59 protein-coding genes (2 of these 59 running past the window's edge) are annotated in these 55,315 nt (G+C 64.2%); 36 read left to right on the forward strand and 23 right to left on the reverse strand.

Annotated elements, in window-relative coordinates:
- From QQK18_RS03010 to QQK18_RS03035, 6 genes are all read left to right on the forward strand, one after another.
- Positions 1-963, forward strand: the 3' portion of a protein-coding gene (locus tag QQK18_RS03010) for a LacI family DNA-binding transcriptional regulator (RefSeq protein ID WP_284338797.1). 120 nt of this gene lie to the left of the window's left edge; only the last 963 of its 1,083 coding nucleotides appear in the window; the start codon falls outside the window, past its left edge; its stop codon occupies positions 961-963.
- The gene (locus QQK18_RS03015) at positions 960-2,228 is read left to right on the forward strand and encodes an ABC transporter substrate-binding protein (RefSeq protein ID WP_284338798.1); all 1,269 of its coding nucleotides are present in this window, start codon (positions 960-962) and stop codon (positions 2,226-2,228) included. Before QQK18_RS03010 ends, QQK18_RS03015 begins: the two co-directional genes overlap by 4 nt.
- A gap of 185 nt (positions 2,229-2,413) precedes the next feature.
- Positions 2,414-3,499 carry a carbohydrate ABC transporter permease gene (locus QQK18_RS03020; RefSeq protein ID WP_284338799.1) on the forward strand — a complete coding sequence of 362 codons (1,086 nt, stop codon included), beginning with the start codon at positions 2,414-2,416 and terminating at the stop codon, positions 3,497-3,499.
- On the forward strand, positions 3,499-4,377 hold the full coding sequence (locus tag QQK18_RS03025; protein ID WP_284338800.1) for a carbohydrate ABC transporter permease: 879 nt from the start codon (positions 3,499-3,501) through the stop codon (positions 4,375-4,377). The genes QQK18_RS03020 and QQK18_RS03025 overlap by 1 nt, the downstream gene beginning before the upstream one ends.
- A 35-nt stretch (positions 4,378-4,412) precedes the next feature.
- A complete protein-coding gene (locus QQK18_RS03030; RefSeq protein ID WP_284338801.1) occupies positions 4,413-5,411 on the forward strand; it encodes a glycoside hydrolase family protein in 999 nt (332 codons plus the stop codon).
- Positions 5,412-5,419: 8 nt separating this feature from the next.
- Positions 5,420-6,496 carry an ABC transporter ATP-binding protein gene (locus tag QQK18_RS03035; RefSeq protein ID WP_284338802.1) on the forward strand — a complete coding sequence of 359 codons (1,077 nt, stop codon included), beginning with the start codon at positions 5,420-5,422 and terminating at the stop codon, positions 6,494-6,496.
- A 15-nt stretch (positions 6,497-6,511) separates the two neighbouring features.
- Here QQK18_RS03035 and QQK18_RS03040 read toward each other — a convergent pair whose 3' ends face one another.
- The 7 genes from QQK18_RS03040 to QQK18_RS03070 all read right to left on the reverse strand — a co-directional run bounded on the left by QQK18_RS03040 (position 6,512) and on the right by QQK18_RS03070 (position 12,940).
- A complete protein-coding gene (locus QQK18_RS03040; protein WP_284338803.1) occupies positions 6,512-7,597 on the reverse strand; it encodes an ABC transporter ATP-binding protein in 1,086 nt (361 codons plus the stop codon).
- A 17-nt stretch (positions 7,598-7,614) separates the two neighbouring features.
- Positions 7,615-7,995 carry a cupin domain-containing protein gene (locus QQK18_RS03045; protein ID WP_284338804.1) on the reverse strand — a complete coding sequence of 127 codons (381 nt, stop codon included), beginning with the start codon at positions 7,993-7,995 and terminating at the stop codon, positions 7,615-7,617.
- 18 nt (positions 7,996-8,013) lie between these two features.
- Complete coding sequence (locus QQK18_RS03050) at positions 8,014-9,105, reverse strand: Gfo/Idh/MocA family protein (protein WP_284338805.1); 1,092 nt, start codon at positions 9,103-9,105, stop codon at positions 8,014-8,016.
- A 2-nt stretch (positions 9,106-9,107) separates the two neighbouring features.
- Complete coding sequence (locus QQK18_RS03055) at positions 9,108-9,935, reverse strand: carbohydrate ABC transporter permease (RefSeq protein WP_284338806.1); 828 nt, start codon at positions 9,933-9,935, stop codon at positions 9,108-9,110.
- A complete protein-coding gene (locus QQK18_RS03060) occupies positions 9,932-10,885 on the reverse strand; it encodes a carbohydrate ABC transporter permease (RefSeq protein ID WP_284338807.1) in 954 nt (317 codons plus the stop codon). The genes QQK18_RS03055 and QQK18_RS03060 overlap by 4 nt, the downstream gene beginning before the upstream one ends.
- Before the next feature lie 38 nt (positions 10,886-10,923).
- Entirely contained in the window at positions 10,924-12,189 is a 1,266-nt protein-coding gene (locus QQK18_RS03065; protein ID WP_284338808.1) for an ABC transporter substrate-binding protein, read from the reverse strand.
- Between the two features lie 88 nt (positions 12,190-12,277).
- Complete coding sequence (locus tag QQK18_RS03070; RefSeq protein ID WP_284338809.1) at positions 12,278-12,940, reverse strand: GntR family transcriptional regulator; 663 nt, start codon at positions 12,938-12,940, stop codon at positions 12,278-12,280.
- A 96-nt stretch (positions 12,941-13,036) separates the two neighbouring features.
- On the opposite strand from QQK18_RS03070, the gene QQK18_RS03075 reads away from it, so the two are divergent.
- Positions 13,037-14,245 (forward strand): Tm-1-like ATP-binding domain-containing protein, encoded by a 1,209-nt coding sequence (locus QQK18_RS03075; RefSeq protein ID WP_284338810.1) that lies wholly within the window; start codon positions 13,037-13,039, stop codon positions 14,243-14,245.
- Positions 14,245-15,090, forward strand: coding sequence for a phosphoenolpyruvate hydrolase family protein (locus QQK18_RS03080; protein ID WP_284338811.1), 846 nt, complete (start codon positions 14,245-14,247; stop codon positions 15,088-15,090). The genes QQK18_RS03075 and QQK18_RS03080 overlap by 1 nt, the downstream gene beginning before the upstream one ends.
- A gap of 19 nt (positions 15,091-15,109) precedes the next feature.
- Here the strand turns inward: QQK18_RS03080 and QQK18_RS03085 are convergent, their stop codons facing one another.
- Positions 15,110-15,802 (reverse strand): FadR/GntR family transcriptional regulator, encoded by a 693-nt coding sequence (locus QQK18_RS03085; RefSeq protein ID WP_284338812.1) that lies wholly within the window; start codon positions 15,800-15,802, stop codon positions 15,110-15,112.
- Between the two features lie 369 nt (positions 15,803-16,171).
- On the opposite strand from QQK18_RS03085, the gene QQK18_RS03090 reads away from it, so the two are divergent.
- The 7 genes from QQK18_RS03090 to QQK18_RS03120 all read left to right on the forward strand — a co-directional run bounded on the left by QQK18_RS03090 (position 16,172) and on the right by QQK18_RS03120 (position 24,240).
- Positions 16,172-17,494: an alpha-L-fucosidase gene (locus QQK18_RS03090; protein WP_284338813.1), complete on the forward strand. Its 1,323-nt coding sequence runs from the start codon at positions 16,172-16,174 to the stop codon at positions 17,492-17,494.
- 92 nt (positions 17,495-17,586) lie between these two features.
- Entirely contained in the window at positions 17,587-18,816 is a 1,230-nt protein-coding gene (locus tag QQK18_RS03095) for an ABC transporter substrate-binding protein (protein WP_284338814.1), read from the forward strand.
- Positions 18,817-18,930: 114 nt separating this feature from the next.
- Positions 18,931-19,803: a carbohydrate ABC transporter permease gene (locus QQK18_RS03100; protein WP_284338906.1), complete on the forward strand. Its 873-nt coding sequence runs from the start codon at positions 18,931-18,933 to the stop codon at positions 19,801-19,803.
- Positions 19,793-20,662, forward strand: coding sequence for a carbohydrate ABC transporter permease (locus QQK18_RS03105; RefSeq protein WP_284338815.1), 870 nt, complete (start codon positions 19,793-19,795; stop codon positions 20,660-20,662). The genes QQK18_RS03100 and QQK18_RS03105 overlap by 11 nt, the downstream gene beginning before the upstream one ends.
- Positions 20,663-20,790: 128 nt before the next feature.
- Positions 20,791-21,861: an ABC transporter ATP-binding protein gene (locus QQK18_RS03110; protein WP_284338816.1), complete on the forward strand. Its 1,071-nt coding sequence runs from the start codon at positions 20,791-20,793 to the stop codon at positions 21,859-21,861.
- A gap of 6 nt (positions 21,862-21,867) precedes the next feature.
- Positions 21,868-23,178 (forward strand): L-fuconate dehydratase, encoded by a 1,311-nt coding sequence (locus tag QQK18_RS03115; RefSeq protein WP_284338817.1) that lies wholly within the window; start codon positions 21,868-21,870, stop codon positions 23,176-23,178.
- 165 nt (positions 23,179-23,343) lie between these two features.
- Positions 23,344-24,240, forward strand: coding sequence for a siderophore-interacting protein (locus QQK18_RS03120; RefSeq protein ID WP_284338818.1), 897 nt, complete (start codon positions 23,344-23,346; stop codon positions 24,238-24,240).
- On the opposite strand, the gene QQK18_RS03125 is transcribed toward QQK18_RS03120, so the two are convergent.
- Positions 24,231-24,869 (reverse strand): TetR/AcrR family transcriptional regulator, encoded by a 639-nt coding sequence (locus QQK18_RS03125; RefSeq protein WP_284338819.1) that lies wholly within the window; start codon positions 24,867-24,869, stop codon positions 24,231-24,233. The genes QQK18_RS03120 and QQK18_RS03125 overlap by 10 nt on opposite strands.
- 116 nt (positions 24,870-24,985) lie before the next feature.
- Between QQK18_RS03125 and QQK18_RS03130 the strand changes: the two genes are divergently transcribed.
- Positions 24,986-26,197 carry an MFS transporter gene (locus QQK18_RS03130; protein WP_284338820.1) on the forward strand — a complete coding sequence of 404 codons (1,212 nt, stop codon included), beginning with the start codon at positions 24,986-24,988 and terminating at the stop codon, positions 26,195-26,197.
- Positions 26,198-26,515: 318 nt separating this feature from the next.
- Entirely contained in the window at positions 26,516-27,730 is a 1,215-nt protein-coding gene (locus QQK18_RS03135) for an ROK family transcriptional regulator (RefSeq protein ID WP_284338821.1), read from the forward strand.
- A gap of 108 nt (positions 27,731-27,838) precedes the next feature.
- Here the strand turns inward: QQK18_RS03135 and QQK18_RS03140 are convergent, their stop codons facing one another.
- Positions 27,839-28,153: an integration host factor subunit alpha gene (locus QQK18_RS03140; protein ID WP_284338822.1), complete on the reverse strand. Its 315-nt coding sequence runs from the start codon at positions 28,151-28,153 to the stop codon at positions 27,839-27,841.
- A gap of 250 nt (positions 28,154-28,403) precedes the next feature.
- On the opposite strand from QQK18_RS03140, the gene rirA reads away from it, so the two are divergent.
- Together rirA and QQK18_RS03150 are read left to right on the forward strand one after the other, a co-directional pair.
- Positions 28,404-28,865 (forward strand): iron-responsive transcriptional regulator RirA, encoded by a 462-nt coding sequence (rirA, locus tag QQK18_RS03145; RefSeq protein ID WP_284338823.1) that lies wholly within the window; start codon positions 28,404-28,406, stop codon positions 28,863-28,865.
- Between the two features lie 285 nt (positions 28,866-29,150).
- Positions 29,151-30,959: an ABC-F family ATP-binding cassette domain-containing protein gene (locus QQK18_RS03150; protein WP_284338824.1), complete on the forward strand. Its 1,809-nt coding sequence runs from the start codon at positions 29,151-29,153 to the stop codon at positions 30,957-30,959.
- A 135-nt stretch (positions 30,960-31,094) separates the two neighbouring features.
- On the opposite strand, the gene QQK18_RS03155 is transcribed toward QQK18_RS03150, so the two are convergent.
- Positions 31,095-31,577, reverse strand: coding sequence for a VOC family protein (locus tag QQK18_RS03155; RefSeq protein WP_284338825.1), 483 nt, complete (start codon positions 31,575-31,577; stop codon positions 31,095-31,097).
- Between the two features lie 152 nt (positions 31,578-31,729).
- Between QQK18_RS03155 and QQK18_RS03160 the strand changes: the two genes are divergently transcribed.
- Together QQK18_RS03160 and QQK18_RS03165 are read left to right on the forward strand one after the other, a co-directional pair.
- Entirely contained in the window at positions 31,730-31,996 is a 267-nt protein-coding gene (locus QQK18_RS03160; protein ID WP_284338826.1) for a DUF2171 domain-containing protein, read from the forward strand.
- Between the two features lie 88 nt (positions 31,997-32,084).
- Positions 32,085-32,885, forward strand: coding sequence for a glycosyltransferase family 32 protein (locus QQK18_RS03165; protein ID WP_284338827.1), 801 nt, complete (start codon positions 32,085-32,087; stop codon positions 32,883-32,885).
- On the opposite strand, the gene QQK18_RS03170 is transcribed toward QQK18_RS03165, so the two are convergent.
- The 4 genes from QQK18_RS03170 to QQK18_RS03185 form a co-directional block, all read right to left on the reverse strand.
- Positions 32,882-33,754: a glycosyltransferase family 8 protein gene (locus tag QQK18_RS03170; protein ID WP_284338828.1), complete on the reverse strand. Its 873-nt coding sequence runs from the start codon at positions 33,752-33,754 to the stop codon at positions 32,882-32,884. The genes QQK18_RS03165 and QQK18_RS03170 overlap by 4 nt on opposite strands.
- Positions 33,751-34,980, reverse strand: a complete 1,230-nt coding sequence (locus tag QQK18_RS03175) for an O-antigen ligase family protein (RefSeq protein ID WP_284338829.1) — start codon at positions 34,978-34,980, stop codon at positions 33,751-33,753. Before QQK18_RS03175 ends, QQK18_RS03170 begins: the two co-directional genes overlap by 4 nt.
- 76 nt (positions 34,981-35,056) lie before the next feature.
- Entirely contained in the window at positions 35,057-35,668 is a 612-nt protein-coding gene (locus tag QQK18_RS03180; protein ID WP_284338830.1) for a hypothetical protein, read from the reverse strand.
- Between the two features lie 259 nt (positions 35,669-35,927).
- A complete protein-coding gene (locus QQK18_RS03185; protein WP_284338831.1) occupies positions 35,928-36,965 on the reverse strand; it encodes an aldo/keto reductase in 1,038 nt (345 codons plus the stop codon).
- Between the two features lie 130 nt (positions 36,966-37,095).
- Here QQK18_RS03185 and trhO point away from each other — a divergent pair, with 130 nt between their 5' ends.
- The 4 genes from trhO (at position 37,096) to QQK18_RS03205 (ending at position 41,340) form a co-directional block, all read left to right on the forward strand.
- On the forward strand, positions 37,096-38,127 hold the full coding sequence (gene trhO, locus QQK18_RS03190) for an oxygen-dependent tRNA uridine(34) hydroxylase TrhO (protein WP_284338832.1): 1,032 nt from the start codon (positions 37,096-37,098) through the stop codon (positions 38,125-38,127).
- A gap of 67 nt (positions 38,128-38,194) precedes the next feature.
- The gene (locus QQK18_RS03195) at positions 38,195-39,127 is read left to right on the forward strand and encodes a LysR family transcriptional regulator (RefSeq protein WP_284338833.1); all 933 of its coding nucleotides are present in this window, start codon (positions 38,195-38,197) and stop codon (positions 39,125-39,127) included.
- A 51-nt stretch (positions 39,128-39,178) separates the two neighbouring features.
- The gene (locus tag QQK18_RS03200) at positions 39,179-40,807 is read left to right on the forward strand and encodes a GMC family oxidoreductase (RefSeq protein WP_284338834.1); all 1,629 of its coding nucleotides are present in this window, start codon (positions 39,179-39,181) and stop codon (positions 40,805-40,807) included.
- Positions 40,808-40,956: 149 nt separating this feature from the next.
- A complete protein-coding gene (locus tag QQK18_RS03205; protein ID WP_284338835.1) occupies positions 40,957-41,340 on the forward strand; it encodes a DUF2306 domain-containing protein in 384 nt (127 codons plus the stop codon).
- 124 nt (positions 41,341-41,464) lie between these two features.
- On the opposite strand, the gene mbfA is transcribed toward QQK18_RS03205, so the two are convergent.
- The gene (mbfA, locus tag QQK18_RS03210; RefSeq protein WP_284338836.1) at positions 41,465-42,448 is read right to left on the reverse strand and encodes an iron exporter MbfA; all 984 of its coding nucleotides are present in this window, start codon (positions 42,446-42,448) and stop codon (positions 41,465-41,467) included.
- Positions 42,449-42,580: 132 nt separating this feature from the next.
- Positions 42,581-43,504: a LysR substrate-binding domain-containing protein gene (locus QQK18_RS03215; protein ID WP_284338837.1), complete on the reverse strand. Its 924-nt coding sequence runs from the start codon at positions 43,502-43,504 to the stop codon at positions 42,581-42,583.
- A 99-nt stretch (positions 43,505-43,603) separates the two neighbouring features.
- On the opposite strand from QQK18_RS03215, the gene QQK18_RS03220 reads away from it, so the two are divergent.
- A complete protein-coding gene (locus tag QQK18_RS03220) occupies positions 43,604-43,753 on the forward strand; it encodes a hypothetical protein (RefSeq protein WP_284338838.1) in 150 nt (49 codons plus the stop codon).
- A gap of 126 nt (positions 43,754-43,879) precedes the next feature.
- The gene (locus tag QQK18_RS03225; RefSeq protein WP_284338839.1) at positions 43,880-44,416 is read left to right on the forward strand and encodes a hypothetical protein; all 537 of its coding nucleotides are present in this window, start codon (positions 43,880-43,882) and stop codon (positions 44,414-44,416) included.
- A 115-nt stretch (positions 44,417-44,531) separates the two neighbouring features.
- Here QQK18_RS03225 and QQK18_RS03230 read toward each other — a convergent pair whose 3' ends face one another.
- Positions 44,532-45,446, reverse strand: a complete 915-nt coding sequence (locus tag QQK18_RS03230) for an extensin-like domain-containing protein (RefSeq protein ID WP_284338840.1) — start codon at positions 45,444-45,446, stop codon at positions 44,532-44,534.
- A 107-nt stretch (positions 45,447-45,553) separates the two neighbouring features.
- Between QQK18_RS03230 and lepA the strand changes: the two genes are divergently transcribed.
- The 4 genes from lepA (at position 45,554) to QQK18_RS03250 (ending at position 48,629) form a co-directional block, all read left to right on the forward strand.
- Positions 45,554-47,359 (forward strand): translation elongation factor 4, encoded by a 1,806-nt coding sequence (lepA, locus tag QQK18_RS03235; RefSeq protein WP_284338841.1) that lies wholly within the window; start codon positions 45,554-45,556, stop codon positions 47,357-47,359.
- 123 nt (positions 47,360-47,482) lie between these two features.
- Positions 47,483-47,908 carry a YciI family protein gene (locus QQK18_RS03240; RefSeq protein ID WP_284338842.1) on the forward strand — a complete coding sequence of 142 codons (426 nt, stop codon included), beginning with the start codon at positions 47,483-47,485 and terminating at the stop codon, positions 47,906-47,908.
- Positions 47,909-48,012: 104 nt separating this feature from the next.
- A complete protein-coding gene (locus QQK18_RS03245; RefSeq protein ID WP_284338843.1) occupies positions 48,013-48,252 on the forward strand; it encodes a type II toxin-antitoxin system Phd/YefM family antitoxin in 240 nt (79 codons plus the stop codon).
- Positions 48,253-48,254: 2 nt separating this feature from the next.
- Positions 48,255-48,629, forward strand: coding sequence for a type II toxin-antitoxin system death-on-curing family toxin (locus QQK18_RS03250; RefSeq protein WP_284338844.1), 375 nt, complete (start codon positions 48,255-48,257; stop codon positions 48,627-48,629).
- 14 nt (positions 48,630-48,643) lie between these two features.
- Here QQK18_RS03250 and QQK18_RS03255 read toward each other — a convergent pair whose 3' ends face one another.
- Together QQK18_RS03255 and QQK18_RS03260 are read right to left on the reverse strand one after the other, a co-directional pair.
- Positions 48,644-48,814 (reverse strand): hypothetical protein, encoded by a 171-nt coding sequence (locus tag QQK18_RS03255; protein ID WP_284338845.1) that lies wholly within the window; start codon positions 48,812-48,814, stop codon positions 48,644-48,646.
- Complete coding sequence (locus QQK18_RS03260; protein WP_284338846.1) at positions 48,811-49,671, reverse strand: MerR family transcriptional regulator; 861 nt, start codon at positions 49,669-49,671, stop codon at positions 48,811-48,813. Before QQK18_RS03260 ends, QQK18_RS03255 begins: the two co-directional genes overlap by 4 nt.
- Before the next feature lie 214 nt (positions 49,672-49,885).
- Here QQK18_RS03260 and QQK18_RS03265 point away from each other — a divergent pair, with 214 nt between their 5' ends.
- The 3 genes from QQK18_RS03265 to QQK18_RS03275 are packed head-to-tail and all read left to right on the forward strand — an operon-like array spanning position 49,886 to position 51,127.
- The gene (locus tag QQK18_RS03265; protein ID WP_284338847.1) at positions 49,886-50,233 is read left to right on the forward strand and encodes an ArsR/SmtB family transcription factor; all 348 of its coding nucleotides are present in this window, start codon (positions 49,886-49,888) and stop codon (positions 50,231-50,233) included.
- Positions 50,217-50,684 (forward strand): SRPBCC domain-containing protein, encoded by a 468-nt coding sequence (locus QQK18_RS03270; RefSeq protein ID WP_284338848.1) that lies wholly within the window; start codon positions 50,217-50,219, stop codon positions 50,682-50,684. The genes QQK18_RS03265 and QQK18_RS03270 overlap by 17 nt, the downstream gene beginning before the upstream one ends.
- Positions 50,681-51,127 (forward strand): DUF1579 family protein, encoded by a 447-nt coding sequence (locus QQK18_RS03275; protein WP_284338849.1) that lies wholly within the window; start codon positions 50,681-50,683, stop codon positions 51,125-51,127. The genes QQK18_RS03270 and QQK18_RS03275 overlap by 4 nt, the downstream gene beginning before the upstream one ends.
- A 2-nt stretch (positions 51,128-51,129) precedes the next feature.
- On the opposite strand, the gene QQK18_RS03280 is transcribed toward QQK18_RS03275, so the two are convergent.
- Positions 51,130-51,720: a TetR/AcrR family transcriptional regulator gene (locus QQK18_RS03280; protein ID WP_284338850.1), complete on the reverse strand. Its 591-nt coding sequence runs from the start codon at positions 51,718-51,720 to the stop codon at positions 51,130-51,132.
- A gap of 58 nt (positions 51,721-51,778) precedes the next feature.
- Here QQK18_RS03280 and QQK18_RS03285 point away from each other — a divergent pair, with 58 nt between their 5' ends.
- Together QQK18_RS03285 and QQK18_RS03290 are read left to right on the forward strand one after the other, a co-directional pair.
- Positions 51,779-52,207 carry a VOC family protein gene (locus tag QQK18_RS03285; RefSeq protein ID WP_284338851.1) on the forward strand — a complete coding sequence of 143 codons (429 nt, stop codon included), beginning with the start codon at positions 51,779-51,781 and terminating at the stop codon, positions 52,205-52,207.
- Positions 52,208-52,328: 121 nt separating this feature from the next.
- Entirely contained in the window at positions 52,329-53,435 is a 1,107-nt protein-coding gene (locus QQK18_RS03290; protein WP_284338852.1) for a Gfo/Idh/MocA family protein, read from the forward strand.
- Between the two features lie 73 nt (positions 53,436-53,508).
- Here QQK18_RS03290 and QQK18_RS03295 read toward each other — a convergent pair whose 3' ends face one another.
- Positions 53,509-54,681 (reverse strand): hypothetical protein, encoded by a 1,173-nt coding sequence (locus QQK18_RS03295; protein ID WP_284338853.1) that lies wholly within the window; start codon positions 54,679-54,681, stop codon positions 53,509-53,511.
- Positions 54,678-55,315, reverse strand: the 3' portion of a protein-coding gene (locus QQK18_RS03300) for a hypothetical protein (RefSeq protein ID WP_284338854.1). Its footprint extends 574 nt past the window's final position; only the last 638 of its 1,212 coding nucleotides appear in the window; the start codon falls outside the window, past its right edge; the stop codon is at positions 54,678-54,680. The genes QQK18_RS03295 and QQK18_RS03300 overlap by 4 nt, the downstream gene beginning before the upstream one ends.

A 55,315-nucleotide genomic window follows, 5' to 3' on the forward strand; every position in this document is an offset into this window, starting at 1 on the left:
GGCCAGCTCAACTACGTACCGTCGAGCGCGGCGCGCACCATGCGCTCGCAGCGTTCGGGGCTGGTCGGCATGATCACCGGCGCCATCTCGACCTCGCCGCATTTCGAGCCCACGGGCCTGCCGGAAATCTACCTGGTGCAGGGCGCCCAGCGGGTCTTTGCCGAACATAACCTGACGCTCTTGATCGCCGATACGGGCGGCCATGCCGAACGCGTGCCGGATCTCTTGCACACCTTCCTCGAGCATCGCGTCGAGGGCATCCTCTATGTGGCCGAATATCACCAGGAAGTGCACCTGCCCGGGAATCTCCGCGGGCGGCACATGGTGCTGGTCAACTGCTTCGATGCGGTCGGTACGCCGTGCGTTTTACCCGACGACGAGGGCGGCCAGTTCGCCGTGGTCGACGGGCTCATCGGCAAGGGTCACACCCGCATCGGATTTCTGACCTTGCCCGAGCGGCAGGCTGCGCGCCCCCACCGCACCGAGGGCTACCGCAAGGCGCTGGCCAAGCATGGCATTGCCTTCGACGAGGATCTGGTCATCGCCGGCGCCATCAGCGATGTGGCGCACGAGTACGACCTGCTCTGGGACGCCCTCGACCGGCTCCTGCGCATTCCCGACCCGCCGACTGTCATCTGCTGCGCCAACGATAAGATGGCTATGCGCGTCTATGGGCTCCTGCGTGAGCGCGGGCTCGAAATCCCCAAGGACATCTGCCTGGTCGGTTACGACGACTACCGCATGATCAGCGAGCACATGCATCCGCCGCTCTCGAGCGTCGACCTGCCTTATGGGGCGATGGGCGCGCGGGCGGCGGCGAAGCTGATCCGCCTGATCTCAGGCACGAGCAAACCGAACGAGCCGAGCCGGGAACTGGTCTCGGGTCCGGTCGCCTGGCGCGAAAGCGTCAGGCCGCGTGACCGTGTGGTCACGCCATTCCAAACATGGAGGAGAGAAACGTGAAGACCCTGAAAACCCTTGCGGGGGCCCTGGCCCTCACCACCGCGCTCTCGGGCGCCGCCTTTGCCCAGACGGAGCTGAGCATGTGGTACCATGGTGCCGGCAGCACCGTGGAACGCGAGTTGATCAACCAGATCATCAGCGATTTCAACGCCTCGCAAAGCGACTGGACGGTCGTGCTGCAGGAGTTTCCGCAGATCGCCTATAACGATTCCGTCGTCGCCGCGGCCGTCGCCGGGAACCTCCCCGACATCATCGACGTCGACGGTCCGGTGATGCCCAACTGGGCGTGGGCCGGCTACATGCAGCCGCTGCAACTCTCGGAAGGCGCCCTCGACGGGTTCCTTCCCGGCGCAATCGGCGAGTGGGACGGCGAAGTCTATTCGGTCGGCCTCTGGGATGCGGCGGTTGCGATGTATGCGCGCAAGTCCGTGCTCGAGGAGAACGGCATCCGCATCCCGACGCTCGAGGAGCCGTGGACCAAGGACGAGTTCGACGAAATTCTCGAGACGCTGCAGGCGACTGGAGATTTCGAATACGCGCTCAATCTCGGCATGGCCGACCAGGGCGAATGGTATCCCTACGCCTTCAGCCCATTCCTGCAGAGCTTTGGCGGCGACATCGTCGACCGCTCGACCTACCTCACCGCCGAAGGTGTGCTCAACGGGGACGAGGCCATCGAGTTCGGCGAGTGGTGGCAGAGCCTCTTCGAGCGTGACCTGGTACCTGGCACCAGCCAGGACATGGCCGACCACCAGACCGGCTTCATCGACGGCGACTACGCGCTGCAGTGGAACGGCAACTGGGTCGCCGTGCAGGCGCTCGAAGCGCTGGGCGACGACGTCCTGTTCCTTCCCGCGCCCGATTTCGGCAACGGTCCCAAGATCGGCGCCGCCTCCTGGCAGTTCGGTGTCTCGGCGACCAGCGAACATCCGGACGGGGCGAGCGCCTTCATCGAGTTTGCCCTTCAGCCCGAATACCTGGCGGCCTTCTCGGACGGCATCGGCCTGATCCCGGCAACGGCGGAAGCGGCCGCCATGACCGAGAATTACGCACCCGGCGGACCTCTCGAAGTGTTCTACGGGTTGAGCGAAGCCCAGGCGACGCTGCGGCCGGTGACTCCGGGCTATGTGTTTGCAGCGCTCGAGTTCCGCAAGGCGCTCTCGGATATTGCGAACGGCGCCGACGTTGCAGATGCGCTCGATGCGGCGGTCGATGCGATCGATGCCGATATCGAAAGCAACAACGGCTACGGCTTCGAGGAGTAGTCGGAGCGATCGCCACGAGGTCGGCTGGGCACCCCCCTCCCGGCCTCCCCCACAAGGGGGGAGGTGCCACATTGTGCTTGTGGCACCATCCCGCGAACTCACCGGACCGGCACCTCCCCCCTTTTGGGGGAGGCCGGGAGGGGGGTGATCGCAATGAAACGCAAGGCGCCAGTGGGATGGACACCATGACTCCCAAGACCGCAAAATCGCTGCAGAACCATCCCACAGCGGGGTGGCTGATGATGGCGCCCGCAATCATCCTGCTCACGCTCTTCCTCATCGGGCCGTTCCTCTTGGCCTTCGGCTTCTCGTTCACCAACCAGCGGCTGATCTCGCCCAACCCGACGCAAATCGTCGGCCTGCGCAATTTCGAGCAAATGCTGGGCGTCGGCGTGCTGACGCTCGAGCCCGAGCGCGACAATAGCGGCGCGGTCGTGCGCGATGACGAGGGGCGGCCGGAATATCCGCGGGTGCGTACCTTCACGCGCAACAATCCCGATTATCCACACCTCGAGGGCATGCGCGAATGGTTCGGCTGGAGCTGGGGCGACAACCAGGTCGTGGTGCTGGCGCGTGATCTCGTCTTCATGAAGGCGCTGACCAACACGCTGATGTTCGTGGCCGTGGTTGCCCCCGTGCAGGCGGGCCTCGCCCTCCTCCTCGCGCTGATGATCAATCAGAAGCTCAGGGGCATAAACATCTTCCGCACGGTGTATTTCATGCCGGTGGTGGTTTCGATCGTGGTCGTCTCGCTGCTCTGGCGCTTCATCTATGACGGACGCAACGGGCTCCTCAACAACCTCCTCAGCTTCATCAGCTTCGGCCAGTTCCGGCCGGTCGACTGGCTCGGGGAGCCCTCGACGGCGCTTTGGGCGATCCTCGCCATGTCGGTGTGGCAGGGGGTGGGCTTCCACATGGTCATCTGGCTTTCGGGTCTGCAGACCATACCCGTCGCGCTCTATGAGGCCGCCGATATCGAAGGGGCGACGCCGTGGCAGAAGTTTCGCTTCGTCACCTGGCCGGGGCTGCGAAACACGGCGGTCCTCATCCTCGTCGTCATCACCATGCAAGCCTTCTCGCTCTTTGCCCAGGTCGACGTCATGACCCAGGGCGGGCCGCTCGACTCCACCCAGTCACTGGTCTTCCAGGCCGTGCAACGCGGCTACGAGCAACAGAATATCGCCGGAGGATCGGCCATATCTGTGCTCCTCTTTCTTCTGGTGCTGGCGATCTCGATCACCCAGCGATACCTCACACGGGAGCGCAACTGATGGCCACCGTTGCCGAACCCAACAAGAACCTGAAGACGGGCCTCAAATACCTGCTGCTGGTGCTGGTGGCGCTGGTCTTCCTCTTCCCCATGGTCTTCATGGTCGTCTCCTCGCTGAAGCCCGACTTGCAGCTTCTGCGCGACACGTCCTCGATCGCGGCGTTCCTGCCGGTCGGCGACATCTCGCTCGACAATTACTTCGCCGCGTTCCGGCGCGCACCGATCGGGCTCTTCGTCTTCAACTCGGTGTTCGTCACCGGCCTTACCGTCATCGGCTCGCTCTTTCTCTGCTCGCTGGCCGGCTTTGCTTTCGCCTTCCTCGAGTTCCGCGGCAAGAACCTGGTGCTCTCGATCGTCATCGCGACGCTGATCGTGCCGTTCGAGACGATAGCGGTGCCGATGCTGATGGTGGTCAATACTCTGCCTTTTGTTGGGCCGAACGGCCTGCAATGGGGCTGGCTCAACACCTACCACGTGCAGATCGTGCCGTTCCTTGCCGATGCGCTGACCATCTTCCTCTTCGTCCAGTATTTCCGCGACCTGCCGAAGGAACTGATCGAGGCGGCGCGGCTCGACGGAGCGACCTGGTTCCAGGTCTACGCGATGGTGATCATGCCGATCGCCGGCCCGGTGATCGCGACCGCTGCCATCCTCAAGTTCCTTGCCATGTACAACCAGTATCTCTGGCCGCTGATGGTCACCCAGTCCGAGCAGTTCCGGCCGGTGATGGTGGGCCTGCAGTACTTCTTCCAGCTCAACACAGCCTGGGGCGAGGTTATGGCCTATCTCTCGCTGATCACCCTGCCGGTGCTCGCCTTCTACCTGTTCCTGCAAAGGGCCTTCATCGCCTCGATCGCTTCGACGGGCATCAAGGGCTGATCCTTCTGACCAACGACTGAGAAAGTTCGACGAAATTGGCACTCTCCATTCCCGACAAGTGGATCTGGGACTTCTGGCTGACGCGCGACGGCGAGGACTGGCACATCTATTTCCTGCAGGCCGACAAGAACCTGGGGGATCCAGACCTGCGCCACCGCAACGTCACCCAGGGCCATGCGATCTCGCGGGACCTCAGCAACTGGACGCACCTGGGCACCTGCCTTACCCCTTCGACGGGGCCGGCGTGGGACGACTGGACAACCTGGACGGGTTCGGTCGTCAGGGACGAGACCGGCCTCTGGCACCTCTTCTATACGGGGACCAGGCATGGCGAGGAGCAGGGCCTCAAGCAGCGCATCGGCCACGCGACATCGCGCGACGGCCACAGCTGGCAGCGCGTGGGCGACGGGCTGGCACTCGACATCTCCGGCCCCAACTACGAGGACTACGCTCCCGGCCACTGGCACGACCGCGCCTTCCGCGATCCCTGGGTCATCCGCGATCCCAAGAGCGACGGCTGGCTTATGTTCATGACGGCGCGCGCGCCCGGCATCGCCGAGCCCAATGCCGCCGGCACCATCGGCCTTGCCACCTCGCCCGACCTCTACACCTGGACCCTGCAGCCGCCGGTCTATCGCGGTGGCATGTTCGGGCAGATGGAGGTGCCGCAGGTCTTCCAGTATCGCGGCAGGTGGTACTGCCTGTTCTGTACGGCCGCCGGGCACTGGTCGGAGGCCTACAAGGCCTTCAACCCACAGAGCCCCGTGACCGGCAGCCATTATCTGATGGCCGACAGTCCGCGCGGGCCCTGGAGCGTGGCGCCGGGGCCATTCCTCGAAGGGCACATGCCGTGCCGCCGCTATGCCGGCAAGATCGTCGAGAAGGACGGGGAGCTCTGGGCGATGGGCTTCATTCATACCACACCCGATGCCGATTTCGTGGGCGAGGTCAGTGATCCGATCCCGGTTTCGGTCGACGAGAACGGGCTGCTCACGGCCCATCCCGAGCGGATGGCGCCGGGCGCCAGGATATAGGAGGAGAAATGGCGGGACTGGAGTTCAAAGGCGTTCACAAGAGCTACGGCAAGGTCGACGTCATCAAAGGCGTTGACCTCTCGATCGCCCATGGTGAGTTCGTGGTTTTCGTCGGACCCTCAGGCTGCGGGAAATCGACGCTCTTGCGCATGGTCGCGGGGCTCGAGGACATCACGGCGGGCGAGCTCACCATTGGCGAGCGGGTGGTCAACCAGGTGCAGCCGCGAGACCGCGGCGTCGCCATGGTCTTCCAGTCCTACGCGCTTTATCCGCATATGAGCGTCTACGACAATGTCGGCTTTGGCCTGCGGCTCAAGAAGACGCCCAAGGATATTCGCGACCAGAAGATCCGCGAGGCGGCGCGCATCCTGCAGATGGAGCACCTGCTCGACCGCAAGCCCGCCCAGCTCTCCGGCGGCCAGCGCCAGCGCGTCGCCATCGGGCGGGCGATCGTGCGGCAGCCGGAGGTCTTCCTCTTCGATGAGCCGCTCTCCAATCTCGACGCGGCGCTGCGCATGGACATGCGCATGGAGATCTCGAAGCTCCACCAGGAGCTGGGTGCCACCATGATCTATGTCACCCACGACCAGGTCGAAGCCATGACGCTCGCCGACAAGATCGTGGTGCTCAATGCCGGCGTCGTGCAGCAGGTCGGCTCACCGCTCGAGCTCTATCACCACCCGGAAAACCTTTTCGTTGCCGGGTTCATCGGCTCGCCGAAGATGAACTTCCTCAAGGTCACGGCGGAGAAAACCGATGCCGGGCTGACCATCGCCGGCGCCGATCTCGAAGAGACCACGATCGCAGCCTCCGGATCGCAGGTGAGCACAGGAGACAGGATCACTCTCGGCCTGCGGCCGCACGACTTCATCGAAAGCGCCGACGGGCGGCTGCGTGGCGTGGTCGAGCTCGTCGAGCGGCTGGGCAATGAGACGATCGTCAACGTGCGGCTCGCCGGCGGCACGCAGGTCATTGCCGCGCTCGACGGCGACAGCCACCTGGAGGTCGGGCACGAGGCGCGCTTCGGCTTCGCGCCGGAGAAGCTTCACCTGTTCGACGCCGACGGGCAGACCATCGCGCGCTAAGTTCTATCGGCGTCTCTAGTCGAGATCGATCCGCCGCTGCGTCTGCCGATCGAACAGGTGCAGGTGGCGCGGATCGAGCGTGAAGCGCAGTGCAGCTCCAGCCTCGAGATCGACGCGCTCGCGGAACACGGCGAGGAAATCGGTGCCGCGCAGCCGCATCGACACCTGGGTCTCCGATCCGGTCGGCTCGATGACCACGACCTCGCCCGTGGCGGCGCCGTGATCGCCGGCGGCCAGGATCACGTGCTCGGGACGTATGCCGAGGATCAGCGGCTGCTCGACCAAAGCGTCCGGCATCGCGCGCGCGAGCGGCAAAACCACGTCGTTGTCCATGCGGAACGCCAAGGCAGAACCGTTACGGATGATCCGCCCCTCGAGAAGGTTCATGGCCGGTGAGCCGATGAAGCCGGCAACGAAGGTGTTGACCGGCCGGTCGTAAACCTCGAGCGGGCGTCCGAACTGCTCGACGATGCCGCTCCTCATCACCACGATCCGATCGGCCATGGTCATGGCCTCGACCTGGTCGTGGGTCACGTAGACCATGGTAATGCCCAGGCGCTGGTGCAGCTCCTTGATCTCGGCCCGCATGGCGACGCGCAGCTTGGCATCGAGGTTGGAGAGTGGCTCGTCGAAAAGGAACACTGCCGGGTCGCGCACGATCGCCCGGCCCATGGCCACGCGCTGGCGCTGGCCGCCCGAGAGCTGGCGCGGGTGTCGGTCGAGATAGTCTTCGAGTGCCAGGATCCGCGCGGCCTTGCGTACGCGCCGGGCGATTTCGGGCTTAGGCGTACCGCGTAGCTTGAGCGAGAAGCCCATGTTCTGCGCAACGGTCATGTGGGGGTAGAGGGCGTAGTTCTGGAACACCATGGCAATGTTCCGGTTCTTGGAGGAAAGGCCGTTGACCCGCCGGTCGCCGATCTTGAGCGATCCGCTCGTGATCGACTCAAGGCCCGCGATCATGCGCAAAAGCGTTGACTTGCCGCAGCCCGAGGGGCCGACCAGCACCACGAACTCACCGTCCTCGACCTCAACGTCGACCCCGTGAATGACCGGTACGGTGCCGTAGGATTTGCGGATGTCCTGAAGCGCAATCGAAGCCATGATGTCTTACCGCGGCCTTACGCCGCGTCCTGTCCCTCGTGATTGACTGCGGTGCGCTGGCCCGACGAGAAGATGATGAGCGCCAGGAGAGGCTCGGCGCTGGTGCACCTTGCCCAATGGCGCACGTTGCGGGGGATGCGGATGGCATCGCCCGGCTGCATCTCATAGATCGCATCGCCGAGCTTGTGCTCGCAGGTGCCCGAAACGACGTAAAGGATCTCCTCGCAATCGGGATGCGAGTGAAGCGCATTGCGTTCGCCGGGCTTGATCTCGCAGGTGCCGAAGGTCATTTCCGCGCCCGGCATCGCTTGCCCGGTTATCTTCCAGGTCAGTTGCCCCCAGGAGGTCTTTTCGATCGTGCCGTCGGCGCGCTTCGAGATCGGATCGGTCTCGGTCATATCGTCGTTTCCAAGCATCTAGAGTGTGCGGGTCTGACCGGCCTCGGTGGTCCGGTAGAAATCGAAGAGCTTCATGATCTCGACGGCGGCATCGAGCGTGCCTTTGGTCAGCGGCTTGTCCTCGAGCACCGCCTCGCAGAAGTGCAGCACCTCCGGCACATAGCCGAGGGTGAACATGTTGTTGTTGTAGAGCTGGCCGAGCGAGAACTCGGGTTCATAGATGAGGGCGGCGCTCTCCTCGGGCTGGATGAAGCTCGCCGCGCGCCCGTAGGCCGGGAGCCTCGCCTTGCGATAGTGGATCAGCCGGCAGCCGTTCTCGACGATGGCGTGGCTGCCCTCGCCGATGGCCTCGATGCGCTCGAGCGGAGCCGAGCCCGACTGGCCGGCGGCAAGGTGCAGCGCGCCGACGGCGCCGGAACGGAACCTCAGCGTCGCAACGCTGGCGCCCGTTACCGGCGTCCATTCATAGCTCGCCCGATCGATCTCGCCACCGAGGTAGTGAAGGATGGCACCGGGGTGGTAGATGTGGTCGAGAAAGCTCTGCATGGCGACGAGGTCGGCGCGGTCGGCCAGGGGCGGGATCGCCTGCGGATAGCGCACGACCAGCGATGAGAGGGTCCCGAACTCGGGGCTCGCGATGATGTCCTTGAGCTTTTCCACGGCCGGAAAGAAGGTCTTCTTCAACCCGGTCATGATCCGGCGGCCGGAGCGCTCGCTCAGCGCCTTCAGCTCCTCGACCTCCTGGCGCGAGGCGGCGGTCGGCTTTTCCATCCACACATGGGCGCCGGCCGCGACCGCGTCGCGGGCAAGGCGTGTGGCCTGCACGCGCCCGTCCTGGTCGTAGGAGGTGACGATGAAGACCACGTCCGGCTTTTCCGCGGCCAGCATCTCGGCGTGATCGGCATAGGTGCGCTCGGCGCCGAACGTGCGGGCGAAGCCCTTGGCGCGAGCGGCATCGAGATCGCAGATGGCAATGAGGTCGACAGGCGCATAACGGAAGGTCGGATAGACATTGCGATAGGCGTGGCCGCCCGCGCCGATGAAGCAGGCTCTGAGGCGCCTGTCATATTCGAAATTGTAGCGGATCTCGCGCTGGGTGTGGTGGAGCATGGTCAGCCTTTCAGTGCGCCCTGGGTCAGGCCTTCGGTGAAGCGGCGCTGCGTGAGGATGAAGAGGATAATGACGGGCAGGAAGGTGATGACCGTGCCCGAGAACACGAGCCTATAGGAGGTGGTGTAGGTCGAGGCGAAGCGGACCAGGCCCAGCGGGAGCGTCTGCACGTCGGGGCTGATGAGGACCACCAGCGGCAGGAAGAAGTCGTTCCAGGTCGAGAGGGCCGAGATGATGACCAGAGCCTGCATGGCCGGCATCGACAGCGGCAGGAACACCTGGGTCAGGATCTGGAAGTGGTTGGCTCCATCGATCCTGGCGGCCTCGGTCAATTCGTTGGGCACGCCGAGGAAGAAGCTGCGCATCAGGAAGATGCCGAAGGGGATGCCGTTGCTGACCTGGGCCAGCACGATACCCGTCAGCGAGTTGATGAGGCCGAGACCGGTCAGCACCTGGTAGAGCGGGATGATGATCGCCTGGACGGGAATGGTCAGCCCGAAGATGAAGGCATAAAAAATCCACTCGCGGCCCGGGAACCTGATCTTGGAGAGCGCATAGCCGGCCGGCACGCAGGTCAACAGCATCAGCAGCACCACGCCGGCGACGTTGATGAGGCTGTTGCCGATGAGGTCGGCAAAGCCGCCGACGCTCCAGGCGTCGACGTAGTTCTGCCACATCAACGCGTCGGGCAGGGCGAACGGATCGCCGACACCGATCTCCGCCTCGGTCTTGAGGCTCGAGATGATGAGCCAGAGGAACGGCGCGACGATGACGAAGGTGGCGGGCACGAGCGCGGCCAGCATCGGCAGGTCCTTGCGTGAAGGGATCATGTCGCCCCCCGTGCGCGCCAGCGGTTGAAAGTGACGGTGATGGTGATGGCGAGAACGCTCATCATGATGCAGAGCACCGCAGCCAGGCCATGGTCCTGGGCCTGGAAGGCCATGCGGTAAATGTAGGTGGTGATGATCTCGCTGGCGTAGAACGGGCCACCATTGGTCATGACGAAGACGGTGGCGAAGCCCTTGAGACCGTTGATCATGGCGAGCGAGACGACGAAGGTCAGCACCTCGCGGAGGCCCGGCAGGGTCACGTGGATGAGCTTCTGCCAGGCCGAGGCACCATCGACTTCGGCCGCATCGTAAAGGGTCGGATCGACGTTCTGGAGGCCCGCGATGAACAGCAGCATATAAAGGCCGAAGCCCTGCCAGGAGCTGGCAACGTTCACCGAAAACAGCACCAGAAACGGATCGGAGAGCCACCCCTGCGCCAGGTGCGACAGGTTGAGGCTGGCGAGCAGCGTGTTCAGCAGGCCATAGAACGGATCATAGATGTTGGCCCAGATGACGCCGACGACCGCGAGCGAAACGAGGTGCGGCAGGAAGAGCGTCGTACGAAAGAACACCTTGCCGCGCGCCAGGCTGCTGACCGCCAGGGCGAGGACAAGACCGAGGCCGCCGGCCAGCACCACGTGATAGAAGAGCCAAAGGAACGTGCGTAAGAGGCTTTGCCAGACGATGGGATCCTCAGAGGCGCGCACGTAGTTGTCGAGGCCGACGAACTGAGCCTCTGTATTGAACCCGCCGGAGTTGGTGAAGCTTATCCCGACCGTCGCGACGATGGGCAGGAGCGAGAACACCGCGTAGAGGGCGATGGCCGGCGCCAGCAGTGCAAAGGCCGTGCCGTAGCTGTCGCGGGTCGGATCGTCTTCCGTCCGCACCGCGGTGGGCGGAGCGTGGGCGGCCTCGCCCACGCGCTCAGGTATGGCGGATTTGCTTGCCATCATTCCGATCCGCTTGTTTGACAACGGGCCTGGGCCCGTCAGTCCCCCATCTTGGCTTCGATCTGCGCGAGGCCGTCCTCGGGCGAGACCTGGCCACCAACGAGGCCGCCGATCACCTGGTAGTAGGTGTCGAGAGCGCTGCCGGGGATATAGACGCTGGGGTTGTAGCCGACGCCTTCGGCCGCCGCCGCGAACACCTCGCCCATGACAGGGACGACCGGTTCGACGTCGGGCAGGTCTCGCGCCATCAACTGGCTGCTCGTCTGGTGCTCGGCGCGCAGCATCATGATCTCCTCGGAGAGCATGAAATCGATCCATTTCATGGCAAGCTCGGGTTGTTTGGAGCTGACCGGCACCATCCACGACCAGCCGACGCCGCCGGTTGGCCTCGAACCGTCATCGAGGTCGCTGGGGATGGTGGCGTAGCCGAGATTGGCGAGGTCATAGTCGAGCTGGCGGACATTGTTGATGAACCAGGGCCCGCCAAAGAAGATGGCGGCACGCTTGTTGGCCCAGAGGCGGATGGCGGCGTCCTGGTCGAGGCTGGTCATCTGCGGATTGATGTGGCCGGCCTTGACGCTGTCGACGAGGTTCTGCGCGCCCGCAACGACCGCCGGATCGGTCCAGGGCACTTCGCCCGCGACCACCTCGCCCATCATCTGCGGGCCGGCGGCGGCCTGCAGGAAGTTCCCGATGAGATGCCCGCCATTGCAGCAATTGCGGATGCCGACCGCAATCGGCTCGACGCCGGCCGCCTTGATCGCATCGAGGGTGGCGGTGAAATCGGCCCAGCCGCCTTCGAGGGACCAGCCGTTCTCCTCGAACATGTCCTTGTGATACCATATGGCGATCGCATCGACCCCGTCAGGCACCTCGTAGATCTCCCCGTTGAACTGGGTGGAGAGCTGCTCGTAGAGCCACGGATAAATCTTGTCCTTCCAGCCCAGCTCCTCGTACTGGGCGGTTAGCGGCTGTACGAGCTTGGCATTGGCGACGATGGTCACGCGCCCAATTCCCGAATTGGTGAGCAGCACGTCGGGACCGGCTTCGGACTGGATGGCCGCCTGCACGGCGCCATCGCTGATGTTGCCGGTCGGCGGCATGTATTCGATGGTGACGCCGGGATTGGCCTCCTCGAACCGGGTCTTGATCTCCTGCCAGAGCTCGTTGACCAGCGGATCGGCCTGCAAGTCCGATCCCCAGACCACCAGGTTCTGCGCCTGCACGGTTGCGGGCACGGCAAACGCCGCACCCGCCAGGGCGGCCAGCATGGCCGTGGACTTCATAAGTCCGTTCGTTTTCATCGTTTTCTCCTCCTCTCGATGCCGAGCCGTTTGCCGGCTCTACTTTTTGGCATCCTATCCACGGCGGACCGGCGGCCCGCCGATCCGGTCAGCGCGGCTCGACCTGCGAGAAGCGCTCCATGACGGCGGCCTGCACGTCACTGATGTGATCGAACATCAGCTCGGCGGCGCGTTCGGCGTCCTTGTTGCGGAAGGCTGACAGAATCTGGTCGCGCTCCTCAGCGGCGCGTTCGGCCAGATCCCGGCTCTCGTTGGCGATGAGGCGGCAGATCTGGATCTGCAGGTCCAGACGGGCGAGCGTCTCGACGAGGGCAGCGTTCTCCGAGGTCGTCGCGACCAGCTGGTGGAATTCGCGGTCGCGCTCGGCATAGACCTCCATGTCGCGCTCGCGCAGAGCCTCGACCGCCTCGTTTAGGATGCGCTCGAACGTGACGATGTCCGCATCGGTCATGCGCGGTACGGCGAGGCGCGTGGCAAAGCATTCGAGCGTTTTGCGCAGCTCGTAGAGGTCCGAGATCTCCCCGGGGGTGAAACTGCGCACATAGAAGCCCCGATAGGGCTTGATCTCGACCAGCCCTTCCTTTGCCAGTGTCCCGATCGCCTCGCGGAAGGGCGTGCGACTGACATCGAGGCGCGAGATCATCGCGCGTTCATCGATTGGTGCGCCGCTTGGCAGTTCGCCCGAAACGATGAGCCGGACGATCTCGGAATAGATGCGCTCTCTGAGCGTTTGATGACGGGGTGCGTTCATGATGGTTCCTGTCCTATCGCACTTGCGTATTGTATGCAATACACAATATGCTGCATGCAGAACAAGGCCGTGGAACAGGCGCAAGGGAGGACGATCGTGAAAAAGCTCTTTGTTGTCGGGACGTTGGACACCAAGGCCGACGAACTCGCCTATGCAAGCCGCATGGCGCAAGCGGCGGGTGTGGCGGTGAGCGTTGTTGACGTGAGCACGCAAAATCCGCGGCCGGGCGCTGAGCACAGCGCAGAAACGGTCGCCGATTTCCATCCGCAGGGGCGCGGAGCGGTGCTGGGGCTCAGCGACCGCGGCAAGGCGGTATCGGCCATGGCCGAGGCGCTCGGCAGGTTCCTCAAATCGCGCGAGGATCTCGGCGCCGTGCTGGGGCTCGGGGGCAGCGGCAATACGGCGCTGGTGACAGAAGCTATGCGGCAATTGCCGATCGGTGTGCCCAAGCTGATGCTCTCGACCGTGGCATCGGGCAACACTGCGCCCTATGTCGGCCCCAACGACATTGCAATGATGTATTCAGTGGTCGACATCGCCGGCCTCAACGCCATCTCGCGCACGGTGATCGGCAATGCTGCGCATGCGGCGGCCGGCATGGTGCGCGAGAGCGTGGCAGCCTCCGCCGAGGACCGGCCGGCGCTTGGCATGACCATGTTCGGCGTGACGACGCCGTGCGTGACGCAAGTGCGCACCGCGCTCGAGGCCGACTACGACGTGGCGGTGTTCCATGCGACGGGCGTTGGCGGCCAGTCCATGGAGAAGCTCGCCGAATCGGGCTTCTTTGCCGGTCTCATCGACCTGACGACGACAGAGGTCGCCGACCATCTTTTCGGCGGCGTGTTCGCCGCCACCGAGGATCGATTCGGTGCCGTCATCCGCACCGGATTGCCTTATGTCGGCTCGGTCGGCGCGGTCGACATGATCAATTTCGGTGCGCGCGACACCGTGCCGCCGCAGCATGAGGCGCGCAATCTCTATATTCACAACGCGCAGGTGACGCTGATGCGCACTACGGCCGAGGAGAACCGGGCGATCGGCGCCTTCATCGTCGAACGGCTCAACGCGATGACAGGGCCGGTGCGTTTTCTCCTGCCCCTGGCTGGGGTCTCGGCAATCGATGCACCCGGTAAGCCGTTCTACGACCGCGAAGCTGATGAGGCTCTGTTCGAGGCTATCCGCAGCGGCTGGCAGGACGACGACAACCGCCGGCTCATCGAGATCGACGCCAATATCAACGACCCCGCTTTCGCGGCGGCGGCGATCGAGAACGTCAAGGACGTCATGAGGAACGGGAGAAGCTGATGGCTCGCATCGAACGCACCGCAATCCTCGAAAGGCTCGCCCGCAAAGTCGCCGCCGGCGAGCCGATCATCGGCGGCGGGGCCGGCACAGGGTTATCGGCCAAATGCGAAGAAGCTGGCGGCATCGACCTCATCGTCATCTACAATTCCGGCCGCTACCGCATGGCCGGACGCGGCTCGCTCGCCGGGCTCCTGGCCTATGGCAACGCCAATGACATCGTCCTCGACATGGCCCGCGAGGTGCTGCCGGTCGTCAAGCACACGCCTGTGCTGGCCGGCGTCAACGGTACCGACCCCTTCTGCAATTTCGATTTCTTCCTCGATCAGCTCAAGGCCCTCGGCTTTGCCGGCATCCAGAATTTCCCGACTGTCGGCATGATAGACGGCAAGTTCCGGGCCAATCTCGAGGAAACCGAGATGGGTTTCGCCCTCGAGGTCGAGGTGGTGGCCATGGCTCATGGCAAGGATATGCTGACGACCCCTTATGTCTTCGACCCGGAACAGGCCCGGGCAATGACGCAAGCCGGCGCCGACATTGTGGTGGCCCATTTAGGGTTGACCACAGGCGGGGCGATCGGGGCGGACACCGCCCTCACGCTCGATGAGTGTGTCAGCCGGATCGATGCCATCGCGGCGGCGGCGCGGGCGGTGCGGCCGGAGGTGATCGTCCTCTGCCATGGCGGACCGATCGCCATGCCCGAGGATGCGCGCTTCGTCCTTGCCAACGCCAGCGGCTGCCACGGCTTTTTTGGCGCCTCCAGCATGGAGCGCCTGCCGACGGAGACCGCGATCAAATCCCAGGTCGAGGCGTTTACCAGCATCGGCAAGGGTCGGGCGGCAGGGTAAAGAGAGCGACGCTCCCGGGTCAGTCCCACACCGAAAGCATCGCCGCTTCGACGTAGCGCAAGTGGTCCGTCATCGCCTTGCGGGCAGCGTCCGGATCGCCTCGTTCGATGGCGGCCACGATCGCCTCGTGGTCGACCATGATGTGCCGGCGCAGTTCGTCGATACTGGCGAGGTGGGTATGAAAGCGCTGGTCCACCTCTTCGGCGCGGGACTTCCAGAGGTCGCTCAGGATCTCGCGCAGAACCGAGCTGGCGCAGGCGTCGGCAATGGTCAGGTGCAGCGCCTGATCGCTGGCGGCCGGCCAGCGGCCGGCGGCGGTTTCCACGCGCATATGCGTCAGAATCTCGTTGAGGGCAGCGATCTGGTCGGTATCGATATGGCGGGCAGCAAGCGCCGCCACCTCAGGTTCGATGATGCAGCGGGCCTGCATGACCTCGATGGGTGAGTGGTTCTGTTCGGGCAGCGGTTCGACCCCACCATTGCGGCCGCGTACGAAAGCGCCCACACCGACGCGGATATCTATGAGGCCGGCGACCTCGAGCGCGATCAACGCTTCGCGCACCGTCGGGCGGCTCACCCCCAGATCCTGCGCCAGATCGCGTTCAGACGGAAGCTGGCGACCGGGCTCGGCCGCACCCGACTGGATGAGGTCGCGGATCTGGTCGGCAATCTGGATATAGAGCTTCCGGTTGGATACTGCCTGAAGTTTCATATGCCCCACATGTAGCGTCGCAACCGACTCGGCGCCGGCTGGGTTTGTTCACCTCGCCGCCTTATTAGCAGCAAAACGCATTCAGCGTCCACTGGTCTGACCACTTGACAGCCAGACCCCTCTGCATTAGCACTTTAATGCCCTCTCGGAACGCGTTGGAGGACGCTCCGGGCGCAGGTACTTCAGGTCGTTCAAGCGAACGCTGGAGGAGGACTAGCCGCACTATCGCAGCCGCGCTGCGCATCGAGCTGCTTGCGGCGCCGGTTGTCCGGTGCCCGGCCCCGTGAGTTCATCCGCTGGCAGCCTTGCCGGCGCCCATAGATGGCGCCGCCCGTGACCTGCTGCCTGTTGCCGCCTATCGAGGGAATTATGAACAAGCCTTTATCAATCAAAGATCTGGTGCTGGCCGAGGACAAGAAGGCCTGGTTCGTCGAAGCGCGCTTCGGCATGTTCATCCATTGGGGCCTTTATGCGCTTGGCGCCCGTCACGAGTGGCTCAAGAACCGCGAGGAGATCGGGGACGCCGACTACCAGAAGTACTTCGAAAACTTCGACCCCGATCTCTACGATCCCAAGGAGTGGGCGCGCCGGGCCCGAGAGGCGGGGATGAAATATGTGGTACTCACCAGCAAGCACCACGAGGGTTTTTGCCTCTGGGACAGCAAGGTGACCGACTACAAGGTGACCAAGACGCCCTACGGCAAGGATCTCATCGCTCCCTACGTCGAGGCTTTCCGGGCGGAGGGCCTCAAGGTCGGTTTCTACTATTCGCTGATCGACTGGCACCACCCGGATTTCCCCATCGACGTTCATCACCCGCAGCGTAACCACCCGGATGCGGCCAAGATGAACGAAGGTCGCGACATGACGCGGTATGCTGCCTACATGCGCGACCAGGTGCGTGAGCTTTTGACCAACTATGGCAAAATCGACATCATCTGGTTCGACTTCAGCTATCCGAGGCGGAGCTATCGCGACTTTCCGGGCAAGGGGCGGAAAGATTGGCAGAGCGAGGAGCTTTTGGCGCTCGTGCGCGAGCTGCAGCCGGAGATCATCGTCAACAACCGGCTCGACCTCCTCGACGAGGAAGGGTACCTCCCCGACATCACCACGCCGGAGCAGTACACGCCGCGCGTGGCGCCAAAGGTCAAGGGGCAGGACGTCACCTGGGAGGCCTGTCATACCTTCAGCGGCTCGTGGGGTTACTACCGCGACGAGCAGACCTGGAAGGACCCGGCCCAGCTCATCAAGCTCCTTATAGATACAGTAGCGCTCGGCGGAAACCTGTTGATGAACGTCGGACCGACCGGCCGCGGCACGTTCGACGAGCGCGCCAACGACGCGCTCAGGGTCTATGGCGAGTGGATGCGGCTCAATGGCCGCTCGATCTACGGCGCCGGCCCCTCGCAGTATGCCGCGCCCACGGATTGCCGGTTCACGCAGAAGGGCAACCGGCTCTACCTCCATATCTACAGCTGGCCGTTCCGGCACATCCACATCGACGGGCTCGCCGGCAAGGTCAAATACGCCCAGCTCCTGCACGATGCGAGCGAGGTCAAATGGCTGACCCCGGTCGCCGAGGTCGACAGCAATGTCGGAGTCACCGTGCCCGAGGGCATGATCACGCTTGAGCTGCCGGTGATCGCACCCAAGGTCACGGTGCCCGTGGTCGAGCTCATCCTCGAAGACTGATCGCATGCAACCGATGCAGGGCCGCGGGTATCGGGGCTGAGGAACCGTCGCGGCTGGAAGATCTCAAATGATGAGATGGAGGAGGAATCATCATGAAGACAACCCTAGTGCTGGCGGCGATCGCCCTCATGGGTGGCGCCGCGCTGACCGGTCCAGCCTATGCGCAGGACGAGCCGGTGACCATCACCTGGCAGATGTGGGGGAGCGACGAGAACGACATCGCCGCCTGGCAGCACCTGGCCGACATGGTCACCGAGGTGCACCCGGAGATCACGGTCGAGCTGCAGACCACTCCGTGGAACGATTATTGGACGAAGCTGCCGGTGCTGGCTGCGTCCGGCCAGCTCGCCGATATCGTGGCCATGCAGTCGTTGAGAATGCCGAACTTCTATTCGCTGCTCGAGCCGCTCGACGAGCGTATCGCCGATGATGGCTTCGACATCGATGCGTTCGATGAATCGATCATCGGCGGCATGTCGCGTGACGGCGTCATTTACGGGCTGCCTTATGACGTCGGCCCCTGGATGATGTTCTACAACAAGGACAAGTTCGAGGAGGCCGGGCTCGACCTGCCCCAGCCCGGCTGGACGCTCGAAGAGTTCACCGCCGCGGCGACCGCGCTCACCAAGGACGGCGAGTACGGGTTCGGCGTCGTCCCCAACGGCTATTCGATCTTCGCTGCCGCCCTTGGGGCCGACTATATCAACGATGAGGGCCAGCTCGACTTCACCAACCCCTCGGCAATCGCTGCCGCCGACACCTTTATTGGCCTCGTGACCGAGCACAAGGTCGCCCCGGTCGTCGCCTCGGGCGCCAATCCGGGCGACGTGATCGCCGGCCGGTTCGAATCGGGCAATCTGGCAATGATGGTCGACGGGCCCTGGAGCCTCATTAGCAAGAACGACACGGTGCAGTTCGAGCTGGGACTGGCTCCGCTGCCGCGCGAAGAGGGCGATCTCAACGCGGTGACCGCCGGCTCGGGTTTCGGCATTGCCACATCCAGCGACAACAAGGATGCGGCCTGGAAAGCCATCCAGGTGATCACCGGGCCGGAAGCGCTCCAGTATCTTGCCGAGGCCGGCCGGGCCCTACCCGCCCGCAAGGCCGAGTGGACCTATTGGTTCGACGTGGCGGCCGCGGATGTGGCGGGCGCGCGCGAAGCTCTCGAATACTCGCTCGAACACTCGGCGACCTATGAGATCACCGACAACTGGAACGCTGTCGAGAACCTCATGACCCAGTACTTCCCACTGGCCATGACCGGCAGCCAGACCCCCGAACAGACCATGCAGACGATCCAGAGCTTGGCCCAGAGCCAGTAGAGGAAACGCTGCGGCGGCGGAGGTCATCTCCGCCGCAGTCCCTGAGCGGGAGGTTCCATGACAGAGAGCATTTCCACCCAAGCTGCCGTGGCGCCGGTCCGGCGCCGGAACAGGATGTCGGCACACGAAACGCGCATGGCGTTCCTGTTCCTCCTGCCCAGCCTTCTCGGGTTCATTGCCTTCATGCTCTTTCCCATCGTTGCCTCGCTGGTCATCAGCTTCACCAACTGGCAACTGATCTCGGCGCCAAGCTTCATCGGCTTTGCCAACTACCAGCGGCTGTTCACGCTCGACCCGGCATTCTATACGGTGCTCGGCAATACGCTGTTCTTCACGGCCGAATACCTCGTCCTCAACATCATCGTTTCGCTCGGCCTTGCCGTCTGGATCTCGGGGCTCAAGCGCGGGCAACGCTGGTTCCGGGTGATCTTCTTTTTGCCGACCTTCACCCCCTCGATCGCCGCCTCGGTGGTGTGGCTTTTGATCTTCACGCCTGGCGGGTTCATGGATCTCGTCTTCCAGACGCTTTCGCTCCATGTCCCGAACCTGTTGCTCGACCCCCGGCTCGCCATGCAGGCGGTGATCATCGTCACCCTCTGGGCCAACGCCGGCTACAACATGGTGCTGTTCAACGCTGCGCTCGACCTCGTGCCGCAGAGCTATCTGGATGCCGCCAAGATCGACGGGGCCAATGCCTGGGACCGGTTCTGGAAGATCAGGCTGCCGCTGATCTCGCCGACCGTCTTCTTCGGCACGGTGATGACCGCCATCACCTCGTTGCAGGTCTTCGACCAGATCTATGTCATCACGCGTGGCGGTCCGGGTTCGGCGACGGCAACGCTCGGCTTTGCCATCTACCAAAACGGCTTCTCCAACTACCAGATGGGCTATGCCTCTGCGCTCGCCTGGGTGATGTTCCTCATCATCATGGCGCTCACCGCCCTGCAGTTCTGGTTCCAGCGCAAATGGGTGCACTATGACAGCTGATACCCGTCCACGCCGCAAGCAGAGGCATCCGGGCCTCACACTGGCGCTCGATATCCTCAACCACGGAGGACTGACGATCGTCGCGCTCGTCTTCCTCTTCCCCTTCTTCTGGATGGTCTCCAATGCCGTGCGCGGCAATGCCGAGGTGCTGGCGGTGCCACCGCGCCTACTGCCGACCGAATGGCAGTGGGGCAACTTCGTCGAGGCCTGGCTTCACCTTCCGTTCGGGCGGTTCTTCCTCAACAGCGCGATCGTTGCCGGAAGCGTGACGGCAATCACCATCGTTGTCTCGTCGCTGGCCGCTTACGCTTTCGCGCGGCTGCGCTTTCCCGGCCGAGACGGAATTTTCGTTGCCTATCTCGGCACGCTGATGATCCCGCAGGTGATGCTGGTCATCCCGCTCTTTCTGATCATCAACCAATTGGGCTGGGTCAACACCTATCAGGGGATGATCCTGCCCATGGCCTTCTCGTCGTTTGGCGCATTCCTGTTGCGGCAGTTCTTCCTCTCCATTCCGCGCGAACTCGAGGAGGCCGCGCTCATCGATGGCGCGTCGCGGCTGCGCATCCTCATCTCGATCATCATTCCGCTCTCGCTGCCGGCCATCGGCTTGCTGGCGCTCTTTACCTTTATCGGGCAGTGGAACAACTTCCTCTGGCCGCTGATCGTCGTGCACGGCATGGACTACGCGACGCTCCCGCTCGGCCTCACCATGTTCCAGACCGAGCAGGGCACGTCCTGGAACTACATCATGGCGGGCGCCGCGATTTCGATGCTGCCGGGCCTGGTGCTCGCTATCGTCCTCCAGCAGGTCATCTACAAGGGGATTGCGATGGGCGCCGGCTTCGGCGGGCGCTGAGAGCTCAAGAGCATTTCTCGTTCTGATTGTATCGAAACGAGAGCTCTGGGTTCGGAATTGTCGCGTTTTCGAACCGCAAAAGTGGTGTCCACTTTTGCTGAAAACGCTCAAGAACGGGAGGAAACGCTATGGCCAGTGTTGCCGTCATGGATGTGATCAAGAGCTACGGATCCGTCGAGGTGCTGCACGGCATTGACCTGACGGTCAGGGACGGGGAATTCCTCGTGCTGGTGGGGCCGTCGGGCTGCGGGAAATCGACGCTCCTGCGCATGATTGCCGGGCTCGAGACGATCACGGGCGGGGACGTGCAGATCGGCTCGACCATTGTTACGGACCTGCCGCCCAAGGAGCGCGATATCGCCATGGTTTTCCAGAACTACGCGCTCTATCCGCATATGCGCGTGCGCGACAACATGGCGTTCGCCTTGAAGCTCGCCCGGCGCAGCCGGTCCGAGATCGACCAGGCAGTCCAGCGCGCCGCCTCGATCCTCGACCTCTCGCCCCTGCTCGACCGCTATCCGCGCGAGCTCTCGGGCGGCCAGCGCCAGCGCGTCGCAATGGGCCGCGCCATCGTCAGAAACCCTGCGGTCTTTCTCTTCGACGAGCCGCTTTCCAATCTCGATGCGAAGCTGCGCGTTGCCATGCGGGCCGAGATCAAGGCGCTGCACCAGCGCCTGAAGACCACAACCATCTACGTCACGCACGATCAGATCGAGGCCATGACCATGGCCGACCGCATCGTCGTGATGCGCGACGGTGTGATCGAACAGCTAGGCTCGCCTCTCGATCTCTACGACAACCCAGCCAACCTCTTCGTTGCCTCGTTCATCGGCTCGCCGGCCATGAACCTCGTCGAAGGGCGTGTAGCGGCAGCGGACGGCAAGCCGGTGCTGGAGGCCGAGGACGGTTCGGTCTGGCCGCTGCCGATGGACTTGCGCGCCAAGGCAGGCGACAGCCTCGTCTACGGCGTACGTCCCGAGCACCTTTCGATCGATGCCCAGGGCGTCGACGCCGAGATTGTCGTCGTCGAACCGACGGGCGCGGAAACCCATGTGCTTCTGCAAACCGGCAACGGACAGGTCACCGGGGTCTTCCGAGAGCGGCTCGACGTCGGACCGGGCGCCAAGCTGCGCATTGCGCCGGACCTTGCGCGCGTGCACCTCTTCGATCCCCGCACTCAGGCGCGGCTCTCCCGCTGACGCATCATGACCCGCATTACCGGCCTTACGACCCACGATCTGCGTTTTGCCACCTCCCAGTCGCTCGACGGCTCGGACGCGATGAACCCGGACCCGGACTATTCGGCGGGTTATGTAGTGCTGGAGACCGATGAGCCGGGTCTTAGCGGCCACGGCCTGACCTTTACCATCGGGCGCGGCAATGAGGTCGTGTGCAAGGCGATCGAGGCCCTGGCCCGCCGCGTCGTTGGGCTTGACCTCACCTCGATCACCGAAGATCCCGGCCGCTTCTGGCGCCATATGACGGGCGACAGCCAGTTGCGCTGGATCGGGCCGGACAAGGGGGCGATGCATCTTGCAACCGGCGCCGTTGTCAACGCCGTCTGGGACCTCTGGGCCAAGAAGGCGGGAAAGCCGGTCTGGCGACTGGTGGCCGACATGAACCCCGAGGAGCTGCTGCGCATCCTCGACTTCCGGTACCTCACCGACGCCATCACTCCCGCCGAGGCGCTCGACATCTTCACGCGCGCCGCCGAAGGACGCGACGAGCGGCGGCATATTCTCGAACAGCGAGGCTATCCCTGCTACACCACTTCGGCCGGCTGGCTCGGCTATCGGGACGAGAAACTTGAGGCTCTCGCCCGGCAGGCGGTGGCGGCGGGTTTCACCCACATCAAGCTCAAGGTCGGCCGCAGCCGCGAGGACGACATCAGGCGGTTGCGGATCGTGCGCGACGTGATCGGGCCCGAGCGCATCCTGATGATCGATGCCAACCAAATCTGGGAGGTGGACGAAGCCATCGATTGGGTAAAAGCGCTTGCCTTCGCCAGACCCTATTTCATCGAGGAGCCGACCAGCCCCGACGACGTCGCCGGCCACCGCCGGATCCGGGAGGCAATCGCCCCGATAAAGGTCGCGACCGGCGAGATGTGCCAGAACCGCATCCTCTTCAAGCAGTTCATCGCCGGGGATGCCATCGACATCGTGCAGATCGATGCCTGCCGCATCGGGGGCTTGAACGAGGTGCTGGCGGTCTTGGTCATGGCGGCCAAATACGGAAAGCCCGTCTGGCCACATGCAGGGGGTGTAGGCTTGTGCGAATATGTCCAGCACTTGGCCATGATCGACTATCTCTGCGTCTCGGGCACGATGGATGGACGGGTCATCGAATATGTCGACCATCTACACGAACACTTCGTCGATCCCTGCGTGATCGAGAATGCCGCCTATATGCCGCCGCAAAGGCCAGGGTTTTCCATCGAGATGAAGCCGGCTTCGATCGCCGCCCATGACGTTGCGGCATCGCCCGGCCGGCCAGCGCGCTCTGTGTGGCGGTAGGCCCCGCCCTTCATCAGCCGATCCTCATGCCTTTGGCCCTGTTCAAGGATCGCCGGGGCTTTGCGCCGGACGGCGTCTGGGGAGTACTTGCCTCGACGCCATCGCCGCTATAATAGGAGTCTTATTCTCATATTTTAGCGGCACCTTCGTCGCGTCAGACCGTTCATGATCAATATCCGGCCTTACCGAATCTTCAACGTCACCTTCGCCCGGTTCGCCGACGTCTCGCCGCACCTGCGGCGGCTGACCTTTGTCGGCCCCGAAATCGCAGACATGGCGACGTTCGCGCCCGACCAGCGCATCAAGATTTTCTTCCCCCGGGATGGACGCGTGCCGGATCTGCCCAAGCGCGGCGACTGGTACAAGGTCTACAAGGCCCTGCCGCCCGCCGACCGCCATCCGATGCGCACCTATACCATCCGGCACCTGCGAGCCGAGCAATGCGAAGTCGACGTCGATTTCGTCCTGCACGGCGAAACCGGTCCCGCCTCGCGCTGGGCTACGAACGCGCAGCCCGGCGACCGGGTGCAGATCTCCGCACCCAACCGGCTCGCGCAGGGGGAAATCGGCGGGTTCGAATGGAAGCCGCCGGCGAGCGCCCGCCGCATTCTGCTCGCAGCCGACGAGACGGCGCTGCCGGCTCTCGCCGGCATTCTCGATGAGCTCGCAGGGCGGGCCGCGCCGCCGCGGGTCGAGGCATTTGTCGAAGTGCCTTCAGGAGGGGATCGCATCGCGCTTGCCGGATGGCCGGGGCTCGAGCTCGAATGGCTGGCGCGCAAGAACGCAGATCTGCGTCCAGGCGACCTGATGGTTGCGGCCGTCAAGCGGGCGCACCTACCGCAGGGGGCGGGGAACCCCGAGCTGGTGCTCGAGGACATCGACATCGACGCGAACGTGCCCTGGGAGCTGGCCGAGCCCGCCGGCGACGATTTCTATGCCTGGATCGCCGGGGAGTCCGAGGCGGTGATGGCCATCCGCCGCTTCCTCATCAAGGACAAAGGGCTCGACCGGCGCTCGCTCAACCTCATGGGCTACTGGCGCTTCGGCAAGGTCTACGAGTAGGAGGCAGCCGTTTCCACGGCGGGCGCCACATGCTCGTCGGCCTCAACGCGCAGTCCATCGAGCAGGGCCCTGAACGCTGCCACAGCCTTCTTCGAGGTTCCTTCCGGGTCGTCGGAACCGGCGATCCATTGCGCTGCATGAAGGGAAGCACCGTTGAGGAGCCGTGCCGTTGCTTCCGGATCGACATCGCGCACAATACCTTCGGCCTTGAGCCGGCTGATGTCGTCGGTCATGCAGGCAATGCACCCGCTCTGCGAGGTCGTTAGCCAGGAAGGGCCGAGCACCGCCGGTCCGTCGCAGTGGACGATGCGTTGGATCTCGGGCTCGACCGCCATCTCGATATAAGCGGCGCATCCGTCGACGAACCCTCGCCAGCTATCGCCAGCTTGGGCGGTTACGTCTTCGAGACGCTTAGTCATTTCTGCATCGATCTCGGAGACCACAGCAGCGAACAACCCCTTCTTGTCGCCGAAATGGTGGTAGAGCGCGCCGCGCGTCAGCCCAGCCTCGGCGGTGAAATCGTCCATCGAGGCTTCCGCGTATCCTATCGTTCCGAAGGCCTTTCGCCCGGCAGCCAGCAACTTGCCCCGGGTCTCGGCGATCATTTCCCTACGCGGTCGGTGTGCCATCGCTTTCCTTTCACATACGTATCGTATATTAATTGACATACGTAGCGTATGCAACTAAGTGAATCGCATACGCTACGTATGTGAGTGGCGTTACTCCTATTTTCAAGGAACGTCCCATGTCCAATCCCTATAGCGAAATCTTCCGCGCGCCGGGAGCCAAGGGCTTCGCCGCTGCCGGGTTCCTGGCCCGTCTGCCGATCGCCATGACGACGATGGGCATCGTTGCCATGCTCTCCCAGACCCATGGCGAATACTGGCTGGCCGGCGCGGTGTCAGCCACCTTCGCCCTCACCAACGCCTTCGTTTCCCCCCAAATCTCGCGGCTTGTCGACCGCCTCGGCCAAAGCCGCGTGCTCGTTCCGACGACGGTTGTCGCGGTCGCCGCCTTCGCCGCCCTTCTGGCCGCCACCTATTATCGCTGGCCGACCTGGACGCTCTTTGCCACGGCCGTGCTTGCCGGCGTCATGCCCAGCATGCCTGCCATGGTGCGCGCCCGCTGGACCGAACTCTATCGCGACAAGCCGCTGCTCGGCACCGCCTTCGCCTTCGAATCGGTCGCCGACGAGCTCGTTTACATCGTCGGCTCTGTGCTTTCGGTAGGCCTTAGCGTTACGCTGTTTCCCGAGGCGGGCGTGCTGGTTTCGACCATCTCCCTTACGGTCGGCACCGCGCTCTTCGTCATCCAGAAGTCCACCGAGCCCCGGGTGCAGCCCGCCGCCCGCAGCAAGGGCCGCTCGGCCATTGCCCTACGTCCTGTGCAGATCGTCGCCCTGACGCTCATTGCCGTTGGCGCCATCTTCGGTACGGCCGAGGTCACGGTGATCGCGCTGACTGAGACATGGGGATCGCCGGCGTCGGCCAGCCTGGTGCTTGGCAGCTATGCGGTCGGCTCCTTCCTCGTTGGCATCGTCTATGGCGCCTTGAAACTCAACATGGCGCTCTCACGCCAGTTCCTTATCGCCGTCGCCATCGTCGCGGTGGCGACCATCCCGCTGCTCTTTGTACCGAACGTGCCGCTACTCGCCCTCCTGCTGCTGACCAGCGGTCTCGCCATCTCACCGACCTTCATCACCGCCTTCGGCCTGATCGAGCGGCTGGTGCCCGCCGCCAAGCTCACTGAAGGCATGACCTGGGCGGTCACCGGTATCGCCATCGGCATGGCGATCGGTTCGTTCACCTCCGGCTGGGTGGTTGACCAGTTCGGTGCCGGCAATGGCTTCTGGGTGTCGGTCACCGCCGGCGTCGTTGCGGTCCTCGTCGCTCTTGTCGGCCAGGCGAGCCTTTCGGGTTCGCGACAGGCAGCGACGCCCGAGCTCGCTACCGCTTAACTCGCCGTTTCGACCAGTCCCGCCCGTCATCGACGGGCGGGTTCTCATTAGCGATGGAACTGCATCAGACTGTTGCATCCAGCCTGTATCGTTGCTGGCAGGCATGGGGGAACCGCCTTTGCCTGGCCAGCGTTCGGTCCCTCTATTGTAAGATTTGCCAATACATCTCCCGCGCGCCGACACATCGACGGGATTGGCGAGTTCATATCTATTTGCCATTATTGAATAAATGAGCGCCCTGATTCACCCGCCGCACGCGGAACGACGGGTTTGTGGCGTTGTAAGCCGGCATGGCGTCGGCAAGGGGCCATTTTTGAGATGTCACACATCCCTGAAGAAGTTCGGGACATATTCGATGCCGGCGGGCGGGGCCTGCAGCACAACGGGCTGCGCAAGGCCAACGAACGCGCGGTCCTCACCCTCATCGCCTTCAATCCCGGCGTCTCCAACGCCGAAATATCGCGCCTGTCGGGCCTGGCGCCGCAAACGGTCTCGGCCATACTGGTTGACGTCGAGAGGGCGGGCCTGATTACGCGCGGCCAGGTGCTGCGCGGGCGGCGCGGGCAGCCGGCAACGCCGATTTTCCTCAAGGCCGACGGGCGCTTCGCCATCGGCTGCGAGATCGGCTGGCGACAGATGGAAGCCGTGCTCGTCAACATGCAAGGGCAGGTGCTCGCGCACCGGCATGTCGACTATGCCTGGCCGGACGCGCGCGCAATCGTCGGGCAGATCGGTGCGGCGGTGAGGGCATTGCGCGAGACGCTGAGCCCCGAGGAAAGCAAGCGCCTGGCTGGCCTCGGCGTTGCCATGCCTACCCACATCTGGCGCTATGTCCACCAGGTCGGCGCCGCGCCGGAGCAGACCGAGCTCTGGCGGGAGCTGGAGCTGTCGCCGGCGCTATCGGCCGAAACCGGGCTCGAGGTCAGCATCTACAATGACGGCAACGCAGCGTGCTGGGCTGAACTCGTCGCCATCCCCCGTCCGCGGCCGGCCGACGTCATCTACTTTCTCGTGACGCATTACATTGCGGCCGGCGTCATTGGGCAAGGAACGCTCTGGGAAGGGCCGTCAGGTAATTCAGCCAATCTCGGCTTCATGCTGGTCGACGGGCCCGAAGACGGTCCGTTGCCTGCCCACAGGGTGGCCTCCATAAGTGCCCTTCTCGAGCGGCTGGAAGCGGCCGGGCGGTCGCTACCACAGGGACCTTACGAGCAATGGGACTGGGCGGAGTTTGAGCCGGTGCTGAGCGAATGGATCGAGGCGGGCGCGGCGGCACTCGCGCACGTCATCTTCAACACGGCCGTCGTCATCGAAACCCAGGTCGCCATTATCGACGGGGTGATGCCGCCGCCAATCGTCGAGCGGCTATCGGAACGCATCGTCCACCATCTGGCGGCGCTGCCAGCCGCGTCGGGGGGGCCGCCAGATGTCGTCAACGGCCGCCTCGGGGCGCTGGCGCCGGCGATCGGGGCGGCCGAACTACCGCTCTACAGGCGGTATCTTTCGCGCACGCTCGCCGGTCTCGCCGGCTAAGATGCGGTGCGGTTCGATAGAATCAGAGCGAGATCGAGGACTTGAGTTCTCGCGCTTTCGAACCGCAAAAGTGGTGTCCATACGCGGACGGCCTCGTTGAGGACCCGGTCAGGACGATGTGGGACGCTCCCCAATCAGCGCCTCCAACTGCTGCTTGAGGCGAGCGCTCGGGGTAAAGACTACGACCTTACGTGCTTCCACAGGATAGGGCTTGCCGGTTTTAGGATTGCGGCCCTTGCGAGCGCCGCGGGCACGCACCTCAAGCGTGCCGAAACCAGTCAGCTTGACCGATTCCCCGTTCGAGAGTGCCGTACCCATCAGATCGAGCATACGCGTGACCAACCGGTCAGCGTCGGCCGGGCTTGCGCCGGTGCGGGCGATGAGCCTGCGTCGCAGGCTTGCGCGAGTCAGTGCTTGACCCAAGGCGTCTATTCCTCCGATTCGTATGTTCCAACCCGCCGCAAACACGGTGCTTAGCAGAATAACTTCCTGTTAAGCAATTAATGGTGAACGCGCACCCTGCCTGCCTCCCAAAGGTGACCTCGTCCATCAACTTATGTTGACATATTTTAGAATCGTTATAAGCTGAGACGCAAATCATAAGCCCGCGACGGGGGTTTGTCCTATCCGCACGTCGAGCGGCAGGGCTGTCACGCCGGAAGGAAATCAAGCGTTGAGACTGACACGCCAATCCAACTACGCCATACGCACGCTTGTCTATTGCGCCGTCAACCAGCCGGAGCTGAGCCGCGTTGCCGACATCGCCAGGGCCTACGGCATTTCGGAACTGTTTCTGTTCAAGCTGATCAAGCCGCTGGTCGAGAACAGGCTCCTCGAAACGGTGCGCGGGCGGCATGGCGGCATCCGCCTCGGCAAGCCGGCCGTAGACATCACCCTGCTCGAAACCATTCGCCTCACCGAAGAGAACTTTGCGCTGGCCGAATGCTTCGAGGAGGGGGCCGATTGCCCGCTTGTCGGCGAATGCGACCTCAATGGTGCGTTGCGCGAAGCCCTGGGTGCGTTCTTTACCGTCCTCGAGGGCTATACCATTGCCGATCTTGCCCATAAGCGGCGCTCGCTGCGCCAGCGGCTCGGTCTTGCAGAACTGGCGGGGGAACCGGTTCCGGTTCATTGACGGCCTGGGCAGGCGTCTCCCGATAGAAACAGCTCCCGCTCATTAATATGAGCTTGACAGTCATGTTATTTCGCAGCATTCTCCCGGTCATTAGATGACTTTGAAGTCATATTCAGTTCGGTTCCGGCTGTTGCCGTCGGAACCAACGTGACGACGGGGCTTGCTGCTACCGTCTCCCCGGGCTGATCAGGGTCCTCAACGCCCTGATCAGCCTTTTTGTTGGCGTCCGCCAGGCGGTGGGCGGGACTGTTGCCATCCTCATACGCCTGTGCTCTATCGCGCCAAATGGCCGCGCCGCTCCTTGCCCTGCAGAACATCCACCTCACTTTTGGGGGTACAAAGCTCCTCGAAGGGGCCGAGCTCATTGTCTCGCCGGGTGAGCGCGTGGCGCTCGTCGGCCGCAACGGGTCGGGCAAGTCGACGCTCCTGCGTATCGCCGCCGGACAGATCGAGCAGGATGCCGGAGACCGATTCCTCGAGCCCAGCGCGACCGTGCGCTATCTGCCGCAGGAGCCGGATCTCTCCGCCTTCGAAACGACGCTCGCCTATGTCGAGGCCGGGCTCGCTCCCGGGGACGATGCCTATCGCGCCCGCTATCTCCTCGAGGCGCTCGGCCTGACCGGCGAAGAGGCTCCGGCAACGCTTTCGGGCGGGGAAGCCCGCCGTGCCGCGCTCGCGCGGGTGCTGGCGCCAAGCCCGGACGTGCTGCTGCTCGACGAGCCAACCAACCATCTGGACCTGCCGATCATCGAATGGCTCGAAGGCGAGCTCGCTTCCATGCGCTCGGCAATGGTACTGATCAGCCATGACCGGCGGTTCCTTGCCGACCTCACCGGCGCAACCGTCTGGCTCGACCGGGGCATGACCCGGCGCATCGAGAAAGGCTTTGCCGCTTTCGAGGCCTGGCGTGACGACGTGCTCGAAGAGGAAGAGCGAAACCGGCATAAGCTCGACCGTCAGATCGTGCGCGAGGAACACTGGCTGCGCTATGGGGTCACCGCGCGGCGCAAGCGCAATGTCGGGCGGCTGGAGCGCCTCGCCGGGCTGCGGCAGGACAAGCGCGAGGCGCGCCGGTCCGTCGGCAGCGCCAATCTCGAGGCGACGCACGCGCGCGCTTCGGGCGCGCTGGTATTCGAGGCCGAAGGCGTCTCCAAAGCGTTCGGCGAACGCACCGTCATCGCCGATTTCTCGACGCGCGTCATGCGCGGCGAGCGTGTTGGTATCGTCGGGGCGAACGGGGCCGGCAAGACCACGCTCATCAAGCTTTTGACCGGTGAACTCACGCCGGACAGCGGCGGCGTACGGCACGGCGCCAACCTGCAGCTCGCCGTGCTCGACCAGGGCCGGGCGCGATTGAACCCGCAAACGCCCTTGAAGGACGCGCTGACCGGTGGGGGCAGCGATACCGTCGTCATCAATGGCGCACCGCGGCATGTCGTCGGCTACATGAAGGACTTCCTCTTCACCCCCGAGCAGGCCAATACACCGATCGGCAAGCTCTCGGGTGGCGAGCGGGCCCGCGTGGCGCTGGCGCGCGTGCTTGCCCTGCCCTCCAACGTCCTCATCCTCGACGAGCCGACCAACGACCTCGATCTCGAGACCCTCGACCTGCTCGAGGAGATGGCGGCCGATTATCCCGGCACCGTGCTCGTCGTCAGTCACGACCGCGATTTCCTCGATCGCGTCGCGACGTCGGTCATCGTTGCCGAAGGGGAAGGCCGCTGGATCGAATATGCCGGCGGTTATGCCGACATGGTCGCCCAGCGTGGGGCCGGCGTTTCGGCCCGGCCGCAGGCGGTAAAGCCGGCCAAGGCGGAAAAATCGCCCGCCGCCACCCCGGCGCCGCAACAGGCACGGCGCAAGCTGAGCTTCAAGGACAAGCACGCGCTCGAGACGCTGCCCGGCGAGATCGAGAGACTGGCCGCGCAAATTGCCGCGCTCAATGCCGCGCTTGCCGATCCCAGTCTTTATGCACGCGACCCGGATGCCTTTGCGCGCAAGAGCACGGCGCTTGCCGAGGCCGAGGCCCAGCGACAACAGGCCGAAGACCGCTGGCTGGAGCTCGAACTTCTGCGTGAGGAAGTCGAAGGTTAGAGCCTTTCCCGTTTCGATTGTATCGGAACGGGAGTTCTCTAAGCCGTTGGCCGCGCTTTCGAACCGCGAAGTGGCATCCTGTTTCGCTGAAAACGCGCTCTAACAGGCTGAGCCCCCTGTCCGCGGGTAGCGCGATCAGCTCACCAGGTCCATACTCTGCACATAAGCCATGGCCGACGCCCATTCGGGATCGTTCCAGCGCCGGGCCATCTCTTCTTCCGACACCTCCTCGACCCGCTGCTGCAGCCACCAGAGGTTACCCAATGGATCGCGGATACGGCCGACCTTGTCGCCGAAGGCGAGATGGGTGACCCGGGTCACCGGCGTTGCGCCGGCCGCGACGGCCTTTTCGAACAGCGCCTCGGCGTCCTCGACATAGAGGCGGATGAAGGCGGGCGTCGCCGGCCAGTGTGGGCGCGCATCGAACATCATGACGATGCCGGTGCCGATGCGCATCTCGGCATGGCCGACGCTGCCGTCCGGGTTGACGAAGCTGCCGAGATCCTCGGCGCTGAACGCTTCGGCAAGGAAGGCCATGAGGGCGCGGGTGTCAGGCGAGATGATCCAGGGCGTGACAGTCGTATATCCTTCTGGGATGGTTCGAGGCATGTTGGTCATCGATCTTCTCCTTAAGTCCGATGAGGCGATCCTCAATCACCCCTGCTGACAGACGATGGCAGCAGAGCAGCATTGCGTCTTTTCACGCTTGCCGACACGCAATTGCCTTGAGCTGCCTCTAGCTTCCACGCTGCAAACAAAGGAGTGCCATCATGAGCGAGTTGACCGATATCAGGCCCGGCATGCAGGTCGTGGGGGCCGACGGCGTCCCCGTCGGCACGGTCGAGGCGATCGAGGACGGTCGCATCCGGCTCGTTCCGGTCGAGACCACCGAAGGCGAGAGCGCCCATGGCGGCCACAGCCACTATTTCGATGGGGGGCTGGTGGCCGAGGTCGAGGGCGAGACGGTGCGCCTCTCGGCCAATGCCTCTGTCGCCATGCTCCTCGACGAGGAAGCCGACGGCAAACCGGCCGACTGAGGGCAGAACATCACTGCATGCGCGGCTTGCCAACGCCCTCGCGCTTTGACATGTCTGCGGCTCTCTCCGCCAAGGATCCAAGCCGCGCATGAGCCTGCCGACCATCGTCACCTTCTGGCACGGGCCACTCTCATGGCTCGAGCGGCTTTCGGTTGCCTCGTTCGTGCGCCAGGGTCACCGGGTCGAGGTCTATGCCTACGAGCCCGTGGTGGGTTTGCCCGAGGGTGTGATGGTGCGCGATGCTGGCACAATCCTGCCACGGGAGGCTCTGGTCTTTTACAAGGACCATGGCACACCGGCGGTCTTTTCCGACCGCTTCCGCCTGGAGCTCATGCGGGCCGGGCGCGGTGTCTGGGCCGATCTCGACGTCTATTGCGTGCGGCCCATCGCCGATCCGCCCGCCTATCTCTTTGGCTACGAGCGGGACGGCTCGGTCAACAACGCCGTGCTGCTCATCCCTGCAGAAGCGCCGCTCCTCGCCGACCTGCTCGAAGTCTTCGAGCGGGGCGGCAAGCGGCTGGTCGAGCCACACCTGCCCCCGTTCCGCCGGATCGAGGTCGCCGTTCGCCGGATGCTGGGCTTTACCGTCGCACCGCACCAGATGCAGTTTGGCGCCACCGGCCCGTTCGCGCTGACCTACCATATCCGCCGCCACGGCCTTGAGCCCCTCGTCCAACCGCGCGACGTTTTCTATCCGCTGGCCTATGAAGACGTGCCAAAGCTGATGCATCCCGGTAGCCGGCTGGACGCCGTCGGCGACAGGACCCTCGCCGTCCACATCTGGCGCAGCCAGCTCACCGATCGCGGCCGCGCCGCCATGCCCCCGCCTGCTCCCGGCAGCGCCCTGGCGCGGCTCTGCGAGGTCGAGGGCGTTCAGCCGCAGGATTAGCGACCGAACCTCTTCAGCCACCAGCGCTTCCAGCGATGCCGCAGGAACGCGTAGAAGATGTCGTTGGTCATCACATGCCGGTAGAGCCGGGCGAAGGCAACGCTTTGGCGGATGCCGGCGGTCAAGGCCCAGGGTTTCGCCTCGCCCGTATAGTGGAGGATCGACGGATCGAGGCCCTCGTGAGCGTGGCGCGAATCTATGGTGTTCCACGCCGGTGCCAGACGCAGCCAGTTGTTCTTGAAGACGAGGTTGAGGAAGTCCTGGTCGTAGTAGATGCGTCCCATCACCCCGTCCCTGAGCGCCGTCTCCAGCTGGCCGAGGATATCAGCCTGCCGCCACTTCTCGGCGTCGATCAGCAACATGCCGGCGTTGAAGTAGAGATCGGCCGGATCGAAGATGTCGCGGTTGTTCCTCAGGTCCCGCCCGCCGGTGATCAACGCGCCGGTGGTATCGCGGACGGCGGCGATGGGAAATCCCTGAAGGTCGATTTCGTAGAGCTCTTCGATCGGAGCGCGCACCAGCATGTCGCAATCGAGGTACAGCACGCGGGCCGCATCGTTGCCGATGATGCGATCGATGACGAGGCGGGCATAGACGATATTGGTCAGCCGCCTGTTCTCGGGCATGCGACGAGCAATGTCGGCAAAGAGCTCGGAGCGGTCGAGGTCGTAGAAGTGGAGCATGGCGCCAAATTCAGTGGCGATGCCGTCGAGATCGGCCTTGTGCGCGGGTGTGAGCGTTCTGTGGCAGAGATGGAAGACGAGGTCCTGACGCCGATGGGTGAAGAGGCACACCGAGCGCATCAGCGCATAGGCCGGCGCCCAGAAATTGTCATCGAAGGTCAGGGCGATATGGATGGGCGCGGTCATCGGGCGGGCTCGACCTTGGCGGCAGCGGCGTGCGGGCTCGCCAGATGGACGACGAGCGCCAGGCAAAAGCCGTAGAGCACGGTCTGCGAGAGAATGCCGAGCATGGCGTTGGTCATGCCCATGGAGAGGTACCCGACGCAGAGCACAGAAGCGAGATAGATCGCCGGCCACGGCCGCGGTCTTCCCGCCGAGATCGCCTCGGCAAGGGGGGCGAGGAGAAAGAGGCCATAGGCGAAGAGGCCGAGCGTACCGCCGACCACAGCGAAATCGGCGATGTCGTTGTGCATGTGGGGCGGCGATTCGAACGGCGCGTCAGGCGGCACGTGGCGCGCCACGGCCTCGGTCAGATCGACGAGACCGTGTCCAAAAACGGGCGAAGACAGGAATGCCTCGAAAGCTCCCCAATACATCACCAGACGCTTTGCGGTGGAGCCGTCAACCGTCTCGCTGCGCAACACCTTGATGATGTCGGCAAACGCGGTGACCTCGGCGAAGGCCCCGAGCTTCCAGGCGAGCACGGCAAGCGCAAGGCCGACAACAGCCGCCACCACCAGGGTCAGCCATTTGCCGCGCCCCCAGCCCTCATGAGCCAGCAGCACGAGAAGGGCGACCGTCAGCATGGGCACGAACGCGACCGTCGGCCCGCGCGATCCGGAAAGGAGGACGGCCACAAAAGCGCAGGCGGGCGCGGCGATAACCAGGAGACGCACCCAGCGCCGATCGGAATAAACCCCGACCAGGGCGACGAAGCCGAGCGTCAGGGCAAGATCGGCGAAATGGATGGGATTATTGACCGACACCCCCGCTCGGGGCAGACCCAAGACCAGGGCGTCGAACAGGGCTACGGCAGCCGCTCCGGCCGCTCCGGCCGTTGCGGCAAGTCCGATAGCCTGCGGCGTCATGAGGCCTGGCACCCGCGCGAAAAGGCCGGCAAGCGGTGCAGCGAGAAAAAGCGGCATGAAATAGGCGACCGTCAGCACGTGCGAGGGTTCGCGCGCTGTTATGGCAAAGCAGACGGTCAGGATGGCTCCGCCCAGAAGCGGCATGGCGATACCCGGACGGCGGAGCATCGAGCCCCAGGCCGTCGAACGCGCCAGGAGGAGGATGGCGAGGCCGGCGACCACGAAGAAGCTGACATTGGCGGCTTCCGGCAAGACGGTAGGCAGAACGAGTCCGACCAGCAGCGCAACGGCGGCGAGCGGGGGAAGTAATCGGGCTGTCTGCAAGCTCTGGTTCCTGGCCGAAAGGATGCGCACCATGCAGATTCAGGTCGGTCCGGTCAATCGGCGCCGATGACCGTTGCTACCAACGCACGGATAAGGCGTCGACGACCGACGGGTCGAAGTGCAGCGTGACCAGCGCGTCCTCGGCAGGGTCGGTCGTCCCATCCCGCCAGATCCGCTGCGTCAGCCTGACTGTCTCCTCGCTTGGGGAATAGCCGACGAAAAGGTAGTCGAAGCAGGCCGGAGATGCATCGCCTTCGGCCGCGTAGGCGGCCGCCATCTCGGCCTTGAGCGCGAAAAGTTCGCGTCCACCGAGAGGCCGGCCATCGACGCCATTCCGGGCACGAAGGGTCTGGGTAGACTCCTCTCCCGTCTCGCAGATGAATTGCCCGTCGCGGAAGACGCCGTATTCGGTGAGGGCGATCTCGACGTCCGGGCTCCAGAAATCTGCGAGTTCATAGGTTGCGCCTTCGGCGTCCACCTCGAGGTAGATGTCCGACCAATCGCAGGTCTGCGCCTCTTCGTTGTAACACCAGCGCTCGCTCGCGCGCATGAGGACGGCGACATCCTCGATCGGCAACAGCTTTCCGGCCTTGTTGCCGGAAACCAAGGCCTCGGCCTCGGCGTCCATGGCGACGACGGGCGCGGCCGCGACCACGGCGGCCATCACGGCAACACACAAGCCTCTCATCTACGACGACCTCCCCAGACCTGGCCGTCATGTTGGTCCTTCCCCGGCGAACCGGCAAGTGGGAAGTGGGAAGTGTCAGTGTTGTCGCGGGATTTCTCGCGAAAACCCGTTCCCATCCCGGATCAAGTCCGGGACAGGCCTTTTCGCATCCCGCTCTAGAGCTTTTCACGTTCCGATTGGATCGGAACGTGAGCTCTAAGTCCTTGAATAGGCGCGTTTTCGAACCGCGAAAGTGGTGTCCACTTTTGCTGAAAACGCTCTAGCGCAGCCAGCCCGATGGGCGCGGGTGCAGTTCCATCAGCCCGTCCCTCGACGCCTCGTCGATGGCTGCGATCTCATCGGCGGTCAGCTCGAGATTGTTGAGGACGCCGAGATTGTCCTTCAGCTGCTCGAGGGTCCTCACCCCGACCAGCGCCGAGGTCATTTCCTTGCGGCGCAGAACCCAGGAGAGGGCGAGTTGCACCATCGACTGGCCGCGCGAGCGGGCGATGGCGCCGAGCTTGTCGACAGCGGCCAGCACGCGCGGTTCGATGTGACTGGCGCGGAGCGACCCCCTGGGGTCGGCGCCGCGCGTACCCTCGGCCATGCCCTGATTGTACTTGCCCGACAGCACCCCTTGCGCAAGCGGGGAGAAGGCGATGACGCCGATGCCGAGTTCGCCGCAGGCATCGATGGTCTTGTCGTCCTCGATCCAGCGATTGAGGATCGAATAGCTCGGCTGATGGATGGTGGTCCCTATACCCATCTCGGCCAGGATGCGGTGCGCTTCGCGCGTCTCCTGTTCAGGATAGCTCGAGATGCCCACATAGAGCGCCTTGCCCGAGCGCACCGCCTGGGCGAGGGCGCTCATGGTCTCTTCGAGCGGCGTGTTGGGATCGTAACGATGCGAATAGAAGATGTCGACATAGTCGAGCCCCATGCGCTTGAGGCTCTGGTCGAGGCTGGCGGTCAGGTACTTGCGGCTGCCGAATTCGCCATAGGGGCCCGGCCACATATAGTAGCCGGCCTTGGTCGAGACGATCAGCTCATCTCGATAGGGGCGGAAGTCGCGCGCCAGAACCTGGCCGAAAAGCTCCTCGGCCGACCCCGGCGGGGGACCGTAATTGTTGGCGAGATCGAAATGCGTGACGCCCGCATCGAAGGCGTGACCTAGAATCTCCATGGCGCTCGGATAGTCGCGGGTGCCGCCGAAATTCTGCCAGAGGCCGAGGCTGATGACCGGGAGCTTCAGCCCGGATTTACCCGAGTGCCGGTATTGCATGGCGTCGTAGCGCGCCGGGTCCGCCCGGTAGATCATGGTGTTCTCCCCCTGGCGCCGCCGCTCGAGGACGGCGCGAGCTTAAGATGTGCGATTTGGCCGCAAAACCCGCGCTTTGCGCGGGAGCGGCCGGGATGGTAAGAGCGGGCGCATGTACCCGGCTACTGATATGATCGATAATCTGCCCGATCAGCCGCGCCCGTTCAAGGTGATGGCGTTCTACAAGTTCGCCGACCTGGCGGACACCGCGGCCATCCGCCCGGAATTGGCTCACTTCTGCTGTGCCCGAGGTATCCGGGGCACGCTGATCCTCGCGCGTGAAGGGATCAATGGCACCGTCGCCGGCACGGACGATGCCATCGATGCCCTCCAGACCTTCCTCATGGACGATCCTCTGTTCGGCGGGCGCCTCGAGGGTGCCGAGATCAAGTTCTCGACGGCCGCAACGATGCCGTTCCACCGCATGAAGGTGCGCCTTAAGGACGAGATCGTGACGCTGCGTGCACCAGAGGCCAACCCGGCACTGCGGGTCGGCACCTATGTCGAGGCCAAGGACTGGAACGCGCTGATCGAACGCAACGATGTCACGCTCGTCGACACGCGCAACGACTACGAGGTCAGCCTCGGCACCTTTGAGCGCGCACTCGACCCCGGGACGCAGACCTTCACCGAGTTCAAGGATTTCGTTGCGCGCAACCTCGATCCGGCGCGGGACAGGAAAGTCGCCATGTTCTGCACCGGCGGCATCCGCTGCGAGAAAGCTTCGTCCTATCTTCTCGCGCAAGGCTTCGAGGAGGTCTTCCACCTCAAGGGCGGCATCCTCAACTATCTCGAAACGGTCCCGCGCGAGGATAGCCACTGGCAGGGCGAATGCTTCGTCTTCGACGAGCGCGTTTCGGTCGGCCACGGGCTTATCGCCGGAAATGCGACCCTCTGCCGTGCCTGCCGCCAGCCGCTGACGCCGCAGGATCGCGCCGATCTGCGCTACGAGGAAGGCATCGCCTGCCCGCACTGCGCTGGGGATGCCGAGAGGCGTCTCGCCGCAGCCCAACGCCACCACCAGGTACGCCTCGCCGAGATCCGCGGCAGCGCACATCTGGGAGATGCGGCGCGGCACGCGGCACAGCAGGCCAAGGCGAGAAAGCGTGCCCGGCGAGAGGCCGATCGCACCACGCGGGCCGAAACTTCAGCATCCTCTTGAGATCGCAATCATCAATGCTACTATCGCGTATCGGCCGTTTCCGCCGCATCCGATAAGAAACATTGATATGGATCTCGACCAGCTCCGCACCTTCGACCAGATCGTCCGCGACCAGAGCTTCACGCGTGCCGCCGCGCGCCTCAACATCACGCAGGCGACGGCCTCGATGCGCATCCGTGCACTCGAGCAACTCCTCGGCGTCACGCTGTTCGTGCGCGGCCGGCAGGTGAGCCTGACCGATCAGGGCATGACCTTCCTGCCCTTTGCCCGGCGCATTCTCGGCACCGCCCAGGAGGGCCGCGAGGCCTTGCGGCGGGTCGAGCGTGGACGCATCGCCATCGCCTCGCTCCGGAGCCTTGTGTCTCCGCTGATCACCGAGGCGCTGTTGCGCTTCCAGGAGCGCTATCGGGACGTCGATGTGGTGGTCAATGAGGGCCGGCAGGCGCAGATCGTGGCGATGCTGCACGAGCGAGCCGTCGAGATGGGAATCCTGTGCTGGCCCAACCTCGACCCGCTCGTGGTCGACCTCGAGCCGCTGCTCATCATGCGTGAGAGGGTGCCGCTGGTGGTAGCGCCGGAGGTGGCGGCACGGCTGCCGGCCCGCCCGACCATCGACGAGGTGCTGGCTGAGGTGCCACGGGTCATCTCCCTGCGCTGGTGGCAGGTCGAGCCGGAGACTGCGGCAGCGCTGACCCGCATGGCGCGCACGAGCGTCGAACTGCCGACCGGCCCGGCCCGGCGCCTCGCGGTCAAGGGCGAGGGCCTTGGCTTCTTCGTCAATTCCGCGGTCGCCGACGACATCGCGGCCGGCCGGCTGGTCGAGATCGCACCGGTCGACTTTGCGCCGCTCCACCGCGACACGGCCATGGTCGTGCGCTCGGCAGCTGTCCTCGAACGGCAGATGCTCGCCGACTTCGTCAACGAGATCGCCCGCGAATGCGCCAAGGTGGGCGAGGTGCTGGACAACCGGCTAGCGGGCTCGGAAAGCGCGGCAGCCTGAGCCCTTCCCTGTAGCTAGCGTTCCGGGTAGCTTCGCGCGCCGGAGGGAACAATGACTACAAAGACTTACGACTTCATCATCGCCGGCGGCGGCTCGGCGGCGTGCGTTGCCGCGATGCGGCTGGTGCGCGAGTTCGGCTTTTCGGTGCTGATCCTCGAGCGCGGGCCGGCGCGCACCAGCGCGCTGATGGCGATGCCGGCCGGATACATGAAATATCTCGCCCGCGACACCTTCCTCGAGATGCACAAGACGGTGCCGCAGCCCCAGCTCGGCGGGCGGGCGCCCATAGTGCCGGTCGCCAAGGCGCTCGGCGGCGGCAGCGCGGTCAATGCCATGGTCTATATGCGCGGGCAGAAGGAGGACTATGACGGCTGGGCCGCTCACCTCGGCAATACCCATGAGTGGTCGTACGAGGACATGCTGGCGCACTTTACCGGTATAGAGGCCAATCGGCGCCTCAATGACCGTTACCATGGCATCTCGGGGAATCTGCGGGTTTCCGACCCCGGCCATATCAGCGAAACCACCGAGGATTTCCTGCTGGCCGCGCAGGGGCTCGGCCATGCCTACAATCCCGATTTCAACGGCATACGGCAGAACGGGGTGGGCATCATGCAGCACACCTTCGCCCGTTGGGGGCGCTACAACAAGCGCTCGGATGCCAAGCGGGCCTTCCTCGATCCGCTCGCGAGCAATGAGCGGCTGGATATCGTCACCGGGGCGAGGGTCGAGCGGATCCTCATCGAGAACGGTCGAGCTGTCGGCTTTGCCTACGCGCAAGGCGGAGAGACGCGGCAGGTGCGCGCCGAGCGCGAAGTGCTCGTTGCCTCCGGCACCTACAACAGTGCCAAGCTGATGATGCTCTCCGGGCTCGGACCGGCTGAGCACCTTGCGGCGCACGACATTCCCGTCGTCGCGGACCTGCCGGGCGTCGGGCAGGACCTGCAGGACCACCACGAGGTCCCGGTCATCGCCACGACGAAAGGCCGGTCGGGCTATTTCGGGCAGGACAAAGGCTGGCCGATGCTGCGCAACGGCCTGCAATACCTGCTGTTCAACTCGGGGCCGGTGACGACGACGGGCATCGAAGCCTGTCTGTTCTTCGACCCGGACGGCGGCGAGCGGCCGACCATCCAGCTCTATTGTGCCCCGATCGTCTATCTCGATCGCGACGTTTCGGCGGCCAAACCCACCTGGGGCGTCACCTTCACCTCATGCCTGCTGCGCCCCAAGGCGCGCGGCAGCGTGACCCTGCGGTCGGCCGACCCCGTCGACCAGCCGCTGGTCGACTGCAATTTCTTCGGAGATCCGGAGGACCTGCGCCTGACCATCGCTGCGCTGCGCCATGCACGCGAGCTGCTCGCGGTCGCCCCCTTCAAAACCAAGATTGCCGAAGAGTTGCTGCCGGGCGCCGCGATCGCTGCCGACTCCGAAGCACTGACCCGCTATTGCGGCCAGACGGTTAAGACCAATTACCACCCGGTCGGCACGCTGCGCATGGGTCCCGATGTCGACCCGATGTCGGTGGTAGATGCACGCCTGCGGGTGCGTGGCGTCGAGAACCTCAGGGTCATCGACTGTTCGGTGATGCCGACGATCGTTTCGGGCAACACCAATGCGCCGGCCATGGCCATCGGATCGAAGGCGGCGAACCTGTTGGCCGCCGATCACGCGAGCTAACGGCAATGCCTCTGTTTCCGGCCGATATGAGGAAAGCCCATGTCGGGGTGCCCGCGCCGATGAGCACCTTCAAAGCGTAGCTCGCGCCACGGAACCATGACAGCGGTGCATGGCGTTTCCATCGGACACTGATCGGCAAGGGGGCCGCCATGGATGCCGAGCCACTGCTCGCGTCGCCAATCGCCATCCAGATCCACGCCCTTGCCGCCGGGGCCGCCCTCGCCGTCGGCCTGGTGTTGCTCTTCCGGCGCAAGGGTGATGCTCCGCATCGCCTGCTCGGCCGGATATGGGTCACCCTGATGACCGTTCTCGCCATCACGGCCTTCTTCATCTACGAAATCCGGCTGATCGGACCGTTCAGTCCACTGCACCTGCTGGCGATCGTGACGCTCTACACGCTGGGGCGCGGCGTCTGGTTCATCCGTCATGGCGAGGTCGCCAGGCACAAGGCGGCAATGCGCATTTCTTTGCCGCGCTCATTGGCGCCGGCATCTTCACGCTTCTGCCCGGGCGCACCCTCAACGACGTGCTGACCGGCGGGGCGGGTGGATGGCTGCCCTTCATTGTCGCCGCGTCGCTGGCGGCGGCCGTGGCAGCGGCCTATTTTTTCAACCGCCGCCGGATCGACCGCATCTGAAGCCTCCCGTTCTGACGGAATCAGGCGCTGCCGATGAGAATCCCGGCAGCAAATACCAGAGATCCGCCCAGCACCACTTGCAGGACTGCGCGCCAGAACGGGGTCTGCATGTAGCGGTTCTGAATGAAGGCGATGGCCCACAGTTCCACCAGGACGACGGCGATGGCAAGGCTGGTGGCGGTGAAGAAATCGGCGATGAGATAGGGGAGCGCATGACCGAGACCGCCAATCGCGGTCATGATGCCGGCGGCAAGCCCGCGCTTGACCGGCGAACCACGCCCGGTGAGCTTGCCGTCGTCGGAGGCGGCCTCGGTAAAGCCCATGGAGATGCCGGCGCCGACCGCAGCGGCGAGGCCGACAAGGAAGGTCTGCCAGGTATCGCCGGTGGCAAAGGCCGCGGCAAACACCGGCGCCAGGGTCGAGACCGATCCGTCCATCAGCCCGGCAAGGCCCGGCTGCACATAGGTCAAAACGAACTGGCGGTGGGACTCGTGCGCCTCGCTCTCCAAGGCCTCGGCGCCGAGGTGAGCCGCCTCGAGGCGGTCGGCAGCGTTGGCATGCCTTTTCTCCTGGGCAGCAAGGTCACCCAACAGCTTGCGAATCTCGGCGTCTGTCGCACGCCGCGCCGCCTCGAGATAGAAGCGGTAGGCCGCCTCCTCCATCTCCCAGACTTCCTGGCGCACGGCCTCGAGCGACAGCGTCTTCATCAGCCAGATGGGCTTGCGGGCAAGGAACCCGCGCACGTGCTCGCGGCGGATGGGGATGAGCCGCGTTCCGAACTTTGCAACGTAAAGGTCGAGCAGGCGGCGCCTGTGCTCATCCTCTTCAGCCGCCATGCCGTCAAAGAGCGCCGCCGAACCCGGATAGCTGTCGCCCAGACGGCTGGAGAACTCGGAATAAATGCGTCCGTCCTCCTCTTCGGCGGTGATGGCGAGCGAGAGGATCTCGCGCTCGTTGAGCGAATCGAAGTCGCGACGGGACGGAGCGAGCAGGCGGGACAGCATGGAAAGCCCTCTAAATTAGAACCGTTCTAATATTTGTAGATTAGAATGGTTCCAAAATATGAGCAAGGCTCTGCCGCGCGCTCATCCCAAGGACAGCCGCTATCACCGATCGTCAAGCCGCCACCACGAAAGCTATACCCACTCGCCCATCTGCTGCTGGTGAACGTAGCCCCGTGCCGAGGCCGGCACCTCCGCAGCGAGCCAGTCGCGCAGCGCCTTCACTTTACGCGAATCACGCCGGCTCTCGGCCACCGCCAGCCAGTAGCCGAGCGGACTTTCCACCGCGAGATCGAAGGGGGCGGCGAGCCGCCCGTCGCTGATCGCGTCGGCGGCCATCATGTCGACGGCGAGCAGCACGCCCTGACCGGAGATCGCCGCATCGAAGGCGAGCGAGGGGTCGGTATAGGCCGGTCCGTGTACCTCGGGCGGATGGGCGATCCCTGCGGTCGCCCACCATTGCGCCCAGGAGACCATGGCCGCCTCGTCGCGGATAACGGGGATATGGGCGATATCGGCGGGTGAGCGCAGCCGCTCGGCGAGCGGAGGTGCACAGACGGGCCTGTAGGTGAAGCCGCCGACCCGCTGGGCTCGCACGCCCGGCCAGCCGCCTACGCCATAACGTATGGCGCAATCGATGTCGGCGCGGTTGAGATCCAACACATGTCCAGTGACGACGAGGCGCAGTTCGATCTCGGGGTGCAACCGGTTGAACTTGCCGATCCGCCAGATCAGCCATCGCGAGGCGAAGACCGCGCCCACCGTCAGCGTCAGCACGCCCTCCTCGCCGGCCGCGAGCGCGGACAAGGCGTCGGCAAGGCCGGCAAAGCCGCCGGTCAGCTGCGGGAGTACCTGCGCGAGCGCAGGCAGTGGTACGAGACCGGCGGGCGTACGCTCGAAAAGATCTACCCCAAGCCGCGCCTCGGCCCGGCGGATGTGCTGACTGACGGCACCGACGGTCACCCCCAATTCCTCGGCGGCAGGCGCCAGCGCACCACGTCGGGCGACGATCTCGATGGCCCTCAACGCATTGAGGGGTATGGGAAACGGATTTGTCATGTAGATTTTCTATACCGACGGCATCAGCAATGTCCATTGCAGATTATCACCTATCGGCTCATTCATTGGGTGTTCCGTCGAAACAGGAGGACCCGACCAATGCACAGATTGTTCATCCTCATCTCCACGTTCGCAAGCTGGCTCGCCGAACGCGATCGTCCCGTCGACGTCATCGAGACGATGAGCCCCCGTGAGCGCGCCGATCTGCCCGTACACCATCCGGCCGCCGACCACGGCGCAGCCTGCTGAGGTCGCCAAGAATGGGGCGGTTAGTACGGCCCCTGGCAACCAAATTGCCCCATTATCCCCCTCAAACGGGCGCATTCGCAGTGTTGGTCAATCGCATCGTCTCCAGACCCCAAGAGGAAAGCGATGATGCGTACCAGTCCATGCCTTGGCATGCTGTTGTTGCCGCTCCTGGCCGCCCCCGTTCTTGCCCAGGATGCCGGCCAGCAACCCCCTACCGAACAGCAGGTCGAACAGCCGGCCTTCAGCGGTGAGTTGGACGCCCCCACGAGCGGCGAAGGCGTCACCGTGGAGGGCACGCCCGTGCCGACTCTGACCGTCCCGCCGGACCCGCGCGATCTGCTTACCGGCCTTTATGCGACCAAGGGACTCGCCGAGATCTGCGGCATTGCCATAGATGCAAAGATCCAGGAGGCCATGAGCGCCGACGAGGCGAAGTATGTAGCGAACCTCGGCATCACGGCGGAAGCGGCCGGCCAGGCGTACGATGAGATCAAGTCGACGCTCGAGGCGCGCGAGCCGGATTGCGGCGAGGGAAGCGGTGACGTCGCGGGCGTTACCGAAGTCCTCGATCTCTATGCCGCCGAGCCGCAAGCGGAAGCACAACCGGCCAGCCAATCGACGTCAGCGCCTGCCGAACCAGCGCCCGCCCCCGCATCACAGTAGCTCCGTCGAGCGATTTGATGGAATCAGATCGCGCGCTCCAGTTTTTCTTGTCGCGGGATTTTGCGAAAACCGGTTCCCGTCCCAGAGTCCGGGACAGGCTTTTTCGCATTCCGCTCTATTCGCAGATGCGGGCTCTACAGGCGGTGCCGTGGCAGCCGAGGTCGAGATGAAGGTGGTCCTCGTGCAGCGTGTTGGCCTCGGGGCCGAGCACGGTGGAAAAATTCGCGCAAGCCGCAGCATGGGCGAACCGCAGCAGCCGTCCGGCCGAGGCCGATGCCGGCGACCACTGGGCCGGCAGGGAAATCGTGCGCCCGTCCTCAAGCGCAAAGCCGGTGACGTCAAGTGCGTTGGCAAAGCCGTGTTCGGAGATATCGGCCTCCTCGACATTGTTGCGCGGACGGCAAAGGTAGCTCGTGCCCACCGAGATTTCCGAAAGCGCCGTGTCTTCCCGAGAACGCAGATATCCGTCGATCGTCTCGACCCAAGCGGGCAGCGCACTCGCCATCTGGCAGTTGAGCGTCACCGGCGCCGAGAGCGGCACCATGCGCCCATTGGCCAGTACCCCCGTTACCTGGAGCGGCGAGCGCTCCATGCACTCGCCTTCAGCGATCGGCGGCAGCAGTTCGGCCTCGATCAACCCGCGCAGAACCGCCGGACAGGCGGCCTGGTAGACGCGCGGCACCTCCGGCTCGCCGGAGGGCTCGCCTTCTTGGGGCGCATCCGTTTGCGCGGGCGTGCCTGCCTCATCGGCACCTGCGTCGGGTTCGCCGTCCTCGGCTTCCGGCCGCGGGCGCGGCAGGGGCGCGTCCTGCGGCGCTTCCTCGAGCTCGGCCGGCCTCTCGCGCGGCACCGGGGCACGCTCGGTCTCCGCCGGTTCCCCGGCCGGCGGAGGAGGCGGGCGGCGTGGCGCGATCTCCTCGGCAAGGTTCTCGACCATCTCCTCGAGGGGCGAAAGGAAGTCCTGCGCCGCGGCCGGCAAGGCGACGATCGGCAGGACAGCGATGAGCAAGGTGGGGACAAAAAAGCGCATGGGCAGCTAACGCGCCGGACACGTGGCGCGTTGCGTTCGGTTCGTCCGGCGATTTACCAGCCAGAAACCATCTTTGCGCCCTTGCAGCCTTCTGCTATCAGCGCCCCATGACAACGCCGCTCTCCCGCATCCGCAATTTCTCCATCGTCGCCCATATCGACCATGGCAAATCGACGCTCGCCGACCGGCTGATCCAGATGACCGGCGGGTTGGACCTGCGCGAGATGAAGGAGCAGGTGCTCGATTCCATGGATATCGAGCGCGAGCGCGGCATCACCATCAAGGCGCAGACCGTGCGCCTCAGCTACAAGGCCGAGGACGGGGAGACCTATGTCCTCAACCTCATCGATACGCCCGGCCATGTCGACTTCGCTTACGAGGTCTCGCGCTCGATGGCTGCCGTCGAGGGATCTTTGCTCGTTGTCGACGCCTCCCAGGGAGTCGAGGCGCAGACGCTGGCCAACGTCTATCATGCGCTCGACGCGGACCACGAAATCGTGCCGGTGCTCAACAAGATCGACCTGCCCGCCGCTGAGCCCGAGCGCATCAAGCAGCAGATCGAGGACGTCATCGGGATCGATGCGTCCGATGCCGTCGAGATTTCCGCCAAGACCGGCCTCAACATCGACAAGGTGCTCGAAGCAATCGTTAACCGCCTGCCTGCGCCAAAAGGGGAGGTCAACGCGCCCTTGAAGGCGCTCCTCGTCGATTCCTGGTACGATATGTATCTGGGCGTCGTGGTGCTGATCCGTGTCATCGACGGGATCGCCAAGAAGGGCCAGCGCATCCGCATGATGGCCTCCGGCGCCGTCTACGAACTCGACCGCGTCGGCGTCTTCACGCCTAAGCTCGTCGACGTGGGCGAGCTCGGTCCGGGCGAGCTCGGGTTCTTTACCGCCTCCATCAAAGAGGTGGCCGACACCAATGTCGGCGACACCATCACCGACGACAGGAAGCCGGCCGCCGAGCCGCTGCCCGGATTCCGCCCGGCCCAGCCAGTGGTGTTCTGCGGACTCTTTCCGGTCGATGCGTCCGACTTCGATGAACTGCGCTCGGCCATGGGGAAGCTCCGCCTCAACGATGCGAGTTTCTCGTTCGAGATGGAGACCAGCGCCGCGCTCGGGTTCGGCTTCCGCTGCGGCTTCCTCGGTCTTCTCCATCTTGAGATCATCCAGGAGCGATTGAGCCGGGAGTTCGACCTCGACCTCATCGCCACCGCCCCGTCGGTTGTCTACGAGGTCGAGATGACCAGCGGCGAGGTGCTGAACCTCCACAACCCGGCGGACCTGCCCGATGTCGTCAAAATCGCCGAGATCCGCGAGCCGTGGATCAAGGCGACGATTCTCACCCCGGACGAATACCTCGGCAACATCCTGAAACTCTGCCAGGACAGGCGCGGCATTCAACGCAACCTCTCCTATGTGGGCAGCCGCGCGCTGGTCGAATACGACCTGCCGCTCAACGAAGTGGTGTTCGACTTCTATGATCGGCTGAAATCGATCTCCAAAGGCTATGCCAGCTTCGACTACACGCTTGCCGACTATCGCCCCGGAGATCTGGTCAAGCTCTCGATCCTCGTCAACTCGGAGCCGGTCGACGCGCTTTCGATGCTCGTTCACCGCACGGCGGCCGAAAGCCGCGGCCGCACCATGTGCGAGAAGCTCAAGGAGCTCATCCCGCCCCATCTCTTCGTCATCCCGATCCAGGCGGCCATCGGCGGCAAGGTGATCGCACGCGAGACGGTGCGGGCGCTGCGCAAGGACGTGACGGCCAAGTGCTATGGGGGCGACGCGACCCGCAAGCGCAAGCTCCTTGAAAAGCAGAAGGCCGGCAAGAAGCGTATGCGCCAGTTCGGCAATGTCGAGATTCCGCAGGAAGCCTTCATCAAAGCCCTGAAGATGGGCGACGACTGATCCCGGAGGGCTCTTCGCCTTTTTGGGGATCGCCTATCGCGTGATTTGTCGATCCGCCGCTTCCTGCTTCGTCGCGTAGTCGAGAGGCCGCTGGGGCCTTAAAGGCAAAGGAAGGAGAACGACGTGCGTGTCATGGTTTTCGTCAAGGCGACCCCAGACAGCGAGGCGGGCGTGATGCCCTCGAGTGAGCTGTTCGAGGCGATGGGCAAATACAATCAGGAGCTGGTGGCCGCCGGCATCATGAAGGGCGGCGACGGCCTCAAGCCCTCGTCCGAGGGCAAGCGCGTCGCCTTCAGTGGCTCCCGCCGCACCGTCATCGACGGCCCCTTCGCCGAGACCAAGGAGCTGGTCGCCGGCTTCTGGATCTGGGAGGTCAAGGACATGGACGAAGCCGTCGAGTGGGTCAAACGCTGCCCCAATCCGATGATGGAGGACAGCGAGATCGAGATCCGTCCCGTCTTCGAGATGGAGGATTTCGACGAGGTGATGACCCCGGAGATCCGCGCCATCCATGAGGACGTGCGGGAGAAGACGGAAGGCGAGGGGTGATGGTTTTGGGGTGAGGCGCCAGTGCCAGCGTGGCCGCAAGGTTTCCTCATCCTCTCTTGATAAGCACTCCGATTTAGCTATATTGGCTAAATCGGAGTGCTGCTATGTCCACAATCACCGCCACAGATGCCAAGAACAGGTTTGGCCAGGTCCTCGAGGAGGCTCAACGCGAGCCCGTCCGCATTCAGAAGAGCGGGCGTGATGTCGCGGTACTTGTGTCCGCCGCGGAATATCAGCGCCTCAGGGACGCGGAGAGCGCGCCGCGGGTCAGTCCGCGTGTGCAGCGGCTGCTGGCCGAGAGCATCGAGAGGCGTCGTTCCGTTTATGAAGCGCTGGCCAAGTAGACGTGACGGTCTATCTTACGCTTGATGAAGTTCTCCACATCCATAGCGAACTCATTCGCGCCTTCGGCGGTGCGGATGGCATTCGCGACAGGGGATTGATCGAATCCGCGTTGCTGCGCCCTCAGACCGGCTATTACGCCGATCTCATCGAGGAAACAGCAGCCATGTGGGAAAGCCTGGCGATGAACCACGGCTTCGTCGATGGCAACAAGCGCGTCGCCTATGCCTGCGTCGAACTCTTCCTCGGCCTCAACGACCACGTTGTCGTAGCCGATAACGACGACATCATTGCCTTCATCTACCATCACCTGGAAGCGGGAACCTTCACCAAGGACGTGCTCGACGCCTGGCTTCGGGAGGTCGTGGCGGCGATGTAGGCCGCCACGGGGCGCTATGCCGTCTGCGGCAAGACTACGATCACCCCATGCGTGCGCGCCCGCACCTCAGGCGGCGCAAGACAGGTGGCGGCGGCTTCGTAGCCCGGGGCGCCGGGATAGGGTGCGACCTTCATGGGCGGGGCATGGTTGGCCGGGCAGAGGAGGATGGCCTCGCTGCCGGTCACGGCGGCGAGGTCGAGATGGATGACGAGCGGGTCATCAGGAACAGCGGCCTGGCGTCGACGCTCCGCTGACGCAGGCGCGAGACCAGCGCTTCCTGCGTTGCCCCATCAAGCCCCTCTTCGACGAGATCGACGATCAGGGCGCCCTCGCCCGCATCCTCCAGCACCATGAGCAAGGCAAGCAGGGCCGGCGAACGGGTGGTACCTTCGTCACAAAGCCATTCCGTGGCTTCGTCTACGCGTTGCTTGAGTACCGGATCGGCCTCCAGCCTGCCGCGCGCCTCGGCATCTTCCAGCCGTTCGAGGCCGATGAAGGCTGCGTCCGGCAGGTTCTGCGCGATCATCCGGGCGAGACGGGTCTTGCCGCTGGCGAGGGGACCGGTGATGTAGGTCAGGGGCGGGACGTCGGAGAGCTCGAAGCGTTCTCCTCCCAATGGCCAGGGCAGGTCGAAGGCAAGGCTGAGTGTCCCTTGCGGCCGTACCAACCGGGGGAGCTCGCTGAGCACCGGTGCCCTGCCCTCGGCAAGTTCGGATCGCAGAGCACGCACCTTGTCGGCGGTCTCCATCAACCGGCGGACCTGGCCTTCGAGGGTGGCCTGGTGCGTCTCCAATGCCGGTTCGAGGCAACCGGGATCGCCTTCGAGGACCCGCGCCACCTGGGCAACGCTGAGGCCCAAGGCCCGCAGAACCGCGATGTCGCCGGCTCGCGCCATTTCATCAGGACCATAGGTGCGCCATCCGGCAGCGGTGCGCACTGGCGTGAGGAGACCGCGCTGCTCGTAAAGACGCAGCGCCTTGGCGGATATGCCGAGGCGCTTGGCTGCCTCGGATGGGCTCAAGAACCGTGCTGAAGAGTTCACGAATCACCTCCTTGATTGGGAGACCTCCTTATCCGGGCAGCCCCAGGGGTCGGCGCAAGCCTTATGTTGCCGGGCCGCGAGATGTCCCTCGGCGCAAATGAGAACTTACGCGGATCAGCGGAAAGTTCATGCCTGCCTGCCCCTTACACCGTGGACTTGACACACCCCCTCGCGTTCTGTAGTTAACAATTACGTTAATTAGCGAACTCGTTAAATGCAAACCGACTCCCTGAGCGCTATCCTCTCGGCCCTTGCCGATCCCACCCGCCGCGCGATCCTGGCGCGACTGGTAGAGGGGGAGGCGACAGTCAACGAACTGGCCGAGCCTTTCGAGATCAGCCTGCCGGCGATCTCCCGGCATTTGAAGGTCCTCGAGGCCGCCGGGCTCATCTCGCGCTCGCGCACTGCCCAGTGGCGCCCTTGCCGCATAGAGGCCGCACCGCTCAAGGACCTGTCGATCTGGATCGAGCGCTACCGGCGCCTCTGGGACGAGAGCTTCGACAAAATGGACGCCTATCTTCGCGATTTGCAGAAAGGAGACCCCGATGCTCGCAAGAACTGAGAAACTGGCCGAGAACGAACTTCTCATCGAGCGTGAGTTCGAGGCGCCGCGGGCTCTCGTCTGGCGCATCTGGAGCGATGCAGAGCACCTCAAACGCTGGTTCGGGCCGACCGATTTCACCTGTCCCGTCTTCGAGCTCGATTTCCGAGAGGGCGGCCGTTATCGGGCAGTCATCCGCTCGGATGAACACGGCGAATACTGGTTCGGCGGCACCTTCCGGGAAATCCGCCCCAACGAAAAGATCGTCATGAACTTTGCGTGGGAGGAGGACGGGCAGGAGACTACCATCACCGTGACCCTCGCCGAAAGGGATGGCAAGACGGTCCAGAGCTTTCATCAGACCCCGTTCGCCAGCGTCGAGAGCCGCGACGGCCATCTCGGAGGCTGGATCGAATGTCTCGACAAGGGGCGCGTCTATGCGGAGGACTTCGCCGGGAGGATTGGGGCATGAGCCTGCCAGCCTTCCCCGGCCCGCAGCACGAGCGGCTCGATGTCCTTGCCGGCGTCTGGCGGACACGAATTGCCATGCTGGATGAGACGGAAACGGAAATAGAGCATCATATCGCGACCGACACCTATCGCTGGATGCCCGGTCGCCACTTCCTCCTTCATGATGTGGACGCCATGATGGCCGGCGAGCCGGTGAAGTCGCTCGAGATCATCGCCGCCGATCCGGGTTCCGGCCAGTATACAACCCGCAACTACGACAACTCCGGCGTCATCAGCGACTATGCCGCCGCTCTCGATGGCCGGAATTGGTCGATCGACGGCGAAGTCGAACGCTTCCGCGGCTCGTTGAGCGAGGACATGCGGACGTTATCCGGCCGGTGGGAGCGTCGCGCGGGCGACATGTGGCTCCCGTGGATGAACGTTACGCTCACCCGCCAGGACTGAACTTAGACCTTCAGCCCGCGTATCAGAGCCCGTACTGCCTTGCGGTAGTCGGGCAACGCGTGGGCATCAGCGAGTGCCGCCCGATCGAAGAGTGCCCCCAGAAGGTGCGCCAGCGGCTGCAGCGGCAGTTGGCGGATGGCCTTGGCGTCTATGGCGGCGCTAAGCCCCTCGACCAGCGTGCGCAGGCCATGGCGCGCATCGATCGCATCGAGTTCGGCACGCCCCAGCACCGCCGGGGCGTCGATCAGCAGGATGCGACGACGCCCTGGGTCCTGCATGGCGGTGAGGAACGCGTCCCCACCTTGCAGAAGGGCCTTGATCGGCCCCAACTCGTCATCGCCGCCCGCCGCCGCGTTGATGGTCATGGCCAGAAGCGCATGCTCCTCCTCGACCACCGCGCGGAAGAGACCGAGCTTTTCCGCGAAATGGTGATAGAGCGCGCCGCGGGTGACGCCGGCGGCGGCAACCACCTCGGGCGTGCTGGTCGCCGCATAACCTTTTTCGGCGAACAGGTCCCGAGCGGCAGCGATCAGCTTCGTGCGTGTCGCCGCCGTGCGATCGGCTTGACGCTGCCTTTGCCCGGTCATTTGCATACATACAGCCTGCCTGTTATGAAGATACAGGCTGATTGTATATGAGAAGGGCATTGAAATGAACTCTGGCGTTCTGAAGATCACCGCGCACTATCCTGTCCTTCTGGTGGAGGATGTCAGCGCGACCGCCGGTTTCTACGAAACGCATTTCGGCTTCGCGCGACAGTTCGATGCCGGCTGGTACGTGCATCTGGCGCGCGAGGAGGACGGCAAGACCCACCAGATGGCGGTGATGCGCTGCGATCACGATACCATACCCGAAGCCGGCCGGACGCCGACCCGTGGGCTCATCGTCAATGTCGAGGTTTCCGATGTCGACGAGGTGCACGCACGAATGGAAGCTGCCGGCGTGCCAATGCAGCAGTCCCTGCGCAGCGAGAAGTTCGGCCAGCGCCACTTCATGACCGCCGATCCTGGTGGCGTGCTGGTCGACGTGATCACGCCGATTCCGTTCGACCCGGACTGGCTCGCCGAACAGGGCCTCTAGATCTATGGCCGCTGGTGCTCACCGGTCGCCTCCATTATGGTGACGTACGTACGTCACGCGCGAGCCCCGAGCGAATCGGGCCGCAGGCGGCGGGTGCAAAGGCCTTGGGAGGACACGGCAAATGGCGGACGGCAAGCGGCTCGGCATCGGCATCATCGGCACCGGCAATATTTCATCGGCCTATTTGAAGGCGATGCTCGGGCGTGACGGATTGCCCGGCTTTCCCGTACTCGATGTCAAAGGGCTCGCCGACATGCGTCCGGAGATCGCCGAAGCGCGGGCCGGCGAGTTCGGCCTCAGGGCCATGAGCATCGAGGCGATGCTTGCCGATCCCGAGGTCGCGCTCATCGTCAATCTCACCATACCGCGCGCCCATGTGGAGGTTGGCCTGCGGGCGCTCGCCGCGGGCAAGCACGTCTATTCGGAAAAGCCTCTGGGTGTTGCGTTCGCCGAGGGGAAGGAACTCGTCGAGACCGCCCGGGCTAAGGGGCTGCGTGTCGGCTCGGCGCCGGATACGTTCCTCGGCGGCGCGCATCAGCAGGCGCGGGCAGTGGTCGACAGCGGCGTGCTGGGCCAGCTCGTCGGCGGCACCGCCTTCATGATGATCCCCGGCCATGAGAGCTGGCATCCGGATCCAGCCTTCTATTACGATATCGGGGGCGGCCCGATGCTCGACATGGGCCCCTACTACATCACCGATCTCGTCAATCTCCTCGGCCCGGTCACGCGTGTTGCCGCCATGAGCTCGACCTCAAGGCTCGAGCGCACCATCACCAGCGCCCCGAAGCGCGGCGACGTGGTGCCGGTCAAGATCGCGACCCACATCACCGGCAGCATGGGCTTTGCCAGCGGCGTCATCGTGCAGGTCGCCATGAGCTTCGACGTTGCCGGCCACAAGCACACGCCGCTCGAGATCTACGGCACGGAGGCGAGCCTCATCGTCCCCGACCCCAACCATTTCGGCGGCACAGTCGAGATCAAGAAGGTCGGCCGCGAGGAGCCGTGGAACGAGGTGCCGGTCGACACACCCTATGCGGCCGGCAACTACCGCTCGCTCGGCGTCGCCGACATGGCCGAGGCTATTCTCGAGGATCGCCCGCACCGGGCGAACGGCGATCTGGCGCTGCACGTGCTCGAGGTGATGGAAGCGTTCGAAGCCGCCTCGCGCGAGGGCCGCACCGTCGACATCTCGACGCGCCCCGAACGCCCGGCAGCACTTGCGGGCTAGTTTTCTCCGCGCTTTCGAACCGCAAAAGTGGCGGCCACTTTTGCGGAAAGCGCTCTAATCGGACAATAACAGCTCAGCGCTTCCTCGGCGTGCCGAAGACGTCGGCGAAGACATCGATCAGGAGCCGGTCCTTGACGTGGACCTTGGGATCGAAGACGGGCGTTGCGGTTCGGTCCCGGCCCCAGTTGGTGGTGATGCCGTTGAGGTGATAGGCGTAGAAATCGGCGGTGGAGCCTGAAAGGTTGAACCAGCCGCGCACCTGGTGCGTCCAGGGCTGAGCCCGCCAGAGGGCCAGCCAGGACCGGCGCGGATTGATCGCCCACTTCTTGCCCGGATCCTTGGCCTGTCGCCCCTTCTTGCGGACGACAAAATCGGCGTGACGCGGCATGGACGACTGGTCCTCGCGCACGTTCTCCACCCAGATGCGGGTGAAGCGGAGGATGCCGAACGGGGCCCGCTCGGCCGCCTTGAACACCGAGCGGCGATGGGGCGAAACCACCAGTTCGTCGATGTCGACGCTCAGGAGCGAGCGCGAGCGCGCGGCGTATTTGCGGAACACCTGGGTAAAGAGCGGCGGTTGGGCGAAGCGCACCCAGTGACCGGGCAGCTGCGGCGAATGGTGCGGATCAGTCATGCCGTAGCGGAACGACCAGGGGACCACCATTACCCGGCGCACGCCGGCAACGCCGGCGATCGTCTCGCGCAACTGCGCGTGCGAGTAGGCCGTCGAGCCATTGTCGTAGACGATGACGGCCGTCGCGCCGTGCTCCTTTACGTAGAACCGCGCCCAGTCGGCAATCCACTGCAGCGCGTTGTCCTTGTTGATCGCCACCAGCACCCGTTCTCCTGCAAAAAGCTCTGAGGCGTTGGGCCGAATCTCAACCTCGTGGCTCTGTCCGGCGATATGGATGCGCAGATGCGTGTCCTCGGGCGGCAGTCGAACCCGGGCCAGGACGACCTGCAAGCCGAAATGCAGCTGCACCCTGGGCTTGTGACCGGAGACGAGGCCCGTGACGGCAAGGTCGCGGATCGCTGGCTCGAGGTTCATAGCGATCGGACCGACAAGGTAGACGTGGCGCCCGCCGACGCTGCGGAAGACGTCGAAAAACAGCGCCCGATCCTCGAACTGGTCGTAGAACTTTTGCGGACGCGGAAGCTCTGGCGAATAGGGCTGGCGCCGCAGTGGCGCATTCTCGTCGAGATAGACGGGCGAGAACCGGGCAGCCTCCGCAAAGAAGTCCGTCACGAGGCGCTCCCGGCTTCGGGAAAGGTGCTCTTCAGCAAAGCGGAAAGCCTCGTATCCTCGACAAGAGTATCGTCGGACTCCAGCGTGACTCTGCGGTCGTATTTCCAGCTCGTCGAGATGCCTCGGAAATGGGCGATGTAGGCTGTACCCGGCTTATGGCGGGTGAGGGGCGGGCGATTGATGATGAGATGGGCGCGCGGCTGCACGCGCAGGTCTTGCATCCAGCGGCGATCAGGGGCCATGGCCCACTTGGTAGTCCCGCCGCGGGTGACGTCGTCGTCTGCCTTGGCGAGGCAGAAGTCACGGTGGCGATAAACCCCATCCGGGCGTGGCTTGACCGGCACGGGTTCGATCCAGCGATTGCGGAAATAGACCGTGCCCGAGCGCGAGGCGCGGGCGGTTTCGAATACTGTTTCATCGGTCAGGGGCACCGCCAGTTCATCGATATCGCAATCGAGGATGCCGGAGGCTCGCGCCGCGTAGCGGCGGAACATGTTGGTAAAGAGCGACGGCTGCAGGAAATGCGCCCAGAAGCGGTTGTCCGGCAAGGCGTTGTCGGGACGCTGATAAGCGAAGGGCGCCGGCACCACGCAGATCTTGTCGAGGCCATTGACGGCAACGAGCGTTGCCTCGA

This window comes from Devosia nitrariae (assembly GCF_030160115.1).
GTDB lineage: Bacteria > Pseudomonadota > Alphaproteobacteria > Rhizobiales > Devosiaceae > Devosia > Devosia nitrariae.

Coding starts and splice junctions, on each gene's coding strand:
- QQK18_RS03120 (WP_284338818.1), top strand. CDS start 23,344: ATGATCAATATCCGGCCTTACCGAATCTTCAACGTCACCTTCGCCCGG.
- QQK18_RS03040 (WP_284338803.1), bottom strand. CDS start 7,597: ATGGCTTCGATTGCGCTTCAGGACATCCGCAAATCCTACGGCACCGTA.
- QQK18_RS03080 (WP_284338811.1), top strand. CDS start 14,245: ATGGCTCGCATCGAACGCACCGCAATCCTCGAAAGGCTCGCCCGCAAA.
- mbfA (WP_284338836.1), bottom strand. CDS start 42,448: ATGCTGTCCCGCCTGCTCGCTCCGTCCCGTCGCGACTTCGATTCGCTC.
- QQK18_RS03135 (WP_284338821.1), top strand. CDS start 26,516: ATGTCACACATCCCTGAAGAAGTTCGGGACATATTCGATGCCGGCGGG.
- QQK18_RS03095 (WP_284338814.1), top strand. CDS start 17,587: ATGAAGACAACCCTAGTGCTGGCGGCGATCGCCCTCATGGGTGGCGCC.
- QQK18_RS03200 (WP_284338834.1), top strand. CDS start 39,179: ATGACTACAAAGACTTACGACTTCATCATCGCCGGCGGCGGCTCGGCG.
- QQK18_RS03020 (WP_284338799.1), top strand. CDS start 2,414: ATGACTCCCAAGACCGCAAAATCGCTGCAGAACCATCCCACAGCGGGG.
- QQK18_RS03070 (WP_284338809.1), bottom strand. CDS start 12,940: ATGAACGCACCCCGTCATCAAACGCTCAGAGAGCGCATCTATTCCGAG.
- QQK18_RS03155 (WP_284338825.1), bottom strand. CDS start 31,577: ATGACCAACATGCCTCGAACCATCCCAGAAGGATATACGACTGTCACG.
- QQK18_RS03265 (WP_284338847.1), top strand. CDS start 49,886: ATGCAAACCGACTCCCTGAGCGCTATCCTCTCGGCCCTTGCCGATCCC.
- QQK18_RS03100 (WP_284338906.1), top strand. CDS start 18,931: ATGTCGGCACACGAAACGCGCATGGCGTTCCTGTTCCTCCTGCCCAGC.
- QQK18_RS03180 (WP_284338830.1), bottom strand. CDS start 35,668: ATGAGAGGCTTGTGTGTTGCCGTGATGGCCGCCGTGGTCGCGGCCGCG.
- QQK18_RS03060 (WP_284338807.1), bottom strand. CDS start 10,885: ATGGCAAGCAAATCCGCCATACCTGAGCGCGTGGGCGAGGCCGCCCAC.
- QQK18_RS03225 (WP_284338839.1), top strand. CDS start 43,880: ATGCGTACCAGTCCATGCCTTGGCATGCTGTTGTTGCCGCTCCTGGCC.
- QQK18_RS03025 (WP_284338800.1), top strand. CDS start 3,499: ATGGCCACCGTTGCCGAACCCAACAAGAACCTGAAGACGGGCCTCAAA.
- QQK18_RS03105 (WP_284338815.1), top strand. CDS start 19,793: ATGACAGCTGATACCCGTCCACGCCGCAAGCAGAGGCATCCGGGCCTC.
- QQK18_RS03045 (WP_284338804.1), bottom strand. CDS start 7,995: ATGACCGAGACCGATCCGATCTCGAAGCGCGCCGACGGCACGATCGAA.
- QQK18_RS03195 (WP_284338833.1), top strand. CDS start 38,195: ATGGATCTCGACCAGCTCCGCACCTTCGACCAGATCGTCCGCGACCAG.
- QQK18_RS03130 (WP_284338820.1), top strand. CDS start 24,986: ATGTCCAATCCCTATAGCGAAATCTTCCGCGCGCCGGGAGCCAAGGGC.
- QQK18_RS03205 (WP_284338835.1), top strand. CDS start 40,957: ATGGATGCCGAGCCACTGCTCGCGTCGCCAATCGCCATCCAGATCCAC.
- QQK18_RS03115 (WP_284338817.1), top strand. CDS start 21,868: ATGACCCGCATTACCGGCCTTACGACCCACGATCTGCGTTTTGCCACC.
- QQK18_RS03110 (WP_284338816.1), top strand. CDS start 20,791: ATGGCCAGTGTTGCCGTCATGGATGTGATCAAGAGCTACGGATCCGTC.
- QQK18_RS03290 (WP_284338852.1), top strand. CDS start 52,329: ATGGCGGACGGCAAGCGGCTCGGCATCGGCATCATCGGCACCGGCAAT.
- lepA (WP_284338841.1), top strand. CDS start 45,554: ATGACAACGCCGCTCTCCCGCATCCGCAATTTCTCCATCGTCGCCCAT.
- QQK18_RS03270 (WP_284338848.1), top strand. CDS start 50,217: ATGCTCGCAAGAACTGAGAAACTGGCCGAGAACGAACTTCTCATCGAG.
- QQK18_RS03170 (WP_284338828.1), bottom strand. CDS start 33,754: ATGACCGCGCCCATCCATATCGCCCTGACCTTCGATGACAATTTCTGG.
- QQK18_RS03050 (WP_284338805.1), bottom strand. CDS start 9,105: ATGCTCCACCACACCCAGCGCGAGATCCGCTACAATTTCGAATATGAC.
- trhO (WP_284338832.1), top strand. CDS start 37,096: ATGATCGATAATCTGCCCGATCAGCCGCGCCCGTTCAAGGTGATGGCG.
- QQK18_RS03280 (WP_284338850.1), bottom strand. CDS start 51,720: ATGCAAATGACCGGGCAAAGGCAGCGTCAAGCCGATCGCACGGCGGCG.
- QQK18_RS03090 (WP_284338813.1), top strand. CDS start 16,172: ATGAACAAGCCTTTATCAATCAAAGATCTGGTGCTGGCCGAGGACAAG.
- QQK18_RS03285 (WP_284338851.1), top strand. CDS start 51,779: ATGAACTCTGGCGTTCTGAAGATCACCGCGCACTATCCTGTCCTTCTG.
- QQK18_RS03245 (WP_284338843.1), top strand. CDS start 48,013: ATGTCCACAATCACCGCCACAGATGCCAAGAACAGGTTTGGCCAGGTC.
- QQK18_RS03215 (WP_284338837.1), bottom strand. CDS start 43,504: ATGACAAATCCGTTTCCCATACCCCTCAATGCGTTGAGGGCCATCGAG.
- QQK18_RS03230 (WP_284338840.1), bottom strand. CDS start 45,446: ATGCGCTTTTTTGTCCCCACCTTGCTCATCGCTGTCCTGCCGATCGTC.
- QQK18_RS03035 (WP_284338802.1), top strand. CDS start 5,420: ATGGCGGGACTGGAGTTCAAAGGCGTTCACAAGAGCTACGGCAAGGTC.
- QQK18_RS03065 (WP_284338808.1), bottom strand. CDS start 12,189: ATGAAAACGAACGGACTTATGAAGTCCACGGCCATGCTGGCCGCCCTG.
- QQK18_RS03150 (WP_284338824.1), top strand. CDS start 29,151: ATGGCCGCGCCGCTCCTTGCCCTGCAGAACATCCACCTCACTTTTGGG.
- QQK18_RS03125 (WP_284338819.1), bottom strand. CDS start 24,869: ATGGCACACCGACCGCGTAGGGAAATGATCGCCGAGACCCGGGGCAAG.
- QQK18_RS03185 (WP_284338831.1), bottom strand. CDS start 36,965: ATGATCTACCGGGCGGACCCGGCGCGCTACGACGCCATGCAATACCGG.
- QQK18_RS03275 (WP_284338849.1), top strand. CDS start 50,681: ATGAGCCTGCCAGCCTTCCCCGGCCCGCAGCACGAGCGGCTCGATGTC.
- QQK18_RS03165 (WP_284338827.1), top strand. CDS start 32,085: ATGAGCCTGCCGACCATCGTCACCTTCTGGCACGGGCCACTCTCATGG.
- QQK18_RS03085 (WP_284338812.1), bottom strand. CDS start 15,802: ATGAAACTTCAGGCAGTATCCAACCGGAAGCTCTATATCCAGATTGCC.
- QQK18_RS03160 (WP_284338826.1), top strand. CDS start 31,730: ATGAGCGAGTTGACCGATATCAGGCCCGGCATGCAGGTCGTGGGGGCC.
- QQK18_RS03055 (WP_284338806.1), bottom strand. CDS start 9,935: ATGATCCCTTCACGCAAGGACCTGCCGATGCTGGCCGCGCTCGTGCCC.
- QQK18_RS03220 (WP_284338838.1), top strand. CDS start 43,604: ATGCACAGATTGTTCATCCTCATCTCCACGTTCGCAAGCTGGCTCGCC.